Origin of the sequence: Micromonospora purpureochromogenes (assembly GCF_900091515.1) — a bacterium.
In the GTDB taxonomy this organism is placed as follows: domain Bacteria; phylum Actinomycetota; class Actinomycetes; order Mycobacteriales; family Micromonosporaceae; genus Micromonospora; species Micromonospora purpureochromogenes.
Genome location: NZ_LT607410.1, coordinates 4,176,343 through 4,234,013, shown reverse-complemented (window position 1 = coordinate 4,234,013; position 57,671 = coordinate 4,176,343). Strand labels below are relative to the sequence as shown.

Here is a 57,671-nt window from a genome sequence, read left to right as displayed (position 1 = left end):
CCCGGCTCGCTCGCGGTGCTCAGCGGGCCCACCTTCATGTACTCCGACCAGAGCGGTGACGTGCCGCCGGGCAGCATCGGCGGCCTGGTCCACCTGGACACCCGACTGGTCAGCGGCTGGGTGCTCACCGTCAACGGCGCCCGGCTGCTGGTGCTGCGCGCCGAGACCATCGACCACTACTCGGCGCAGTACGTGCTGACCAACCCCGACGTGCCCGGCCTGCCCCCGGACAGCCTGGGCATCCGGCGGCTGCGCTACGTCGGCGACGGCTTCCACGAGCGGGTGGAGCTGTTCTCCTTCCGGCCGGAACCGGTCCGGGTCGAGCTGCGGCTGGCGGTCGCCGCGGACTTCGCCGACCTGTTCGAGGTGAAGTCCATCGGGCAGGACCGCTCCGCGCGCATCACCCGCGCCCACCAGCCCGGCGAGCTGTGTTTCTCCTACGCCGGAGACGGGTTCGGCGCGCAGACCCGGGTCCGGTGCTCGGTGCCCGCCGACCGGCTCGAGGGCGACGAGCTGATGTGGGACTTCACGCTGGAGCCGCGCGAGGGCTGGCAGGTCGACCTGCACGTGCCCCTGCCGCCGGGGCTCGGCGTGGTGGAGCCGGTCCGGGGCGACATCGCCGACGTCATCCACCGGCGGGCGGATGACCCGCTGCGCCGATGGACGGTCGAGCGGGCGGTGCTGACCAGCGACAACCAGGCGTTGGAACGGACCGCCCGGCGCTCCCGGGACGACGTGACGGCGCTCCGACTCGACCTCGAGGTCAAGGGGCAGCGGATCATGCTGCCCGGCGCCGGGCTGCCCTGGTTCCTCGCCGTCTTCGGCCGGGACACCCTGATCACCGCGTACCAGACCCTGGTCGCCGGCCCGGCCCTGGCCAAGGGGGCGCTGCTCGGTCTGGCCCGGCTTCAGGGGAACGAGTGTGACGACTTCACCGACGAGGAGCCTGGCAAGATCCTGCACGAGGTGCGTAGCGGGGAGCTGACCCGGACCGGGGTGAAGCCGTACGGCCCGTACTACGGCACCGCCGACGCCACGCAGCTCTGGTTGGTCCTGCTCTCGGAGTACTGGCGGTGGACGGGCGACGACGAGACCGTCCGGCAGTTGCGCGACAACGCGCTGGCCGCACTGCGCTGGATCGACGAGTACGGCGACCGGGACGGCGACGGCTACGTCGAGTACGCCACCCGCTCACCGGAGGGGCTGGGCAACCAGTGCTGGCGGGACTCGCCGGACGGGGTCTGCTTCGCCGACGGCCGCATCCCCGTGCTGCCGCTGGCCACCTGTGACCTGCAGGGCTACACGTACGACGCCAAGGTGCGGCTGGCGGAGCTGGCCGACGGGCCGTTGGCCGACCGGGGCCTGGCCCGTCGGCTGCGCGCCGAGGCCGCGGCCCTGTACGAGCGGTTCAACCGCGACTTCTGGATCCCGGAGCGGGGCGGCTACTACGCGGTGGGCCTGGACGGCGACAAGAACCGGGTCGACTCCAAGACCTCGAACATGGGTCACCTGTTGTGGAGCGGCATCGTCCCACCCGATCGCGCCGAGGCGGTGGTCCGCCAGCTGATGTCCGACGACATGTTCTCCGGCTGGGGCATCCGTACCCTGTCCCGGGAGGAGCGGCTGTACAACGCGCTCGGGTACCACCTCGGCACGGTCTGGCCGCACGACAACTCCCTGGCCGCCCTCGGCCTGGTCCGCTACGGCTACCGCGCGGAGGCCAACCGGATCTGCCTGGCCCTCATCGATGCCGCCGAGCAGTTCGGCTACCGGCTGCCCGAGGCGATGAGCGGGTTCGACCGCGAGCGCCTGCTCTTCGCCGTGCCGTACCCGACCGCGTGCAGCCCGCAGGCGTGGGCGGCCGGCGCCCCGCTGGCGCTGGTCCGGGCGATGTTGGACCTCCAGCCCGTGGGCGGGCGGCTGTCGATCAACCCGGACCTCCCCCCGGAGATCGGACGGATCGCCAGCGAGCGGATCCGCGCCTTCGGCCAGTGCTGGGACGTCGAGGCGGTGGGGCGCAGCGGGTACGTGCGGCTCAGCGACGGCTGACCGACCCCGTTGCCGCCGCGCCGGTCGCGGCACCGGCCGCGCTGCCGCCGCGCCGGCCGCGGCCCCGGCCGCGCTGCCGCGCAGGTCGCGGCCCGGCCGGCACGTTTGTCGGGCGGGTCGACGGGAACGGGAGCGGGCATGACGAAACCTCGTGTGGTGATCGTGGGGGCCGGGTTCGCCGGTTACCACGCGGCGAAGACGCTGAGCCGGGTAGCGCGCGACCGGGCCGAGATCGTGCTGCTCAACTCCACCGACTACTTCCTCTACCTGCCGCTACTGCCCGAGGTGGCGGCCGGGGTCGTGGAGCCGAGGCGGATCTCGGTGCCGCTCACCGGCACCCTGCGCGGCGTGCGGGTCGTCGTCGGCGAGGCCGACCGGGTCGACCTGCAGAACCGCTGGGTCGGCTTCACCCAGCCCGAGGGCGACCAGGGCAAGATCGCGTACGACCGGCTGGTGCTCGCCGTGGGCAGTGTCAACAAGCTGCTGCCGATCCCTGGGGTGACCGAGTACGCGCACGGCTTCCGCGGCCTGCCCGAGGCCGTCTACCTGCACGACCACGTGATCCGCCAGATCGAGCTGGCCGAGCAGGCCGAGGACCCGGCCGAACAGCGGGCCCGGTCGACGTTCGTGGTGGTCGGCGCCGGCTACACCGGCACGGAGGTGGCCGCCCACGGGCAGCTCTTCACCGACGCGCTGCGCCGGCAGCGGCCCCGGCTCACCGTCCGGCCCCGCTGGATGCTGCTCGACGTGGCGCCCCGGGTGCTGCCCGAGCTGGACAAGCGGATGTCCGACACCGCCGACCGGGTGCTGCGCCGGCGCGGCGTCGACGTGCGGATGGGTACGTCGGTCGCCGAGGCCACCGCCGACGGGGTGAAGCTCACCGACGGCGAGTACGTCCCGACCTGCACGCTGGTCTGGTGCGTCGGGGTACGCCCCGACCCGTTCGTCGCCGAGCTGGGGCTGCGCACCGAGCGGGGCCGGCTCGTGGTCGACGAGTACCTCAACGTCCCCGGGTTCCCCGAGGTGTACGCCTGCGGCGACGCCGCCGCCGTGCCGGACCTGACCCGGCCGGGGCAGATCTGCGCGATGACCGCGCAGCACGCCCAGCGGCAGGGCAAGCTCGCCGCCCAGAACATCGCCGCCTCGTACGGCCACGGCAGGCGCAAGCCGTACAAGCACTACGACCTCGGCTGGGTGGTCGACCTGGGTGGCAAGGACGCCGCGGCCAACCCGCTGAAGGTGTCCCTGTCCGGGCTGCCGGCCAAGGCGGTCACCCGCGGCTACCACCTGCTGGCGATGCCCGGCAACCGGACCCGGGTCGGGGCGGACTGGGTGCTCGACGCCGCGCTGCCCCGCTCGGCCACCCAGCTCGGGCTGGTGCCGGCGCACGCCGTACCGCTGGAGAGTTCGTCGCCCGAGGTGCCGGTCCACCGATGATGACCCGCCCGCGCCCGGCCGACCTCAGCGGTCGGCCGGGACGCGCGGATCAGGTGACCCCGAGGGTGGCATCGGTGGCCGGGCGGGCCCCACCGACGAACGCGTCGAGGTCCGGTCCGTGCAGCACCCCGCCGGGTACCGGGTCGGCGGCCACCCGGGTGGCGAGCCGCCGCACCGGCAGCCGGCCAGGGCGGTGCGCGGCGGCCAGCACCACGTTGCCGTACCGGCGGCCGCGTAGCATCCGTCGGTCGGCGACCAGGCAGACGTCGGCGAAGACCGCGCGCAGGGTGGCCACCTGCACCCGGGTGAAGACCAGTGGCGGCAGATCCGTGACGTTGACCAGGTAGACGCCGTCGGGACGCGGGTGGCCGCCACGTACCGGGGCAGGGTCAGCGCGCCGCCGCCCAGGTGCAGGACGGTACGGGGCAGCCCCGCCGGCGCGGCCAGGTCGACCAGGGCCGCCATCCGCCGGACGTACTCGAAGTGCAGGTGACGGGGGTCGGCGACGTCCACGTACGACTGGGCGACGCCCCCGGCGAGCAGGGTGCGTCCGCTCCGGCGCGCCGGGTCGACGACCAGCTCCAGCCGGTCGCCCGCCTCGCTGTCCATGTGTTGCACGCTAGCTGTGGTGCCCCGGTGGTCCATGATCGGGCAGGTTTTCCGTCACTCGCGACGGCGGGTCCTGTCGGTTCCGGCTCATGGACGTCGCGCGTCCCGGTACCGGGCGGGCGGTGCCGGGCCGGCGGGCGCATCGCCCACCGGCCCGCCCTTCGGACGGCTCAGCTCGCCATGCCTGCGCCAACCTCCTCGATCGCGTCGTCGACCTGGTGGGCCAGGTCCACGTCGGCGGCGGTCACCGCGTCGGCGTTACGGCTGCGAACGGTCAGCACCGCGCTGTCGGAGTCGGGGCGACCGATCTGCGGTCCACGGCCGGTGTCCACCCGGAGCAGGTCGAGCCGGTCGAGCACCCGGTCCAGGTTGCCCGCGGGCAGCTCGATCGTCCGCACCAGCGACTGGCGGTCACTGGACCAGTAGGGCAGGTCGGCCAGGGCGTCCCGCAGCTCCGCCTCGGTCAGCGGTGCCGCGGCGCTGCGCGGGCCGACCAGGCCGCCGCCGGGTTCCGTCGGCGTGAGCAGGTCACGCAGCCCGTCCGGCACGTCCAGCGACTCGATCAGGTCGCCATCGTGGTCGGCCAGCGCGGCCAGGGTCGCCTCCGCCTGGTAGCGGGCCTGCTCCGGGGTGAGCCGACTGATCCGACCCACCTCCGCGAGGAAGCCCGGCAGGTCCTGGTGCCGTTCGATGCCGTCGACCGGCACCACGTCGTGCAACTTCACCGGGACGGCCTGGAGCAGCCGTTGCCGCTCGCCCTCGTCCAGCGCCCAGGCCAGCGTCAGCACCGTGGCCTCGGCAGCCACCTTCGCGGTGGCGAAGTCGACCCCGGCCCGCCGGCCGACGTCGTCGACCAGCTCGCGGTAGCCCATCGGCTGCACGCGGCTGTCCTGCCCCGAGTCCGGCAGGGGCCGGGTCGCGGTGGCCACCGCCGCCGGCGGCGGCGCCGGCCCGCCCCGGGTGCTGTCCGGCTTGTGCCGGCCGGCCGGCGGGGGACCGGACCGTCGACCCCGGTCCAGGCTGGTGATCTGCTTCGACGCGCTCAGGCTGGTGCCGGTCTCGCTCGGCTGTCGACCCTGCCGGCGCGCGTCGCGGGCCAGGGCCCGGCGGCGCTGGTTGTCGCCCTCCATCTGCTTGCGCATGTGGCACCTCGCTCCTGATCGGGGTTCGCCTCGTCCGCCGTCGCGTTCCCACCGCCCGGCGGAAGGTAACGGGCCGAACCCGGTCGGTGGGTTCACTCGCCGGGGGTGAGGGACGCTCACCCGCCCCGGCCGCATGATCGCAGCGGACCGGAGGTCTTCCGAGGAACGCGGAAGGGAAGGTCGTCATGAAGAGGATCGTCGAGATCGTCCCCGCCCGACCCGGCTGGTACTCCCGGTGGCAGGTCGGCCCGGAGGCCACCCGGTGCTACCCGGTGAGCCTGTGGGCACTGGTCGAGGAGACCGACGGTTCCGGCCGCGAAGTGGTGGGCATGGACTGCGCCGGCCAGTGGCCCGGATCGGACGTCAACGAGGTCGGTGGGGACTTCGTCCGGTACCTGTTCCAGACGCCCGATTCCGGTCTCCCGGAGGACGTCGAACCACCGTCGCCGACCGACCTGCGCGAGGACGCGCCGCGCCTGCAACCGGTGGTGGCCACCTAGACCATCCTCCCGGCCCCCGACCCCTGGTCCCCGGGTCGGGGGCCACCCCGACCCGGGGCGGCTCCCTCAGCCGGCCTCGCGCACCTCGTCGCCGACGGCGCGCGGGTGCTCCACCGCCAGCAGCTCGGCGAGCCCGGTGCGGTCCAGCAGTTGCTGAAGGTGCGGGTTGACGCCGGTCAGCCGGACCGGCCCGCCGCCGCGGCCGATCACCACGAAGGCGCTGAGCCCGGAGGAGTCGCAGAGGGCGACGCCGGCGACGTCGATCAGCAGCTCCCGGTGGCCGTCGGCGCGGGCCTGGGCGGCCGCGGCGATCAGCTCCGGCGCACTGTCGAAGTCGAGGTCACCGGTCAGCCGTAGCCGGGCGCCCCCGGCGTCGAGCCGGGTCACCTCGATGAACAACAGCTGACTGGGCATGCACCCATGTTCCCAGCTTCCCGCGATCGGGAAACGCCCGGGTCTCAGGCGGAGACGGCCCGGCCGGGCGGATCCGCCGCGGCGGGCCCGGTCCGGGCGGTGGGCAGCGGCCGGGCCAGCAGGCCGGTGACGCCGGTCATGTCGAGGATGGTGTCCAGAAAACGCGGGGTGGAGCGCAGCCGGACGGCCGTGCCGACCTGCTGCCCCTCACGCCACGCGTGGACGATCACGGACAGCCCGGTGCTGTCGATGCAGACCAGGCCGGCGAAGTCCAGCACGAGGACCGGGGGACGCTCGACGAGGACCCGGTCGACCTCGACGCGCAACGGCCCCGACGTGGTGAAGGCGAGGTCGCCGCCGACCGAGATCACGGGAGCCGCCGGGTCGGAGTGGTCGACGGCCATACTCAGCGGGGTGGCCTCGGGTTTACTCCCGTGCGGCACGCGATCACGCCTTTCCGCAAGAGCTGCCGGTCGGGCTGGTGCTTTTCGCGGGCTCGTAACAACACCCGTCCGGCCCCGCCCGGCGGTGCGGATCGAGGTCCCGCACGGCCGTGGGGTGGCGGTACCGGTGCACCGGCGTAGGGTGGGGCGCAGAGATTGGAACATACCCGCCGTTTCCGCTGGACCGTGGGTGTCGACACGAGGAGTGAGGCTCAGCCGGTGACTGCTGCCGACGTCAGGGGCTCGGACCCGGGCGACGGACGGATCTCCACGCCGAGTGCAAGGGGTCCGGCGCGGCCGTCCGATGTCGCGGGCCGACCCGGGTCGGCGCTGCCGCCGCTCTCGCCCGACCGTGGTCACCCCGAGCCGGACTGGTCGGAGGTGATCGAGCACTTCCGCGAGGGTCTGATCGTCTGCGACGCCGACGGCATGGTGCGGCATCTCAGTCCCGTCGCCGAGCGCCTGCTGCCCGAGGTGGTTCCCGGCCGGCCGCTGGCCGCCGCCGGGGTGGCCGCGCTCGCCACCGGCGACGCCGGCGAGTTCGGCCACCGCGGCCGCCGGCTGCGGGTCCGCCAGGTGCCGCTCTCCGGGGCCCGCAGCTGTCACTACGTCGAGGACGTGACCGACAGCGTCAGCCGTGCCGACGCCCTGCTCGCCGAGCGGGCCCGCTCCGCGTTCCTGGCGGTCGTCGGCGAGAAGCTCGGCAATCCGTTGCATCCCGACCGGGCCGCCGCCGCCGTGGTGCGGCTGACCGTGCCCACCCTGGCCGAGGTCGCCGTCCTGGTGCTCGCGCCCCGGGCCGGCCGGGCCCGCTGGTGGCGGGCGACGCGGGGCGAGGACGAGTCGGCAACCGTGGACAGCGGCATGTTGTCCGCCACCGCCCTGCCGACGGCGATCGCCGAAGGGCTCTGCGGCGCCGAGCCGCACGCGGTCGACTGGCTGGTCGACCAGGCGGTGGAGGCCGGCTGGCTGCCGGGGCTGGAGGCCCGCGAGGTCGCCGCCCGGGTGGTCCCACTGCCGGGCCGGGACGCGCCGGCCGGCGTGCTGCTGGTGGCCCGCCGCGCCACCCGCTGGTACGACGAGGACGACCTCGAGCTGGTCCGCGCCTTCGCCGCCCGGGCCGGTGCCGCGCTGACCACGGCGGTGCTCTACCGCGATCAGGCCGAGGTGGCCGACACGCTGCAGGCCAGCCTGTTGCCGGTGGAGCCGGTGACCGTCGCCGGGGTGCAGTGGGGCACGGCGTACCGGCCGGCGCAGGCGAGCCTGCGCATCGGCGGTGACTTCTACGGCTCGCACCGGCTCCCCGACGGCGGCTCGGTGTTCTTCCTCGGCGACGTCTCCGGCAAGGGCGTGGAGGCGGCGGTCTTCACCGGCCAGCTGCGCCAGTGCCTGCAGGCGCTGCACCGGGTCGAGTCGCACCCCGGCCGGTTGCTGAAGCTGCTCAACGACGCGCTGCTGGAGACCACCCAGGCGCACGGCCAGGGTCGGTTCGCCACCATGGTGCTCGGCGTTGTCCGCCCGCACCGCGACGGTGGCCTCACCCTGACCATGGCCGGTGGCGGCCACCTGCCGCCGCTGGTGTTGCGCGCCTGCGGTGAGGTCGAGACGGTGCCGCTGAGCGGCATGCTGATCGGCGTGGTGCCGGACCCGCGCATCGGCGAGGTGACCGTCCGGCTCGCCCCGGGCGAGACCTGCCTGCTCTACAGCGACGGGGTGACCGAGGCGCGCGGCGGCCGGCGCGGCGACGAGCAGTTCGGCCAGGACCGGCTGGTGAATGCGGTGACCGGCTGCCACCGGGTGCCGGCGCCGGCGCTGGCCGAGCGGGTCGAGCAGGTGACCTGCGACTGGCTGGCCCAGGGCGACCACGACGACATCGCCGTGCTGGCGCTGCGCGCCACCGGCCCCGGCGGGCGCCCGCCCCGGCACCTGCACGCCGTACCCGAGGTGGGCCGGCCCGGCGAGGAGAGGGAGACCCCTTCGTGACCGCCCCCACCACCCAGGCCGATCCGGCGCAGGCGTACCACGAGTTCCTGGACGCGCTGGAGGAGGCGGACGAGTACGGCGCCATCGACGTGGCCGTCCGGCTGCTCGACGCCGGGGTGCCGGCCGAGCGGGTGCTGCTCGACCTGGTCGCGCCCGCCCAGTCCGAGGTGGGGGAGCGGTGGGCGCGCAACGAGTGGAGCGTCGCCCAGGAGCACGCGGCGACCCACATCAGCGAGCGGGTGGTGGCCGCCGTGGCGGCGCACGCCAACCCGCGCCCGACCCGGGGGCGGGTGGTGGTGGCCTGCATGGACGGCGAGTGGCACGCCCTGCCGCCCCGGCTGGTGGCGGAGGTGCTGCGGCTGCGCGGCTGGCAGGTGACCTTCCTCGGGGCGAGCGTGCCCGCCGCGCACCTGGTGTCGTACCTGCACCGGCACGACGCGCACGCGGTCGCCCTGGCCTGCGCGCTGCCGATGCGGCTGCCGTACGCGCACCGGATGATCGAGGCCTGCCGCCGGTCGGACGTACCGGTGGTGGTGGGCGGGCGCGGCTTCGGCGACGACGGCCGCTGGGCCCGTACCCTCGGCGTCGCCTGGGCGCCGGACGCGCCGAGCGCGGCCGACCTGGTCGCCGACGAGCGGGCGCTGCGCCGGGTCCGCCCGGCCGAGCTGCCGCACCTCGCCGACGACGAGTACGCCAGCCTGGTGAAGCGGCGCGGCGAGCTGATCGACTCCGCGCTGGCCGATCTACGTGAGCGGGTGCCGTCGGTCCGCGACTACACCCCGGCCCAGCTCGACTCCACGGTCAGCGACCTCGGGTACATCGTGGATTTCCTGGCCGCGGCGCTGTACGTCGACGACAGCTCGCTCTTCACCGACTTCGTCGGCTGGCTGGTGGAGATCCTGACCAGCCGTGGGGTGCCGGCCGCCGCGGTCGGGCTGACCCTCGGCCACTACCACCGGCAGCTGCGCGACTTTCCCCGGGCGGCCCGGTTCCTGGCGCTGGGTGAGACGGTCCTCGCCGCGCCCGGTGACCCCGCCCGACGCTGATCGCGGCGGTGCCGCCGCCTCCGGACGCACTGCGTATACTTGCTCCACTGCAAGGGTCGGCCTGCGGTGCGAGCGAGAGGGACGACGTTGACGTTCACCGTCACCCACGGCCCGCGGGTTGGTGGTGGTGTGTGCCTCCGGCTCGTCGGTGAGCTGGACATGAGCACCGTCGGTCAGCTCAACGAGACGATCGACCGACTGGCCGCCGACGGCGCCCGGCAACTGCTGCTCGACCTCGCGGAGCTGACCTTCTGCGACTCCAGCGGCATCGCCGCGTTCGTCCGGGGGGACAATCGGGCCGCCGCCGAGGGCGGGTGGCTGCGGCTGACCGGGGCCACCGGCCGGGTGGACCGGGTACTCCAGGTCACCGGGCTCGCGGATGTGTTGGCGTACCAACCGGAGATGGCGGACCCGGCGTCGCAGGACGCCCGCCTGATCGGCTAGATTTCCCCGCCAGCGGGTGACCGTGCGGTCCCCATCGCCCGAGATGAGACAGGTACACCATGGGCCAAGGCGCCGCGAACCCCGTCCGCATCCTCGTCGTCGACGACGACCCGGGTGACGTGCTGATGATCGAGGAGGCCCTGGAGGACTCCGAGATCGACAAGGTCATCGACGTGGTCAGCGACGGCCAGGAGGCGATGGAGTTCCTCCGCCGCGAGGGTCGGCACACCGAGGCCCGCCGCCCGGACGTGATCCTGCTCGACCTGAACATGCCCCGGATGGACGGCCGGCAGGTGCTCGGCGAGGTCAAGCAGGACGAGGACCTGCGGACCATCCCGATCGTGGTGCTCACCACCTCGAACGCGGACACCGACATCGTCGGCAGCTACACGCTGCAGGCCAACGCGTACGTGACCAAGCCGATCGACCTGGACGACTTCAACGACGTGGTCCGCCGCATCGACGAGTTCTTCGGTCGGGTGGTCGTGCTCCCCAAGCGTTCCTGACCCGCCCGGCGGCCCCGCCCCGGGCCGGCGCTCAGTTGCTGAACATTTTTCCCGAACATCCTCGGCGCCGATCGGCAGCCGCGAGGATCGAACCTGGGGGAAAGACGTACCAGCTGCCTGGGGGGCGACAGTATGAGGTTCTCCGTCGTTGAGACCGGCTACGACCAGCGGCAGGTCGATTCCTGCCTCGATGAGCTGGGAGTCCGGTTGACCCGGCTCGTGGCGCGGGCGGAGGTCGCCGCCGGCGCGGGTCGGGAGTGGGACCAGATCCGGCAGGAGGCGACTCTGCTGCGCGGCCTGGTCGACCGCCAGGGTTCGCCGACGGACGACGCCGCGGCGGCGGCCCGCCGCGCCGCCTCGGCGGTCGAGCGGGAGGCCGCCGAGATCCTGGCACAGGCCCGCGGTGAGCTTGACGCCGCGCGCGAGGAGGCCCGTCAGCTGCGCGAGCGGGTGTACGCCGAGGCGGTGCAGGCCCGCCGCGAGTTCGAGGCGGCGCTGCACGAGCGGCGGCGCCGGGAGGCCCGGGTGGACCAGTTCCTCGCCGGGGTCGCCGCCGACGCGGTGCCGGCCGACACGCCCACCGCCGCCGCGTCCACGGGCGGTGTCCCGGCGACCCGGGCCGCCGCCGGCGCGCCCGAGGTGTCGGCGCAGCGGCCGGAGCCGGGCACCCGGGTGGCCTGAGCGCGCCGATTCGGCTCAGGTCAGCGCCGCCACCACCGTGGTCGCCCGCTGCTCGTGCGGGGCGTACGCGTCGGGGAACGCCGAGACCTGCACGGCCTGGGCCGCGGCGGTCACGCTCATCTCCTGCCAGCCGGGCACCTCGGCCAGCGCCGTGTAGAACGCCCGGGCCGCGTACGCGGGACGCATCAGCTCGGCCACCGTGCCCCATCCGCTGCTCGGGCGCTGCTGGAACAGCCCGACCGAGTCGTGGTCGGAGCCGCTGCCCTGGTGCGGATAGTCGTACGACTCGGGCAGCACGTCGCTGGCCAGGTTGTAGAGGTTGCTCTCCTGCATCGCGGTGGCGATGGCGACGACCAGGCCGCGCCGGGGCACCTTCAGCTGCACGCCGACGTCCACGATCACCTTGGCGTTGTCCATCTGCGCCTGGGTGAGGCCGGCGACCGGCCGGGGCCGCCGCGGCTTGACCGGCTTCTTCGGCTTCGGCGTGGGCTGGCGGGTGACCGACGGGCTGGGGCTGGCCGCGGGGATCGGCGTGACCGGGACGGCGACGGGCGAGGCGCCCCGGTCCAGCGATCGGGAGGCGCGGTCGGCGGCCTCGGCCCGGTCCGCCAGCACCTCGCTGACCGGGGTCCCGCGCGGGCCGGGGTCGTGCGCGCCGGCGAACGCCACCAGCCCGAGGCAGCAGGTCACGCCCCCGGCCAGGGCCACCCGGGCCGGGGTGGAGGCCAGTACGGCCCGCGCCCCGCGTCGGGGTGGCTCCGGAGCGCGGTGGCGGCCGATCCGCCGTTCGCCCGATGCGGCATCGACCGTACGGGTATGCGGTCGGATCTCGGGCGACGGCTGCTGGGGGGAGTGATCGGCAAGCACCCGCCGAGGCTAGAGAGCCCACGACCGCTTGCCATCGGGGTCATTGGTGGCATGCGCCACAATTTGCGATGATCCGACCGGGCATTACCGGCGGCCGGTCAGGAACCCCTCCGACCTCACCAGTCGTACTTATCATTGATGTCGGAAACAACCGGAGGAATCCGGCGCGACGCGATCGCGTGGGCGCGGATGACGGCCCTCCTCCGTTCGGGCGACGGCCGCCGGCCGTACCGCCGACCGGTCGGCCCACCGGACGGCGGAAGCCCAGGTCACCGGCGGTCGAGGTGTTGTCGCCGCCGTCCTGGGGGCGGCTCGCTACGATTCGGACGGTGACCGACAGCATGATCGACGAGCCCGTCCGCGGTGCCGAGGACCGCCCCGGTGACCGGCGCGGATTCGTCCTGGTGCTGCTCGCCGTGCTGCTGGCGGCGGTGCTGGCCGGCCACCGCGCGGTCCCGAACGTGCGCGGCCTGGGCAGCCTGCTCGACAGCGCGACGCCGCTGCTCGGCCTCGGCGTACCGGTGCTGGCCCTGGCCGCGCTGCTGCGCCGCTCCCGGCGGGCGCTGGTGGCCGTCGCGCTCCCGGCGGCCGTCTGGGCGCTGATGTACGCGGGCGTCTGGCTGCCCCCGGCCGCCGGCAGCGGTCCGGCCGGCATCCGGGTGGCCAGCCAGAACCTGCGCGCCGGCAATCCCGACCCCGCCGGCACGGTCGCCCCGCTCGCCGAGGCCGGCGTCGACCTCGTCGCGCTCCAGGAGGTCGACGACGCCGGACGGCTCGCCGCTGACCTGCGGCAGCGCTACCCGCACCACGCGTCGGTCTCCACCGTCGCGCTGTGGAGCCGCTACCCCATCCGGGACTCCGCCGGAGTGGACACCGGGCTGGGCTGGACCCGCGCGCTGCGGGCCGTCGTCGCCACCCCGCGGGGCGACCTCACGGTCTACGTGGTGCACCTCGGATCGGCCCGGGCCGGCGACACCGCCACCCGGGACGAGACCGTCCGCATCCTGGCCGAGGCGGTGCGCTCCGACCGCGCCGACCGGCTGCTGGTGCTCGGGGACCTGAACACCGCCAGCACCGACCGGGTCTTCACCCCGCTGACCCGCCTGCTCCGCGACGCCCAGGCCGACGCCGGCCGGGGCTTCGGTTTCACCTGGCCCTCGTCGGTGCCGGTCACCCGGCCCGACCACGTGCTGTACCGCGGCCTCACGCCCACCACGGCCGACGTGCTGCGCACGCCCGACTCCGATCACCGGGCGGTGACCGCCGGCTTCCGCTGGTGACTCAGCGCCGCCCGTCGGCGGGCGTCACGGTCAACCGGTGCCGGCTGGCGTCGCCGCTGGAGAAGGGCCAGATCCGGTCGGCGTACTCGACCAGGTCGGCCAGCTGCTCGCGGGTCAGGCCCACCGACGAGATGGAGGCGTGCACGTCCGCCCGGTAGCGGCCGTCGTCGTCGCGGCCCAGCTTCGCCTCGGCGGTCACCTGCACGGTGTGCGCCTCGTCGGTGATCTCGCCGGCCGCCTCCACCGCCGCGTGGTGCAGGCAGGACGCGAACGCGGCGGCCAGCAGCTGCTCCGGCGTCAGGCCGGTGCAGTGCGGCGCGAGCGGGGACGCCAGCGCCGTGGACCAGCCGCCGTCGTCGGTGCGTACGTGGCCGCCCGAGGCGGTCGCGGTGGCCTCGTTCAGCCAGGAACTGGGATCCGGCATCGCGTTCCTCCCGTCAGTCACCGGCCCGGGTTCCCGGACTCGATCGGGTGAAACGCCGGTCAGGCCGGTCCGGTGCGGGACCAGTCGTCGAGGGGGACCGCCTCGGTCGCCTCCGTCGCGGCCCGCTCGGTCCACTCGGAGACCGGGGCGGAACGGGGCCGGGGCACCGACGACAGCATCGGCACGTACACCCGGGCGTCCACCACCTCGGCCAGCAGCAGCGCGGCCATCAGGCTGGTCGGCCGGCGGCACGGGTCGTCGGCGAGGCACTGGCGGCACAGCTCGGCCACCTCCGGCGGCAGCCCCTCGATCGGGGGCAGCGGCTCGGCCGCCACCCGTCGGCGGGCACCGACCAGCTGGGTGGCGGTCGTCCCCGCCGCGTACGGCAGACGGCCGGTGAGGCAGTAGTAGAGGAGCACGCCGAGGGCGTACATGTCGGCCGCCGGGGTCGCCGGCTGCCGGTCGAACTGCTCCGGGGCCAGGTACGCCGGGGTGCCCACCACGATGCCGTCCGGGCTGTGGTCGGGCGAGCCGGCCGGCGTGGCGATGCCGAAGTCGAGGACCTTCACCCCGGACGGGGTGAGCATGACGTTGGCCGGCTTCACGTCCCGGTGCACGATGCCGTGCATGTGCGCGGCGGCCAGCGCGGCCGCCACCTCCGCGCAGACCCGGACCGCGATCCGCCAGTCCAGTGGCCCGGCGCGCAGGTGCGCGGCGAGCGTCTCGCCCGGCCAGTTCCATCACGATGTACGGCGCCTCGCGGCCGGGCAGCGTGGTCGAGGTGCCGAAGTCGTGCACGCTCGCCACGTTGGGGTGCACCAGCCGGGCGGCGTTGCGCGCCTCGGCGCGGATCCGCTCGACCGAGGTCTCTTCGCCCTGCTGCTCGGGGGACATCAGCTTCACCGCGACCGGCCGGTCCAGCACCAGGTCGTGTGCGCGCCACACCTCGGACATGCCGCCCAGGCCGATGCGCTGTGCGAGCTGGTACCGCCCGGCCAGCGTCCTCATCGACCCGCTCCTGCCTGTTTCGTGCCGCGTGCCCGGTGTGGCTGCGCCCTTCCGGAGCCGGTACCCGCGCTCCCAGCAGGGCAAACCCGTGGGCGGGTCGGCCCGGAGCGGGCTCGGGGCCACCGCCGGTGCGGTAGCTTGCCAGCCAGGGGGTCCGGCGTCCGGCGTACCGGCCGCGACGCTTGCTCGGCACCGACCCGGTGCGCCGGCGGACGGAGGGGACGCGGATGGGCGAGGTGACCGTGCGCTTCGTCGGCGGGCCGGCCCACGACGTGGTCCGGGAGGTGCCCGCCGATCCGGGCGGCGAGCCGCCGGAGCGCTGGATCATGCGGCACCCCGACGCCGACCCGCCGCCGGGTGGGGGCGGACCGGACCACCTCTACGCGCGCGACCGGCCCGACGGCAGCGGGGTCTGGACGATGCGGTTCGTGCGCACCTATCCGATCGGGGCGAGCGAGTGACCGGTCACCGGCGCGCCGGGAGGTCGCCGACCACCGGTGCGCGGGGCGTGGGCCAGACCGCGACGCCCTGACCCGCCAACCAGGCCGGCCCGGCGGATCCCCGCACCAGCGCGGCGATCGCGAGCATCGCCGCCCGGGTCGCGTCCGGCGCGGCGACGGTCACCGCCCGCCACGGCGAGGCCGGCGGGCCGCCGGTCCGCGGGTCGAGCACCCCGCCGCCGTCGGGCCGCCACCCGTCGGCGGTGACCAGCGCACCGCCGGTCAGCCGCAGCACCCGGCCCTCGGCCGCTGCCGGCCAGCCGCCGGCCGGGGCGGGGCCCGCCACGGCGGTCCGGGTGCCGAGCCCCACCAGCGCCCCGGCGCCGGTCCGCGCGGCGATCCGCTCCGCCACGCGCTGCACCAGGTACGCGGTGGCGGTGCCGTCCAGGGCCAGCGGCAGCGTGGCCGGTACGGCCAGCAGGTCGCCGCGCAGTCGCACCGCTCGCCAGTTCCCCGGCGGCTCGACCGGGCCCACCGACGCCCCGCAGACCGGCCACCGGCCCCGGCCGTAGGCACAGCGCAGCCGGGCCGCCCCGACGGTCGGGTCCACGTCGCCCCCGGTGGCCTCGGCGGCGCCGAGCGCCACCGCGACCAGGTCCCGCAGCAGCGGTCCGACCGGCACCGGCCGGCCCGCCGCCCGGTGCGCCCGGGCCAGTTCGTCCTCGGCGCGGCGCAGCCCGGCCAGCGACCGGACCAGCGTGCGCCGCGCCTGGGGCAGCGCGGCCCGGTCGGTCACGGCGACCCGCGCCGTCCGCCCCCGGTACGCCCAGCGGACCTCCTCGACAGCCATGGCCCGAGCCTGCGGCCGGAGCCTGGACCCGACGTGGGTCGGGCCTGTGCCCGGGCTGTGCGGGCCGACCGGCGCTGCGTTTCGCCCGGCGTCGCCCGGCCCGGTACGGTCGAGCCGACCCGCGCACAGCCCGCGCACAGGATGCGCACAGGGCAGCGCCAGGCGCGGCGCCCACGATGGGGGCATGGTGATGGACGGGCAGGCAGCGCAGCAGCGGATCGAACTCCGTCGACCCGACGGCGAGCCGGTCCGGGTCCTGGTGGTCGACGACGAGCCGACCCTGACCGACCTGTTGTCGATGGCCCTGCGCTACGAGGGCTGGCAGGTGCGCAGCGCCGGCAACGGGATGGCCGCGCTCAGCACGGCGCGGCAGTTCCAGCCGGACGCCGTGGTCCTCGACGTGATGCTGCCCGACCTGGACGGCTTCCAGGTGCTGCGCCGGCTGCGCGAGCAGACCCCGACCGTGCCGGTGCTCTTCCTGACCGCCCGCGACGCGGTGGAGGAGCGGATCGCCGGGCTGACCGTCGGCGGCGACGACTACGTCACCAAGCCGTTCAGCCTGGAGGAGGTCATCGCCCGGCTGCGCGCGCTGCTGCGCCGCTCCGGCTTCGCCGTGGCCGCCCGCGAGGACGCCGTGCTCACCGTCGGCGACCTCAGCCTCGACGAGGACAGCCACGAGGTGCGCCGGGGCGGCGAGCTGATCACCCTCACCGCCACCGAGTTCGAGCTGCTGCGCTACCTGATGCGCAACCCGCGGCGGGTGCTGAGCAAGGCGCAGATCCTGGACCGGGTCTGGAACTACGACTTCGGCGGGCAGGCCAACGTCGTGGAGCTGTACATCTCGTACCTGCGGAAGAAGATCGACGCCGGTCGGGCGCCGATGATCCACACGCTGCGCGGCGCGGGGTATGTCCTCAAGCCCGCGGAGTGACCCCGGCGGCCGACTGCGCTCCTGGCTGGCCGGGCGGTCCCTGCGGACCCGCCTGGTCGCCGCGGTGGTGGCGCTGCTCGCCCTGGTCAGCATCGCCATCGGCGGCCTGACCACGGTGGCGCTGCGGCACTTCCTGATCGTCCAGGTCGACAACCAGCTCACCGCCGACGACCGCCGGCAGCAGGAGCTCCCGCCCTGGTTCCGCCAGTTCGCCGAGCGGCAGCGGGCGGACGACCAGCGGGCGCCCGAGCCGCCGCCCGGCTTCCCACCCGACTCGATCGCGGTGAAGGTCGTCGACGGTGGTGTCGCGTCCGCGCGGATCCGCAGCAGCTCCGGGCCGACGGAGGCCCTGCCGGCCGCCGACGTGTCGGCGCTGACCCGGATCCCGACCGACGGGCGGCCGCGCAGCGTCGACCTGGGCGGGCGGGGCGACTACCGGGCGGTGGCCCGGCAGGCGCCCGACGGTGACGTGCTGGTCTTCGCCCTTCCACTGGCCGGCGTGCAGGAGACCGTCTGGTGGATGATCGCCGCCCAGGGGGGCGTCGCCGCCGCCGGCCTGCTGGTCGCCGGCGCCCTGGGCGCGCTGATCGTGCGGGCCACGCTGCGCCCGCTGAACCGGGTCGCCGCCACCGCCGCCCGGGTCACCGAGCTGCCGCTGGACCGCGGCGAGGTGGCCCTGTCGGTGCGGGTGCCCGAGGGCGACACCGACCCGCGGACCGAGGTCGGGCAGGTGGGGGCGGCGCTGAACCGGATGCTGGGGCACGTCGCGGCCGCGCTCGCCGCGCGGCAGGCCAGCGAGACCCGGGTACGCCAGTTCGTCGCCGACGCCAGCCACGAGCTGCGGACGCCGCTGGCCGCGATCCGCGGCTACGCCGAGGTGGCCCGGCGCGGGCGGGACCGGGTGCCGCCGGACGTGGCGCACGCGCTGCGCCGGGTGGAGTCGGCCAGCACCCGGATGACCAGCCTCGTCGACGACCTGCTGCTGCTGGCCCGGCTGGACTCCGGCCGGCCGCTGGCGGCGGAGCCGGTCGACCTGACCGCGCTGATCGTCGACGCGGTCAGCGACGCGCACGTCGCCGGACCTGAGCACCGCTGGCAGCTCGACCTGCCCGACGAGGTGCTCGACGTGCCGGGCGACGCCGTCCGGCTGCACCAGGTGGTGGCGAACCTGCTGGCCAACGCCCGGGTGCACACCCCGCCGGGCACCACGGTGACCACCCGGCTGACCCGCACCCCCGGCGGCGTGCAGATCAGCGTCGCCGACGACGGGCCGGGCATCCCACCCGAGTTGCAGGGCGAGGTCTTCGAACGGTTCGCCCGCGGCGACAGCTCCCGGTCCCGGGAGCACGGCAGCACCGGCCTCGGCCTGGCGATCGTGGCGGCGGTGGTGGAGGCGCACCACGGGTCCGTCGAGGTCGAGAGCCGGCCGGGTCACACCGTCTTCCGGGTGCTGCTGCCGGCTTGCACAGCCGACGCATAGCCCGGTCACGGTGCCGGTCCAACCGGCCTCGCCAGGCTTGCCGGCATGGACAAGACCGAGAGCCTGCTGACCGCGCCGGCGGTGACCGCACCGCCGGCACCACCCGCGCCGGAACCCGTACCCGTGGCGGCGGAGCCCCGGCCGCCGCGGCCGGATCCGGGCTGGACGCGACCGGCCCTGGCGGTGCTGCTGCTCGCCACCGGCGTGCTCTACCTGTGGGGCCTCGGCGCCTCCGGCTGGGCGAACTCGTTCTACTCGGCGGCGGCGCAGGCCGGCGCGGAGAGCTGGAAGGCGTTCTTCTACGGCTCCTCTGACGCGGCCAACTCGATCACGGTGGACAAGACCCCGGCGTCGCTGTGGTTGATGGCGCTGTCGGTGCGCATCTTCGGCCTGAGCAGCTGGTCCATCCTGGTGCCGCAGGCGCTGCTCGGCGTCGCCACGGTCGGCGCGCTGTACGCCACCGTCCGCCGCTGGTACGGCCCGGTGGCCGGCCTGCTCGCCGGCGCGGTCCTCGCGCTCACCCCGGTCGCCACCCTGATGTTCCGGTTCAACAATCCCGACGCCCTGCTCGTGCTGCTGCTGGTCCTCGCCGGGTACGCGACGGTGCGGGCGGTCGAGACGGCCGGCACCCGGTGGATCGTTCTGGCCGGCGCGCTGGTCGGCCTGGGCTTCCTCACCAAGATGCTCCAGGCGTTCCTGGTGGTCCCGGTCTTCGCCGGGGTCTACCTGCTGGCCGCGCCGACCGGCCTGGGGCGGCGGATCCGCCAGCTGCTGCTGGCCGGGCTCGGCCTGGTCGTCGCCGCCGGCTCGTGGGTGGCCGTCGTCGAGCTGGTGCCGACCAGCGCCCGCCCCTACATCGGCGGCTCGCAGGGCAACAGCATCCTGGAGCTGACCCTCGGCTACAACGGCCTGGGCCGGATCACCGGCAACGAGGAGGGCAGCGTCGGCGGTGGCCGGGCCGGCGGCGGTGGCCCGTTCTCCGGTCAGACCGGCTGGCTGCGGATGTTCGACACCGAGGTCGGCGGCCAGATCTCCTGGCTGCTCCCGGCCGCGCTGATCCTGCTGGTCGCCGGCCTGGCGCTGGCCGGCCGGGCGCCGCGCACCGACCGGCGCCGCGCCGGCCTGCTGCTCTGGGGCGGCTGGCTGCTGGTCACCGGGCTGATCTTCAGCTTCATGTCCGGCATCTTCCACGCGTACTACACCGTCGCCCTCGCCCCGGCGGTCGGCGCCGTGGTCGGCGCCGGCGCCGTGCTGCTCTGGCGGGAGCGCGACGCCACGCCCGGACCGGTCGGGGCGCACGAGCCGGGCGTACCGACGGAGCCGGTTCCCGGCGCGGCGACGCCCGGGACGCGGGCGGGCCGACGCGGCCTGCTCGCCACCGTGACGCTGGCGGCGGCCCTCGCCGTCACCGCCTGCTGGTCCTGGCGGCTGCTCGGCCGCAGCCCGGACTGGTACCCCTGGCTGCGCACGGTGGTGCTGGTCGGCGGGCTCGCCGCGGCGGTGCTGGTGGTGCTGGCGGGCCGGCTGCCCCGGCGGGTCGTGCCGGTGGTGCTCGTGCTCGGCGCGGCCACCGCGCTCGCCGGGCCGGCCGGGTACGCCCTGCAGACCGCGGCTACCCCGCACACCGGCTCGATCCCGAGCGCCGGCCCGGCGGTGCAGGGCGGCTTCGGCCCGGGACGGGGCGGCTTCCCCGGTGCCCGGATGCCGGCCGGCGCACAGTTCCCCGGCTTCCCAGGCGGGCCGAACGGCCAGTTGCCGGGCGGCCAGCTCCCCGGCGCCCCGGGCGGCAACCAGATCGGCCAGAACGGCGGCACGGGCCAGTTCCCGGGCCTGCCCGGCGGCACCGGCCTGCCCACCGGCGTCCCCGGCGGGCTGCCGGGCCAGGCCGCCGGCGGTGACGGCCGGGCGCAGGGCGGTGGCGCGATGGGCGGGCTGCTCGACTCCCGCGCGCCGAGCGCCGAGCTGAAGGCGCTGCTGGAGCGCGACGCCGAGGACTACACCTGGGTGGCGGCCACCATCGGCTCGAACAACGCCTCCGGCTACCAACTCGCCACCGGGCGGCCGGTGATGGCGATCGGCGGTTTCAACGGCAGCGACCCGTCCCCGACGCTGGCGCAGTTCCAGGCGTACGTGGCCGACGGGCGGATCCACTGGTTCGTCGGCGGCGGCGGCTTCCGGGCCAACGGGGGCAGCTCCGCCGCGCAGGAGATCGCCGCCTGGGTCGCCGAGACCTTCGAATCGCAGACCGTCGACGGGGTCACCGTCCACGACCTCAGCAGCGGGCAGGAGGGATGAGGATGACGTACGCCGCCGGCTCCCGGCCGGCCGTCGAGACCCGGGCCGCGGTGCTGGACGTGGTGGTCCCGGTCCACAACGAGGAGGCCGACCTGGGTCCGTGCGTACGGCGGCTGCACGCGCACCTGAGGGCGCACTTCCCGTACCCGTTCCGGATCACCGTGGCGGACAACGCCAGCGTCGACGCGACCCTGGCCGTCGCCGAGGCGCTGGCCGCGGAGCTGCCCGAGGTGCGGGTGCGGTACCTGGCCGCCAAGGGCCGCGGCCGGGCGCTGCGGGCCACCTGGTCGGCCTCGGACGCCCCGGTGCTGGCCTACCTGGACGTGGACCTCTCCACCGACCTGGCGGCGCTGCTGCCGCTGGTCGCGCCGCTCATCTCCGGCCACTCCGACCTGGCCATCGGCACCCGGCTGGCGCGCACCTCCCGGGTGGTGCGCGGCGCCAAGCGGGAGGTGATCTCCCGGGCGTACAACCTGCTGCTGCGAGGGGCGCTCGCGGCGCGGTTCTCCGACGCGCAGTGCGGCTTCAAGGCGATCCGCGCCGACGTGGCCCGGGAGCTGCTGCCGCTGGTGCAGGACACCGGCTGGTTCTTCGACACCGAGCTGCTGGTGCTCGCCCAGCGGGCCGGGCTGCGCGTCCACGAGGTGCCGGTGGACTGGGTGGACGACCCGGACAGCCGGGTGGACATCGTCGCCACCGCCCTCGCCGACCTACGCGGCATCGGCCGGCTGGGCCGGGCGCTGCTGACCGGGGCGCTTCCGGTCGGGCGGCTGCGCGAGCAGTTCGGCCGGGCGCCGCTGACCGCCCCGCCGGCCCAGGTGCCGGTCGGGCTGCCGCGGCAGCTGGCCCGGTTCGCCGCCGTCGGGGTGGCCAGCACGCTGGCGTACCTGCTGCTCTTCGTGGCGTGCCGGGGGGTGCTGGGCGCGCAGTGGGCCAACCTGCTGGCGCTGCTGGTGACGGCGGTGGCCAACACCGCCGCGAACCGGCGGCTCACCTTCGGCATCACCGGGCGTCGGCACGCCGGCCGGCACCATCTGCAGGGGCTGCTCGCCTTCGGCCTCGGCCTGGCGCTGACCAGCGGATCCCTCGCGGCCCTGCACGCGGCCACCGCGCCCTCGCGGCCGGTCGAGCTGGCGGTGCTGGTGGCGGCCAACCTGGCAGCGACCGCCCTGCGTTTCCTGCTGCTGCGCCTGGCCATGCACCACCGCCGGCCCGCGCCCGGTATCAGGGGCTGAGGGCGGCGGCGAGGACCTCGACGAGGCGGCGCGCGTGCCGCCCGTCGGGGTCCCCGTCGGCGTCGAGGTCCGCGACGCTCATCCCGAGCAGGCGTCCGGAGCGCACCAGCGGCGTGATCAGCGCCAGCAGGTCGGCCCAGTCCAGCCCGTCGGGCTCGGGGTACGTCACGGCCGGCAGCACCCGCGGGTCGAGCACGTCGACGTCCAGGTGCAGCCAGGCCGGCCCGGCGCCCTCGGCGGCCAGCTCGCGGCCGACCGCCCCGGCGCCTCGTCGCCGCAGCTCCGCCGCCGGCAGCTGGGGGATCCGCGGGTCCACCCGGTCGGCCTCGCGGCGGGCCTCCTCGTCGCCCGGCGGGCGGTGGCCGACCAGCCGGACCAGCTCCGCCGCCACCAGCGGCGCCGCGGTGTCGAAGAGGTCCGGGCCGTGGCCGGTGAGGATGGACAGCTCCATGTCCGCGCCCTCCCCGGTGGCCGAGCCGATCCCGTCCTGGAAGTCCGGGTGACCGTCCAGGAACCACAGCCCGCTGCCGCGCGGCAGGGCGAGGAAGACACCGAGCAGGATGGTGCAGTCCCCGCCCACGACCAGCGGATGCCGCCCGGCGGCGCGGACCGCCGCCACCTGTGCGGCGATCGCCCGACTGGCCCGGCGGACCTGCTCCGCCCCGATCAGCCCGGTCGCCGGGTCCCGCGTGGCGTCGTGGATCCGGGCGTCGACCGTTCCGCCGTCGTCGGCGTCCAGCGCGGCCAGCAGGCCGGCGGCCCGCAGCGCGCCCGGGCCGCGCTCCTCACCCCGGCTCCGGCCGGAGGAGTCCAGCGCCGCGTCCAGCACCGTCCATCGCACAGGCGCAGGTTAGCCCCGACGTGGCAGGCTGGGCGCGATGTACCGGGAACGTCGGGCGGCCCTGCGGGGCGCCGTGCTGTGGGCCGCCGTCAGCGAGGGCGCGGCCACCCGGGTGCTGCCGGACGGCTGTCTCGACCTGCTCTGGTCCAGCCGGTCCGGGCTGCTGGTCGCCGGGCCGGACCGCACCGCCCACCTGAGCGTCGCGGCGCCGGGGGAGCGATGGCTGGGGCTGCGGCTGCCGCCGGGCACCGGTCCCGCGGTCTTCGGCGTCCCCGCCGACGAGCTGCGGGACCGTCGGGTGCCGCTCGACGCGCTCTGGGGCCGCGCCGCGGCCGAGGTCGCCGAGCGGCTGGGGGACCGGCCGACCGGGGCCGCGCTGGAGGCGGTCGCCGCCGCCCGGCTGGCCGCCGCCGGCGGTCCCGACCCGCTCGGCGTCCGGGTGGCCGCCCTGCTCGCCGGCGGCGCCACCGTCACCGCGGCCGCCGCCGAGGTCGGCCTCGGCCCGCGCGTTCTGCACCGGCGCAGCCAGACCCTCTTCGGGTACGGCCCGAAGACCCTCGCCCGCATCCTGCGGATGCGCCGCGCCCTCGCGTTGGCCCGCGCCGGCGTCGGGCTGGCCGAGGTGGCCGCGCGCGGCGGGTACGCCGACCAGGCGCACCTCACCCGCGATGTGCGGGAGCTGGCCGGCGTCCCCCCGACGACCCTGCTGAGAAGCTGACCCGCCGGCGGTCGTCCGGCCCGTGCGCGGCGCTGACGTGGCGGCGAGCGCCGTCGCTCGGGGACTGGTCCCCGGCAGGAACCGCGCCTCGCTCGGTGCCGGGACCGGTCGCTCGGCGGCCGGGACGGTCAGCCGGGCAGCGGGGCGTACAGGTCGACGCCGTTGCCGTCCGGGTCGTGCAGCACCGCGTACCGCTGGCCCCAGAAGGCGTCCCAGGGCGGCAGCTCGCCGTGGAAGCCGGCGCCGGTCAGCTCCGCCCAGTAGCGGTCCACCTCGGCCGGGTCGGCGCAGCGGAAGGCGAGGCTGACCCGGGGGCTGCCGGTCGGCGGCGTCCACCCCGGGTGGAAGGTGCGGACCATCGTCGCCGCGTCCCAAGCCAGCCGCAGGCCCCCGGGGAGGGTGACCTCCACGTGGTCCTCCGCGTCGGCCTCGGGCGGGACGGCCAGTCCCAGCCGCCGGTAGAAGTCGAGACTGCGGGCCATGTCGGCGACCACCACGCCGACCACATCCAGGTGAAGTGCCATGGCGACACGCTAGGCCGGCAGCGGGGTCGAGGTCTTGAACGGAACGGACTGGCGTCGCAGTGGTCGGTGTGGGCCGCACGACCGCCTCCGGCGGCGTACCGTGACCAAGGAACAAGTCCGGCCTTATGGGTGGAAAAGCCGCATCTCGGCGTGCCCGCAGCGCCGGCCCACACGAGGGCGAGGGAAGGGAGCGGTCGGTGATTCACCTGGCCTACCTGGACGCGGGGTCCGGCAGCCTGATCGTGCAGGCGGTGGTCGGCGGGGTCGCGGGCGCGGCCGTCGCCGCCAAGCTCTACTGGCGCCGGCTGGTCGACCGGTTCCGCCGGCAGCCCACCGACCGCGGCTGAGCAGGGTCCACCCCCGATGACGGTCCCCGACACCGGGATCCGGGTCGAGCCCGGCTCCTTCCGCGACCCGGCCAACCGGGTCTTCCACGCCGGCGACGAGGTGCTGCGCGGGCTCGGCCCCGACGGCGCCCGGGACTGGCGGGCGCTCTCCGGCAGCGCCTTCTTCGCCGAGCTGCTCGCCGAGGGCAAGATCTGCGGCACCGAGCCGGTCGACGCGACCCGGTTACCGGGCTGGACGGCGGTGCTGCGGCACGAGCGGATCCCGTTCGTCTCCCACCCGTACGAGTGGTCGTTCGCGATGCTGCGTGATGCGGCGCTGCTGCACCTGGAGATCCTGCGCCGGGCGCTGTCCGCCGGCTTCACCACCAAGGACGGCTCGGCCTACAACCTGCAGTGGCGCGGCGCCAGCCCGGTCTTCATCGACGTGGGCTCCTTCGCGCCGCTCGCCGAGGGCGAGCCGTGGGCCGGCTACCGGCAGTTCTGCCAGACCCTGCTCTACCCGCTGCTGCTCCAGGCCCACCTGGGCCTGGACTTCCAGCCCTGGTTGCGGGCCCGCGTCGACGGTATCGAGCCGGACCAGATGCGCCGGCTGTTCCGGGGTGCCCGCCGGCTGCTGCCCGGCGTGCCGACCCACGTGCACCTGCACGGCGCGATGCAGGGCCGCAACGCCCGCGCCAGCACCACCGACGTCCGGGCCCAGCTCAAGGCCGCCGGCTACTCCCGCGACCTGGCCCTGGCGACCGTACGCGGCATCGACCGGCTGATCCGCCGCCTGGACCGGCGTGACGAGGGCAGCCACTGGGTCGACTACCAGCGCACCTGTGGCTACACGGTGCGGGACCGGGAGGAGAAGGAGCGCTTCGTCGAGGCGGCGGTGGCCGCCGCCCCGCCCGGGCTGGTGCTCGACCTCGGCGCCAACGACGGCCGGTACGCCCGGATCGCCGCCCGGCACGCCGCGCAGGTGGTCGCCGTCGAGCAGGACCCGGCCGTGGCGGACGCCCTCTACCGGGCGCTGCGCGCCGAGGGCGAACACCGGATCTTGCCGCTTTTGATGGACCTGGCCGACCCCTCGCCCGGCGGCGGCTGGCGGGGCGTGGAGCGGGCCAGCTTCGGCGACCGGGCCCGGGCCGACGTGGTGCTCGCCCTGGCCGTCGCGCACCACCTGGCCATCGGCCGCAACGTGCCGCTGCCCGAGGTGCTCGACCAGCTCGTCGCGTACGCCCGGCCCGGCGGCCGGCTGGTGGTCGAGTTCGTCCACCCCGAGGACCCGATGGCCCGCCGGCTGCTGGCCAACAAGCCGGACGGGCTCTTCCCCGACTACCGGCGTGACGAGTTCGAGCGGCTGCTGGCGGCGCGCTGCCGGATCGAGCGGCAGCGGGAACTGCCCTGCGGCACCCGCACGCTCTACCAGGCGGTGGCGGGTGGCTGACCCGGTCCTCGCGCCGCCGGCCGACCGGCGTGACCCCGGTCCGCCACCCGCGTCCACCCCGGCCACCGTCGGCCGGTGGCGTGCCGAGCTGGGCCGGCTGCTGGAGGTGGTGGCCCTGCTCGGCCTGGTGGTCACCCAGCCCCTGCTCGACGTGCTCGGGCGCAGCCCCGACTTCTTCCTGTTCCACCGCGCCACCCCGCGCGACGTGCTGCTGCTGGTGGCGCTGATCGCGGTGCTGCCCACGCTCGCCGTCGCCCTGCTCGGGCTGACCACCGGGCTGGCCGGCGGGCGGGTCCGGCGGGGCGCGCACCTCGCGGTCGTCGGGCTGCTGCTGGCCGCGCTCGCGGTGCAGGTGGGCCGGCACGGCACGCCGCTGCGGGGCGTACCGCTGCTGCTCGCGGCCGTGCTGCTCGGCGGCGCCGGGGCGGCGGCGTACGGCCGGTGGGGCGGGCTGGGGCGGCTGCTGCGGGTCGCCGCCATCGGGCCGCCGGTCTTCGTCGCGCTCTTCCTCTTCGCCTCGCCCGCCTCGGCGGTCGTGCTGCCCCGGGCCCACGGCGGTGCGGCGGGGGTGGCTGGGCCGGGGGAGCACCCGCCGGTGGTCATGATCGTCCTCGACGAGCTGCCGCTGGTCTCCCTGCTCGGCCCGGACGGCAGAATCGACGCCGCGACCTACCCGCACTTCGCCGAGCTGGCCGCCGGGTCGACCTGGTACCGCAACGCCACCGGGGTCAGCGGCTGGACGCCGTACGCGCTGCCGGCGATGCTCACCGGTCGCTACCCGGCGCAACCGCTCGCCCCGCACTACTCGCAGTACCCGGACAACCTGTTCACCGCCCTCGGCGGCCTGTACGACGTCCGCGCGCAGGAGAGCATCACCCGGCTCTGCCCGCCCAGCCGCTGCGACCAGCCGATCAACCCGGAGCAGGGGCTCGGCGTGCTGGTCCGGGAGAGCGGCAAGCTGCTGCGGCAGGTCGCCGCGCCGGTGGACAGCCGGATCGACCCGGAGGAGTCGTACCGGGAGCGGACCCGCGCCGAGGCCGGCGTGGACGCCGCCGAGCCGGTCCCGGCCGACCCGAGGTTCCGCTTCGACAGCCTGGACGACAACCAGCCGGCCCGGTTCACCAGCTTCCTGGCCGACCTGCGCCCGTCGTCCCGGCCCACGCTGCACTTCCTGCACCTGCTGATGCCCCACGCGCCCTGGACGTTCCTACCCTCCGGGGCGCGCTACGCCGCCCCCGAGGACCTGCCCAACGACGGCGCCGGCTGGGTCGAGCTGGCCCGGGCCCGGCACCTGGCCCAGCTGCGCTACACCGACCGGCTGGTCGGCGAGACCCTGCGCACGCTGCGCGCCGCCGGCCTGTGGGACAAGGCGCTGATCCTGCTCACCGCCGACCACGGGGTGAGCTTCACCCGCGACTGGCAGGGGCGGGGGCTGGACGCGATCGACCACGCGGCCGGCGAGGTGGCCTGGGTGCCGATGTTCGTCCGGACCCCCGGGCAGCGGGCCGGCCGGGTCGACGACCGCAACTGGGAGCACGTCGACCTGCTGCCCACCATCGCCGACGAGGCGCACGTCCGGATCCCCTGGCGGGTCGACGGGCGCTCCGTGCGCCAGGGGTCGCGGCAGAGCGCCGAGAAGCACTTCTACGACCGGCCGGGCCAGCCGCTGACCCTGCGCGGCGGGGTGCCGAACCGGCCGCCGGACCCGGCGCCGCACCCGCTGCTCGGCACCCTGGTCGGCGACCGGCCGACCGGCGGGACGGCCACCGTGGCGAACCGGGCGGCGTTCGACCACGTCGACCCGGCCGCCGGCGAGCTGCCGGCGCTGGTCTGGGGGACCGTGCCCCGGGAGGTGCCCGACGGCACGCTGCTCGCGGTGGCGGTCAACGGCCGCGTCGGCGCGGTCGTGCCGGTGGTGCCCCGCGACAAGGGGGGACGCCGCTTCGCCGCCCTGCTCCCCGACGACCACCTGTACCGCGCCGGCACCAACCGGCTCGACCTCTACCGGGTCGGCGCCGACGGCGACCTGCGCCGGCTCACCCTGTCGTAGAACCTTCGTCCCCGGCGTCCGTCATCGTCGGGGTCACCCGCGCTCACCAGGGTTTCCCAGCCGTCGGGCCGGGAATCGGGTGACGCATACCTCACCACCGAACCACGGCGGGCGGTACCTCGGGGACCGTGATTACGGTAAAAGCGAAGGCAATTCAACGAAGATTCGCCGGCGAAGCGAGGAACCAATGACGGAAGTCAAGCTCGATCACCCCGGTGGGCAGCTTTCGATGCCGGTGCAGGCCGCGGTCGAAGGCCCCGCGGGCATCGGGGTGGGCAAGCTGCTGAAGGAAACCGGGATGACCACCTACGATCCCGGTTTCGTCAACACCGCGTCCTGTTCGTCCGCGATCACCTACATCGACGGCGACGCCGGCATCCTGCGCTACCGCGGGTACCCGATCGAGCAGCTGGCCGAGAAGTCCTCCTTCCTGGAGGTCTCCTACCTGCTGATCTACGGTGAGCTGCCCACCCAGCAGCAGCTCACCGAGTTCAGCGACCGGATCCGGCGGCACTCGCTGCTGCACGAGGAGATGCGTCGGTTCTTCGACGGCTTCCCGCGCGACGCGCACCCGATGGCCGTGCTCTCCTCGGCCGTCAGCGCGATCTCGACCTTCTACCAGGACAGCCTGGACCCGTTCGACGCCGAGCACGTGGAGATGTCCACGATCCGGCTGATGGCGAAGGTCCCCACCATCGCCTCGTACGCCTACAAGAAGTCCATCGGCCAGCCGCTGCTGTACCCGGACAACTCGCTCGGCTACGTGGAGAACTTCCTGCGGATGACCTTCGGCGTGCCGGCGGAGCCGTACGAGGTCGACCCGGTGGTGGCCCGCGTGCTGGACATGCTCTTCGTGCTGCACGCCGACCACGAGCAGAACTGCTCGACCTCCACGGTGCGGCTGGTCGGCTCCAGCAACGCCAACCTCTTCGCCTCGGTCTCGGCCGGCGTCAACGCCCTGTTCGGCCCGCTGCACGGCGGCGCCAACCAGGCCGTGCTGGAGATGCTGGAGAAGATCAACGCCGACGGCGGTGACGTCCGCTCCTTCGTCCGCAAGGTCAAGGACAAGCAGGACGGCGTGAAGCTGATGGGCTTCGGCCACCGGGTCTACAAGAACTACGACCCGCGCGCCGCCATCGTGAAGAAGGCCGCTCAGGACGTGCTGGGCCGGATGGCCAAGCCGGACCCGATGCTGGACATCGCGATGCAGTTGGAGGAGATCGCCCTCGCCGACGACTTCTTCGTCACCCGCAAGCTCTACCCGAACGTGGACTTCTACACCGGCCTGATCTACAAGGCCATGGGCTTCCCGACCAAGATGTTCACGGTGCTCTTCGCGCTGGGCCGGCTGCCCGGCTGGATCGCCCAGTGGCGCGAGATGATCAACGACCCGGAGACCAAGATCGGCCGGCCGCGGCAGATCTACACCGGCTCCCCGGAGCGGGACTACACCGCGATCGCCGAGCGCTGAACCACCCGTACCACGAAGGCCGCCGACCCCCTGCGGGTCGGCGGCCTTCGCCGTGCGCGGGTTCCGTCGTGGCCGGGGCACGACGAGGGCCGACGGCCCGGTCCGGGTACGGCTCAGCGCAGGCCGGCGGCGACCAGCAGGTTCCCCTCCGGGGTCGGCGCGGACACCCGACCCAGCGTCATCCGCAGCTCGGCGCGCTCGGTGGTGAACGCCGCGTCCCCGGCGATCGCGGTGGCGTACGCGGTCGCGGTCCGGTGCGCGATCGCCGACCAGCCGTACTGCTCCTGGACCATGGCGCGGGCCCGGCGGGCGAGCAGTTGGGCCCGCTCGCGGTCCGACAGCAGGGCGTCGACGGCCTCGATGAGCCCGTCCGGGTCCTGCGGGGCGAAGGTCATCCCGGTGACGCCCGGCTCCACGATCTCGGCGAGCCCGCCGGTACGGGCGACCGCGAGGGGCGCGCCGGCCGCGGCGCCCTCCAGGGCCACCATGCCGAACGGCTCGTAGATGCTCGGCACCGCGAAGCAGTCCGAGGCGGCCATGACGGCCGGCAGGTCGGTGCCGCCGAGGAAGCCCGGCATGCTCACCGCGCCGCCCAGCCCGAGCCGGTGCACCTCGGCCTCCAGCGCGGCCTTGTACGGGCCGTCGCCGACGATCACCGCGCGCAGCCCGGGGTGCCGCTCGCGCAGCCGGGGCAGCCCGGCGAGCAGGTGCTGCACGCCCTTCTCGTAGACCAGCCGGCCGGCGAAGGTGATCAGCGGGCCGTCCCCGGCGAACCGGGCCCGGGCCGAGGCGACCGCGGCCACCGGCACCCGCCAGCGGTGCGGCTCGACGCCGTTGGGCACCACGTCCACCCGGCCGGTGGGCACGCCGAACAGCACGCCGACCTCGTCGCGCATGTACCCCGAGCAGACGATGACCCGGCCGGACTCGCTGGCCAGCCAGTGCTCGACGCCGTGGATGGTGCGGTTCATCTCCTCCGGCAGCCAGCCCTGGTGCCGGCCGGCCTCGGTGGCGTGGATGGTGCTGACCAGCGGGACGTCCAGGTGTTCGCGCAGGGTCATCGCGGTGTGCGCGACGAGCCAGTCGTGGGCGTGGATGACGTCGTACGAGCCGGACTCGGTGGCGCGCAGCGCGGCCCGGGTCAGGGTGTGGTTGAAGGCCATCGTCCAGGCCAGCAGGGAGCCGGTGGCCAGCGGGAAGGTCACCGGGTCCTCGGCGGCGCGGACGATCCGCACGCCGTCGGCGTACTCCTCCAGCGGCGCGCCCTCGGCGTGCCGGGTGACGACGGTGACCTCGTGCCCGGCGGCGGCCAGGGCCACCGACAGCGCGTGCACGTGCCGGCCCAGGCCACCGACCAGCACCGGCGGGTACTCCCAGGAGAGCATCAGGATGCGGCGGGTGTGCGGGGCCACCCCGGCGCCGGCGCCCTGCGTCGGGATCTGCGGGCGGTAGGTGGGGGAGGGCCGGCAGGTCCGGTCCGGTGCGGTCACGGGCTGCTCGCCGACCCGCGGGGTGGTCACATCAATCTCCGTCCATGCACGAAGGGTCGCGCCGGCAACGGTGGCGGCGGAAAGAAGGCGGTGGGGTGGCCGAGGGCCGAGCGAAGGCGCCCGCGCGGGCGCGTCCGCATCAAGCAAAGGGCATGACGAGGTCCCGCGCATCTCGAAAAGGCCTATCGTGACGGAGGACACCCAAAGGTCTGTCTCGGCATCAGGTGGGTGGATATGGGGTGCCCGCCGAACGGGTGGATTGGCCGGCGGCGACGTGGGGCATTAGCGGCGTGCGCACCCGGTGGCCCGCCTGCCCGGTGCGCTCATGATCATGGGCCGAAGGAGCGACATGCAGGTCTGGCCGGGCGAGCGTTACCCCCTCGGGGCGACCTACGACGGGATGGGCACCAACTTCGCGATCTTCTCCGAGGTCGCCGAGAAGGTCGAGCTCTGCCTCTTCGACGAGTGGGACACCGGCGCCGAGCGGCGGGTGGAGCTGCGCGAGGTGGACGCGTACGTCTGGCACGCGTACCTGCCCGGCGTGGAGCCGGGCCAGCGGTACGGCTACCGGGTGCACGGCCCGTACGACCCGGCCGACGGGGCGCGCTGCAACCCGCACAAGCTGCTGCTCGACCCGTACGCCAAGGCGGTCGACGGGGAGGTCTCCTGGGACCCGGCGGTCTACGACTACGAACTGGGCGACCCGGACCGGATGTCGACCACCGACTCGGCGCCCTTCATGCCCAAGTCGGTGGTGGTGAACCCGTACTTCGACTGGGGCAACGACCGGCCGCCGCGCACCCCGTACCACCACTCGGTGATCTACGAGGCGCACGTGCGCGGGCTGACCATGCGCCACCCCGGCATCCCGGACGAGCTGCGCGGCACGTACGCGGCGATCGCCTCGCCCGTCATGATCGACTACTTCAAGCGGCTCGGCATCACCGCCGTCGAGCTGATGCCGGTGCACGAGTTCGTGCACGACCACCGCCTGGTCGACCTCGGGCTGCGCAACTACTGGGGCTACAACACCATCGGCTTCTTCGCCCCGCACCACGGATACTCCGCGCTCGGCCGGCTCGGCCAGCAGGTCCAGGAGTTCCGGGGCATGGTCAAGGCGCTGCACGCCGCCGGCATCGAGGTCATCCTCGACGTGGTCTACAACCACACCGCCGAGGGCAACCACCTCGGCCCGACGCTGAGCTTCAAGGGCGTCGACAACGCCAGCTACTACCGGCTCTCGGAAGAGGACCGCCGGTACTTCGTGGACTACACCGGCACCGGCAACAGCCTCAACGTGCGCAGCCCGCACTCGCTCCAGCTGATCATGGATTCGCTGCGCTACTGGGTGACCGAGATGCACGTCGACGGCTTCCGCTTCGACCTCGCCGCCACCCTGGCCCGCGAGTTCTACGAGGTCGACCGCCTCTCCACCTTCTTCGAGGTGGTCCAGCAGGACCCGGTGGTCAGCCAGGTCAAGCTGATCGCCGAGCCGTGGGACGTCGGCCCCGGCGGCTACCAGGTCGGCAACTTCCCGCCGCAGTGGACCGAGTGGAACGGCAAGTACCGGGACACGGTGCGGGACTTCTGGCGCGGTGAGCCGGCCACCCTCGCCGAGTTCGCCTCCCGCATCTCCGGCTCCGCCGACCTCTACCAGGACGACGGGCGCCGGCCCTTCCACAGCATCAACTTCGTCACCTGCCACGACGGGTTCACCCTCAACGACCTGGTCTCCTACAACGACAAGCACAACGAGGCCAACGGCGAGGAGAACCGCGACGGCGAGAGCCACAACCGGTCCTGGAACTGCGGCGCCGAGGGGGAGACCGACGACCCGGCGGTGCTGGCCCTGCGTGCCCGGCAGCGGCGCAACTTCCTCGCCACCCTGGTCCTCTCCCAGGGCGTGCCGATGATCGGCCACGGCGACGAGCTGGGCCGCACCCAGCGCGGCAACAACAACGCCTACTGCCAGGACAGCGAACTCGCCTGGCTCGACTGGGAGCACGCCGACGACGAGCTGCTGGCCTTCGTGCAGCGGCTCACCGACTTCCGGGGCCGGCACCAGGTGTTCCGCCGCCGGCGGTTCTTCACCGGCCTGCCGGTCGGCGGCCGCGCCGCCGGCTCGGGCCTGCCCGACCTGGCCTGGTACACCCCGGACGGCCGGGAGATGACCGGCGAGGACTGGGGCAACGACTTCGGCCGCTCGGTGGCGCTCTTCGTCAACGGCGACGGCATCCCCGAGCGCGGCCAGTACGGCCAGCGCCACCAGGACAGCTCCTTCCTGCTCTGCTTCAACGCCCACGACGCCCCGCTGGACTTCACGCTGCCGGGGGAGGAGTTCGGGCAGCGGTGGGAACTGGTGATCAGCACCGCGGAACCGGAACCGGAGAAGACCACGATCGTCGAGGCGGGCGGCGCGATCTGCGTGCCGGACCGCTCCCTGGTGGTCCTGGAGAGGACGGTCTGACCATGCCCGACACCCCTCGACCCGACCCGACGGCGGCACCGGCGACGCGGGTGGGGTCGACCTACCGCGTCCAGGTGCGGCCCGGCTTCGACCTTGACGCCACCGCCGGCCTGGCCGGCTACCTCGCCGACCTCGGCGTCACCCACCTCTACAGCGCGCCCCTGCTGACCGCCACCCCCGGCTCCGCGCACGGCTACGACGTGGTCGACCACCGGGCGGTCAACCCGGAACTCGGCGGTGAGGCCGGCCGGCGGCGGCTGGTCCGGGCGCTGCGCGCGGCCGGGCTCGGCCTGGTCGTCGACATCGTGCCCAACCACGCCGGGGTGGCCCAGCCGGCGGCCAATCCGGCCTGGTGGGACGTGCTGCGCCGGGGCCGGTCCTCGGCGTACGCCGACTGGTTCGACATCGACTGGGACCGGGGCCGGCTGCTGCTGCCGGTGCTCGCCGACAGCCCCGACGCCCTCGACGACCTCAAGGTCGTCGACGGGGAACTGCGCTACCACGAGCACCGCTTCCCGATCGCCGACGGCACCGGCGCGGGCGGTCCGCGCGAGGTGCACGACCGGCAGCACTACGAGCTGGTCTCCTGGCGGCGTGGCGACAGCGAGCTGACGTACCGGCGGTTCTTCGCCGTCTCGGACCTGGCCGGGCTGCGGGTGGAGGACCCGACGGTCTTCGACGCCACCCACGCCGAGGTGCTGCGGTGGGCGGCGGCCGGGGAGCTGGACGGCATCCGGGTCGACCACCCGGACGGCCTGCGCGACCCCGCCGGCTACCTGGCCCGGCTGCGCGCCGCCGCTCCAGACGCGTGGCTGGTGGTGGAGAAGATCCTGGAGTACGGCGAGGAGCTGCCCGACTGGCCCGTCGACGGGACCACCGGCTACGACGCCCTCGCGGCGGTCTGCGGGCTCTTCGTCGACCCGCGCGCCGAGGGCGACTTCACCGCCCTGGACGCCCGGTTGAACGGCCGGCACACCTCCTGGCAGGACCTGACCCACGACACCAAGCTGGCCGCCGCCACCCGGCTGCTCGCCGCCGAGCTGACCCGGCTGGCCGCCCTCACCCCGGAACTGGACCCACTGGCCACCCGGGAAGCCCTCGCCGAGCTGGCCGCCTGCTTCTCGGTCTACCGCGGCTACCCGCCCGCGGGCGCCCGGCACCTGGCCGTGGCCCGCGCGGAGGCGGGCCGCCGCCGACGCGACCTGAACGCCACCCTGGACGCGGTCACCGCGCACCTGCGCGACCCGGAGCACGAGCTGGCGAAGCGGTTCCCGCAGCTGTCCGGCGCGGTGATGGCCAAGGGGGTGGAGGACACCGCCTACTACCGGTGGAGCCGGTTCGTCGCGCTCAACGAGGTCGGCGGCTCACCGGCGCACTTCGGCGTGCCGCCGGCGGAGTTCCACCGCGCCGCCGCCGCCCGGCAGGTCCGCTGGCCGGCCGGCATGACCACGCTCTCCACCCACGACACCAAGCGCGGCGAGGACGTCCGGGCCCGGCTCGCCGTCCTGTCCGAGCTGCCGGACCGCTGGGCCGAGCGGGTGCAGGACTGGATGTCCCGCGCCCCGCTGGCCGACCCGGCCTTCGCCCACCTGCTCTGGCAGACCGCCGTCGGCGCCTGGCCCGTCGAGCGCGAGCGGCTGCACGCGTACGTGGAGAAGGCCGCCCGGGAGGCGTCGGTCTCCACCAGCTGGGCCGACCCCGACCTCGCCTTCGAGCGCGAGCTGCACGCCCTGGTCGACCGGATGTACGACGACCCGGAGCTGCGCGCCGAGATCAGCGCCTGCGCCGACGAGATCACCCCGGCCGGCTGGTCCAACTCCCTCGGGCAGAAGCTGGTGCAGCTCGCCATGCCCGGCGTGCCGGACACCTACCAGGGCACCGAGCTGTGGGAGAACAGCCTGGTCGACCCGGACAACCGCCGCCCGGTCGACTTCGCCGTACGCCGGGACCTGCTGGCCCGGCTCGACGGCGGCCTGCGGCCGGCGGTCGCCGCCGACGGCGCGGCGAAGCTGCTGGTGGTTTCCCGGACCCTGCGGCTGCGCCGCGACCACCCGGAGCTGTTCACGACCTACCGGCCGGTCGTCGCGCACGGGCCGACGGGTGCGCACGCGGTCGCCTTCGACCGGGGCGGCGCGGTCGCGGTGGTCACCCGTCTTCCGTTGGGGCTGGCCCGCTCGGGCGGCTGGCGGGGGACCACCCTTTCGATTTCCGGAAACAGTGTTACGGACGTGTTCACCGGTCGGGTCTACAGTGGGTCTGAGCTGCTCCTGGATGATCTGCTGAGCACCTATCCCGTCGCCCTGCTGGCTCCCACCGACTCCGTGGAGGCTGCCGCATGACCGAGTTCACGGTGTGGGCTCCCGAGGCCGCTCGGGTCCGGCTGCGCCTGCCCGGCGTGGCCGACCACGACATGCGCGCCGGCCCCGACGGCTGGTGGCGCTTCGAGGTCCCCGACGCCGGGCCGGGCACGGACTACGCGTTCCTGCTCGACGACGACGAGCGGGCCCTGCCCGACCCCCGCTCGGCCTGGCAGCCCGACGGCGTGCACGGGCCCAGCCGGCTCTACGACCACACCGCCTTCCGCTGGACCGACCAGGACTGGACCGGCCGGCAGCTACCGGGCACCGTGCTGTACGAGCTGCACGTGGGCACCTTCACCCCCGAGGGCACCTTCGACGCGGCGATCGGCCGGCTGGACCACCTGGTCGACCTCGGCGTCGACATGATCGAGCTGCTGCCCGTCAACGCCTTCAACGGCGAGTACAACTGGGGCTACGACGGGGTCTGCTGGTACGCCCCGCACCAGCCCTACGGCGGCCCGGACGGGCTGAAACGGCTGGTCGACGCCGCCCACGCCAAGGGGCTGGGGGTGATCCTCGACGTCGTCTACAACCATTTCGGGCCCTCCGGGGCCTACGCGCCGATGTTCGCGCCGTACCTCACCGAGCAGAGCAACACCTGGGGTCGCACCGTCAACCTGGACGGCCCGCACTCCGACGGGGTGCGCCGCTACATCGTCGACAGCGTGCTGATGTGGCTGCGTGACTACCACGTCGACGGGCTGCGGCTGGACGCCGTGCACGCCATGCCCGACTCCCGCGCCAACCACTTCCTCGAGCAGGTGGCCACCGAGGTGGAGGCGCTCTCGACCCACCTGGGCCGGCCGCTGTCGCTGATCGCCGAGTCCGACCTCAACGACCCGAAGTTGATCACGCCACGCGAGGCCGGCGGCTTCGGCCTGCACGCCCAGTGGAACGACGACGCCCACCACGCCCTGCACACCCTGCTCACCGGGGAGCGGCAGGGCTACTACGGCGACTTCGGCTCGCTGGAGTGCCTGACCGACGTGCTGACCGGCGCGTTCTTCCACGCCGGCACCTGGTCCAGCTTCCGCAACCGCAGCCACGGGCGGCCGGTGGACCGGCAGCGCACCCCGGGGCACCGCTTCGTGGCGTACCTGCAGAACCACGACCAGATCGGCAACCGGGCCACCGGCGACCGGATCTCCGCCAGCCTCTCCCCGGCGCTGCTGCGGGTCGGCGCGGTGCTGCTGATGACCGCGCCGTTCACCCCGATGCTGTTCATGGGCGAGGAGTGGGCGGCCAGCACCCCCTGGCAGTTCTTCACCAGCCACCCCGAGCCGGAGCTGGCCACCGCCGTGGCCACCGGCCGCCGGCGCGAGTTCGCCGCGCACGGCTGGCCCCCGGGCGACGTGCCCGACCCGCAGGACCCGCAGACCTTCCTGCGCTCCCGGCTCGACTGGGCCGAGCTGGACAAGCCCGAGCACCGGGAGATGTACGAGTTCCACCGCCGGCTGATCGCGCTGCGCAAGAGCCGGCCCGACCTGTCCGACCCCCGGCTGGACCGGGTCGAGGTACGCCACGGCGACCGCTTCCTGCTGATGCGCCGGGGCGAGCACCTGGTGGTGGCGAACCTCGCCGGGAAGGCGCAGCGGATCAACCTGCCGGGGGTGGTGCGCACCGTGCTGCTGGCGACCGGTACCGGGGTCACGGTGATGCGGGACGGGATCGAGCTGCCGGCGGAGACGGCGGCGATCGTGGCGCTCTGAAGTCGGCGACCTCGGAGCGTACGCGGACCGCGGTGGGGACGACGACGTGTCTGGCTTTAGCTCAGGCATGACGGATCGAGGGCGACGGCCTCGCGTTCGCGGGCGGTCCCCCCCCCCCCCCCCCCGGGGGGGGGGGGGGGGGGGGGGGGGCCGGACGGCTTCCGCCGCGACCGCCGCTGACCGCCGCCTCCCGGACGCGGAGACGCACGCGGCCGACGTGACATCGCCTGTCACGTCGGCCGCGCGCTCGCCGGGCTCGGTCAGGGCCGCCGCCGGGTCAGCACCTCGATGCGCCCGGCCAGACCTCGTAGCCACCCCAGTAGAGGTTTGCCTTCTCCTCGAAACTCTGGTGATTTTTCGCGTAATCCAACACGAAGGTCCACCAATAGTCATACCCCGACCACTGAACCGAGTGGATCTGCTCGTGCCAGAGGAGGTCCGGGCCCCTGCTGTTCGCGATCGCCGCTCCGTACCTCTGCCGCAGGATCAACCGCTGCCGGACCTCGCACACCAACTCCTCCTCCAGCCGCTCCGGGCCGCCTCTCGCGTAGAAGAAGAAATCCCCCACCGTCACCGGATTGACCTGGCCGACGTACATGATCGGCGTCATACCGAAGCAGATGGTCTGGAACCAGTCCCCTTGGCATGAAGTGCTGTGGGCCAGAGCGAACAGGCCGGCCCAATCGTTGCTGCCGTTATCCTGATTCCCTCGCCGCCGGACGCCACTGTTGTACGGCACCGCCCGATAGGGGATGGCCTCCACCGTGGAACTCGACGACACCTCACCGGAAATGTTCACCGCCGAGACCTTGAACTCGTAGGCTTTCAGCTCGCGCAGGAAATCGTAAATGTTCACCGTGGTTTCGGCGATCGGGCTCCGGTACTTCGACCAACTGGTCTGCCCATCGCTGAGGTTGCGGTAATAGACCTGGAAAAATGTGTCGAGCCTCGAGTTCCCGCCGTCCCCCCAGGTGAACGTGACCCGGTTGACGCCACCCCAGGCCAACAGCCCGCCAGGTGCCTTCGGCAACGGGGGCATCGGGCGGGCGCTCACCGTGTTCGAGAACCCGCTCGAACCCGTGATGTTCGACGCCAGGACCTTCCACTCGTACGTGTGCCCGTTGATCAGCAGGCCGCCGTTGAAGGTGCAGCAGCTCACGCCAAGTGGCAACTTCTGCCAGGACTGCCCCGTCGTCACGTCCCGCTGGTAGATCCAGTAGGAGACGTTCGACGGCGTGCTGGCCGCCCACTTCAGGGTGACGCCGTTGCTCTTCGGGGTGGCGGTGAGACTTGAGGGGGCCGATGGCAGGGGCGGCATGGGACGCCCGCTGACGGTGTTCGAGAATCCGCTCGACCCCGTCATGTTGGTCGCCGCGACCTTCCACTCGTACGTGTGCCCGTTGGTCAGCAAGCCCCCGTTGAACGTGCAGCAGCCCACCCCGTACGGCAGCTTGCGCCAGGACTGCCCGGCCGTCACGTCCCGCTGGTAGATGTCGTACGAGACGTTCGGGCTCGGGCTGGCCGTCCAGGTCAGCCGGACCGTTCCGTCACCCACCGTCCGGGCCAGGTTCGAGGGGCTGCCCGGCAGTGGCGGCATCGGGCGGCCACTGACCACGTTCGAGGCGGCGCTGGAACCGTGGACGTTGGTGGCGACCACCTTCCACTCGTAGATGTGCCCGTTGGTCAGCAGCGAGCCGTTGAACGCGCAGCAGGTCGTCACCGGGTACGGCAGCTTCTGCCAGGACTGCCCGGCCGTCACGTCCCGCTGGTAGACGTCGTACGAGACGCCGGAGGTAGTGCTCGCCGTCCAGGTCAGGCGCACCGTGGCGTTGCCCACGTCCGCGCTCAGGTTGGTGGGTGGAGCGGGAAGCCCACCCAGGGCGGTGACGCGTACGGCGGCCGACGCGGCTCCTTCCCCGCCCTGGTTGGCCGCGCTCACCTTGAACTCGTATTGGTGGCCGTTGGCCAGGAGGCCGGCGCTGAACGCGCTGTCGGTCAGCGAGAACGGCAGCTTCTGAAAGGACGTCTGGCCCGCGGTCACGTCGCGCTGGTAGATCCAATAGTCGATGTTGGGACCGACCGGATCCCAGTCCAGATCCACGCTGCCGTCACCAGCCGCCCGCGCGCGCAGGTTCTGCGGGGCCGGCGGCGGCGAGTAGTTGCTGGTCGCCTGGACGATGTCGCTCGCCGGGCCGTCGGTGCCGTTGTTGGCAACGACCTTGTAGGCGTACATGTGGCCGTGCACCAGGAACGAGTCCGTCATGGTGCAGCAGGTCGTCACCGGCAGCGGAAGTTTGGTGAAGCTACCGCCGGCGGTGACGTCCCGCCGGTAGACGTCATACCAGTAGTTGCCCGTCGGCCCGGTCCACTGCAGCCGGATCGAGCCGTTGGACTGTGGCGTCGCCGTCAGGCCGGTCACCTTGGCCGGCGTCGGCGCCCGCGGGGTGACCTGGATGGCGGCGGACGCCGGGCCCTCGCCACCCTGGTTGCTCGCGGCCACCTTGAACTCGTAGGTCTCGTTGTTGGTGAGGAACTCCGGCGTCATGGTGCAGCACTCGGTGATCGGTAGGGGAAGTTCGGTGAACTCCGACTCCCCGGTCGTGACGTTGCGTTGGTAGACGTGGTAGAAGACGTTGTCGCTCGGCGCGTCCCAGACGAGGGTGGCCTTCCCATCTCCCGCGGTTGCCCGGAGGTTCGTCGGGGCAGCCGGCGGCGCCATCGTCGACGTGGCCTGAACCACGCCGCTGGCCGGCCCCTCGCCTCCCCGGTTGGTGGCGCTGACCTTCCACTCGTAGGTGTGCCCGTGGTCCAGGAAGTTGGCGGTCATCGCGGTGCCGTCGACGGGGAGGGGCAACTGCGTGAAGTCCGCCTCGCCGGCCGTCACGTCCCGCTGGTAGATCATGTACCACAGCTGAGGGGCCGGCGCCGTCCACGCGAGGGCAACGCTGCCGTCGCTGCGGGGAGTGGCGGTCAGACCGGTCGGCGCGGGCGGGAGCGCGTACCGCGCGGTCGCCGTGGCGGTCGCCGACCGGGGTGACTCGCCACCACCGTTCCTGGTGACCAGGGCGAACTCGTACAGGTGACCGTGTTCGAGGTTCTCCCGCCGGACCTGGGTGTCGGTGCCGCCGGGTCGGAGGGCGAGGTTGAACTCACTGTCACCCGCGGTGAGATCACGCTCGAGCAGGTCGTAGCCCCAGGCGTCAGGCACCTGATCCCACGAGACGGTGATGCTGCCGGCATCGTCGGCGACCGCCGTAACGGATGCCGGGGCCGGCGGCGGCGCGATCCGGGGCACCGCGGTCACCGTGGTCGACGGCGTGCCCTCGCCTGCCGTGTTGACGGCGCTGACCCGGAATTCGTAGGTGTGCCCGGAGTACAGGAAGCCGATCTTCGCGGACGTCCCGGTGGCGACCGCGCTCTCCCGGCTGAAGTGCGTTTGGCCGGCGGTCACGTCCCGCCGGTGCAACCGGTAGCCGGTGGCGCCGGCGACCGCCTGCCACGTGAGTGTGACGTCGCCCTTGTCGTCCGGGGTCGCGGTGACCGCCTGCGGAACTCCGGGGAGCGTCGCCGGGTCGGGGACCGGCCGAGGCCAGGCGAGCTCGATGAACCGGGGACGGTACAGCCGGGCGTCGCTGAGGTTGTCGGCGTTGTTGAGGCTGTTGACGTTGTACGAGAACAGCAGCTTGCCGCTGGTGGCGAGCTCGGGATGGACACGGGCGTCGTAGACGATCTTCGGAGTGCCCGGTTCGGCCTCGGGCGCGTCGAACAGGGGCGTCGGCCCGGTGAACGGACCAGTCGGTGAGTCGGCGGTGTAGGTCACGAACTGCGGGTTGAAGACCAGGTTGTTGTCCTGGGTGAGCAGGACGTACTTGTCCCCCGACCGGAAGACGCCATAGGCCGTGCCGACGCCGCTGAGCAGCCGCGCGGCCGAGGATTCCGTGGTCGACCAGGCGGTGCCCGTCCAGTACTGCCACGCGCCACCGAAGCCTCCTTCGGGTGCGCGGGCGACGTGTCCGAAGCGCATGCCGCCATCACCGGACGACGTGCCGTAGATGTAGGTGTATCCGCCGTCCTCCAGGATCGCCGAGCCCCAGCCGATCGAGTCACCGACGGGCAGGTCCACGACGGATGAGACTGTGAGTCCCGGCAGGGCGAAGGTCACCAGTGAGGTTCCCTTGAGGATGAAGTCGAGGTTGTCCTCGCTCCCACCGCGCTGCATGCGGTTGTAGAGCACCTTGAGGGCACCGCCCTCGACGATGCCGTCCGCCGCCCAGAAGTACTGGTCGGTCTGGGTCGGAATGACCAGGGCGGACGGTGCCGATGCAGAGCCACCGTGGCGGGTGGACACCAGGCTCGTGTTCTCCTGCACGACGAGGGTGTTGTTCACCATCGGCGTGCCGGCCGGACGGGTGCCGTCCGCGTTGACCGTGCCCAGGTACGTGTCCGAGAAGAGCCACGCGACCCGCCCGTCGGGTAGGGCCACGGAGGCAGTGTTGTCACCTCCCGTCCAGTGGCCGCCCTGATCGCCGTACGTCTGGAACATCGTGTTGAGCGCCGTCGCCGACATTCCACCGGCCGGTACCGCGGCCGCGGGCGTGGGGGCAAGAGCGAGGGTGAGTGCGAGAGCCACGGACAGCCCGCCGGCGAGCCGCCGCAGCGACCTGGCCGGTCTGGAAGATGCGCGCATCAAGCGACCTCTCGAAAGAGAGCAGAGGAATGGGGGGATGAACTACGGATCGATGATCACCGGTGGGGCGGGACATTATCAGCGGCGGCCTCACTCGGCTGCCCCGAAAGCCAACGGCTTTTCGTCCTCGGGCGAGCTGCGTCGGGGGCACGCCGCTTCGTGGTCGACGGCCGCGACCATGGCCTGCACGGGACGGACGTCCCCTTGTGCCTGGGGGTGCGGATTCGGCGGCGACAACGGGTCAGCGCGGTAGGGATCTTGGGGGTACCGTCTGCTCGATCGCGGCTCGCCGGGGAAGCCGTGGACGAGGAGGTACGCGCTATGAGACAGCTCCGCGCAGGTGTGCTCGCGGCAGCCCTGGTTGCTGCCGCGATCGTCCTGCCCGCGCCTCTTCGGCCAGCTCACGCCGCGGCTTCCCTGGTGTCGGATCCGGCGGCGCTGGTCAATCCGATGGTCGGGACCCGGGCCGCGCCGGGGCAGGAGGGCAACGCGGGCAATACGTCGCCGGGGCCGAGCATGCCATTCGGGATGCTGCAGTGGGCGCCGGACACGGCGCCGAGAGTGCCTGGTGGCGGCTACGACCACGCCGCAACCGCCATCTCTGGCTTCGGCGTGAACAGGATGAGCGGGGCAGGGTGTTTCGCCTACGGCAACCTTCCGTTCCTGCCCGTCACCGGTTCGCTTCCGAGCGACAAGGACAACGCCACGGTCGGCTTCTCGCACACTGGCGAGTCAGCATCGGTGGGCTACTACTCGGTGAACCTGGCCAACAGCGTGCGCGCCGAGCTGACCACGTCCGTCCGATCGGCACTGGGCCGATTCACCTTCCCATCCGGCCCGGCAGCCTCCTTGTTGGTGAAGGCGAGTGCGGGTGCCGGCGCGTCGAACGCGACCGCGACGGTCGTGAGCTCGACGGAGATCACCGGTTCAGTGACCGACGGGAGGTTCTGTACCAAGGACAACGACTACACGATGTACTTCGCCGTCAGCTTCGACCGCGCGTTCACGAGCAGTCAGAAGTGGGCGCCCCGACCCTTCGTCACCGGCGACGGCGGCATCGCCCTGACGTTCCCGACCGGCTCCGTCGTGCAGGCGAAGGTCGGCATCTCCTTCATCAGTGTCGCCAACGCACGGGCAAACCGCGACACCCTGACCAGCTGGGACGTCGCCACGGTCCGCACGGCGGCGCGGACCGCCTGGAACCAGCTGCTGGGCCGGGTGAAGATCGGTGGCGGCACCGCCGACGAGCAGAAGATTTTCTACACCGCGATGTACCACTCGCTACTGCACCCCAACGTGTTCAGCGACGCGAACCGGCAGTACCGGGGCTTCGACGGGCAGGTCCGCACCCTGCCGACCGGGCAGGACGACCAGTACGCCAACTTCTCGGGGTGGGACGTCTACCGGTCCCAGATTCAGCTCATGACGATGCTCGCGCCCGACCGTGCCAGCGACCTGGTCCGATCAATGCTCAACGACTACGAGCAGAGTGGACGGCTGCCGAAGTGGTCGGTCGCCAACGACGAGTCGTACATGATGGTGGGCGACCCCGCGGTTCCGACCATCGCCTCGGCGTTCGCCTTCGGGGCACGCGACTTCGACACCGGCAAAGCACTCGCTGCGATGGTCGCGCAGTCCGCGCGGCCCGGCAACGCTCGTCCGGGCACCGTCTATCTCGACAACCTCGGCTACCTGCCCGACGACGGCGGATACGGCTGCTGCAACCACAACGGGACTACCGCCACATCGCTGGAGTACCACAGCGCTGACTTCGCACTCGCCTCGTTCGCGCGTCAGCTCGGTGACACCGCGACACACGCCCGGTTCGCGTCACGGGCGCAAGGCTGGCAACACCTTCTGAACCCCGCGAGCGGGTTCATCCAGCCTCGCCGACAGTCGGGTGAGTGGCGTCCCGGGTTCGACCCCACCGACAACTCCTACGACGACTGGGCCGAGGGCAACTCCTGGCGGTACACCCTCATGGTTCCGTTCAATGTGCACGGCCTCGCCGCCGCCAAGGGCGGTGACGCGGCGATGAACCAGTACCTCGACACTCACTTCGTCACCCTGAATGACGCCCTCGGCTCCGAGGCCTGGATGGGCAACGAGGCGAGCTTCGGCGCTCCGTGGCTGTACGCGTACACCGGCCAGCCCCACAAGACGCAGCAGGTGGTACGTCGGGTGCAGACCGAGCTCTTCCGCAACACCCCCGACGGCCTACCCGGCAACGACGATCTCGGTTCGATGTCATCGTGGTACGTCTGGGCGGCACTGGGTATGTACCCGGCAGTGCCGGGCACCGCTGACCTCGTCCTGGGCAGCCCGCTGTTTCCGCAGACCGTTGTGACGCTGCCCAACGGCGCGACCCTCACGATCAACGCGCCCGCCGCGCAGGCGTCGGTGCCGTTCATCCAATCGATGCAGTACAACGGCTCAAGCTGGGACAAGGCCTACCTGCCGCCGACGGCTTTGACCGCAGGGGGGACGATCGACCTGGTCCTGGCCACCACGCCGAACATGGCCTGGGCGGCAGGAGCAGATGGGGCTCCGCCCTCCTACGGCACGAACGCCGTGGCCGCGGCGGACAACGCCGGCAGCAGCACCGACAGCTCGCTTGGCCAGAGCAACTACGACCAGTGGACGTCAAGCTATTCGGCTGAGGCGCTCGCCGCCGCCGGCATCGTTCCGGGAAGCCGGCTGACCGCAAACGGCATCACCTACACCTGGCCCAACGCTCGACCCGGCCAGTCGGACAACGTGATCGCCCAAGGCCAACGCCTGACCGTGCACAGCCCGCCCGGGGCCACCACGATCGGGGTGCTCGGCAGCGCCGAGGGCCACGTCGACGGCGCCGCCGGCACCGCAACGATTCACTTCGCCGACGGATCGACCCAACAGGTAACCCTCGCCTTCAGCGACTGGACCCTGGCCGGCGGCCAAGGCAGCATCCGGCCCGACAACACCGTCGTCGCGACGATGCCATACCGCAACCAGGCCCTCGCCGGCGGCAAGGAAAACATCACCACGTATCTCTACTCGGCGTCCTTCACCGTCGATCCGGCAAAGGCCGTGGTCGGGATGACCCTGCCGACGAGTGTCTCGGGGGGCCGGCTACACGTGTTCGACATCGGCTTCGGGGGCCACCGTGACAACGCGGGCATCAGTGACGACGCCTACCCCGGCGGCGCCGATGTCGACGGCGCCAGCTACAGCTACTCCCGTCAGGCCCTCGCAGCCGCCGGGCTGCGCGCCGGCTCCACCGTCACCCACAACGGCGTGACCTACACCTGGCCGAACCTCGCTGCCGGCGACCGCGACAACTACCGCGCGGACGGCCAACAGATCAACGTGACGCCAGTGGCCGGGGCAACCAAGATCGGACTCCTTGGGGCCTCCACCGGGTGGATGGACGGAGCAGCTGGCCTCGCCGAAATCAACTACACCGACGGCACCACACAACAAGTCACGCTCGGCTTCAGCGACTGGACCCTTGTCGGAGGCAGCGGCTCTGTCGGTCACGGCAACACGGTCGCCGCCCAGATCCCCTACCGCAACAGCGCCCGACACGGCCGGCAGTCGATCACGACGTACGTCTTCGCCAGCACCTTCCCCCTCATGGCCGGCAAGACGGTGAAATCGGTGACGCTGCCCAGCAACACCCTGGGGCAGCAGCACGTCTTCGCAATCGGCACCGGATGAGAGGCCTTCACCCGGTGGAGACATCACTCCCGGCGGCGTGATCCAAGGCGGCGCCGACTAGGGTGAACAGCTGCATGTTGTGCCGCTCCACCGCCCGGTCCAGCCGCACGGACTGCAAACAGCGATGCCTGGCTGGGGTGTAGGCGTCAGCGATGGGATGCCCGCTCATCGCCCGTGGCAAGATCTGCTGCGTGCAGATCGGGATGCTCGGGTCGTTCGAGGTTCGCACGGACGACGGGGCCTTCGCCGACGTGCCGGGCGCGCGGCTGCGCGGGCTGTTGATCGCTCTCGCGCTGGAACCTGGTCGGGTGGTGCCGAAGGCGACGCTGGTCGACTGGATCTGGGGTGAACATCCGCCCGCCGACGCGACGAACGCCCTGCACCGCCTGGTGTCCCGGCTGCGTAAGGCGCTGCCGGATGGGTCGGTCGAGGGGCAGCCGGACGGCTACCGGTTGACGGTGGAACCCGACGCCGTCGACGCCGTGCGGTTCGAACGCCTCGTCGCCGCCGGCCACGTCCGCGATGACGACCACCCACGGCGGGTACGACTGCTGCGCGAGGCCCTCGCCCTGTGGCGCGGTGCGGCCATGCAGGACGTCGGTCTGCAGGGCAGTGCCGCGTTCGACGCGGCGGTCACCCGGCTCGAGGGGCTGCGCCTGAGGGCCTTGGAGGATCGGTTCGACGCGGAGGTCGACCTCGGCCACGGTGCGGAGCTGGTCACCGAACTGACCGACCTGGTGGCCGCGCATCCGGTGCGGGAACGGCTCGTCGCCGCGCTGATGCGTGCCCTCGTGGCGGCCGGTCGCGGCAGCGAGGCGCTGCTCGTGTACCAGCGCACACGAGAAGTCCTGGCCGACGCGCTGGGCGTCGACCCCGCACCGGAGCTGTCCGCGTTGCACGTCGCGCTGCTGCGGGGCGAGTTGGGACGGCGGGAGGAGAGCCGGAAGACCAACCTGCGTGCCGAGCTGACCAGCTTCGTCGGCAGGGACGCTGATGTCGCCGCGGTCCGCGAACTCGTCGCCGACCATCGGCTCACCACCCTGATCGGGCCGGGCGGATCGGGGAAGACCAGGCTGGCCACGGAAACCGCGCGCACGCTGCTCGGCGACCTGCCGGACGGGGTCTGGTTGGTGGAGCTCGCCGCCATCGGCGCCGACGGTGACGTGGCGCAGTCGACGCTCGCCGGGCTCGGCCTGCGGGATGCGCTGCTCGGCGAGGCACCGAACGTGGAGCCGACGGACCGGCTCATCGCCGCGATCCGCGAGCGCGAGGCGCTGCTGATTCTGGACAACTGCGAGCACGTGATCGGGTCGGCGGCGACGTTCGCCCATCGGGTGCTCGGGGAGTGCCGGCGGCTGCGGATCATGGCGACGAGCCGGGAACCGCTCGGCATCACCGGTGAGGCGCTGTGGCTGGTCGAGCCACTGGCCCTGCCGGAGGGGGACGCCGGCCCCGGCGAGATCGGGTCCGCGCCGGCCGTCCGGTTGCTGCGGGACCGGGCGGGCGCGGTGCGCAGGGATCTGGTGGTCGACGCCCACACGTTGTCGACGATGCTGCGCGTCTGCCGGGCGCTGGACGGGATGCCGCTGGCGATCGAACTGGCCGCGGCCAGGTTGCGCACCATGTCCATCGACCAGCTCGCCCACCGGCTCGACGACCGGTTCCGCCTGCTGACCGGCGGTAGCCGTACCGCGTTGCCACGGCACCGGACGCTGCGCGCGGTGGTCGACTGGAGCTGGGAGTTGCTCACCGACGCCGAACGGAGGGTCCTGCGCCGGCTCTCGGTGTTCTCGGGTGGGGCGAGCCTGGAAGCGGCCGAGCGGGTCTGCGCCGGCGACGCGGTCGAACAGGACCAGGTGCTCGAGCTGCTCACCGCGCTGGCCGAGAAATCGCTGCTGCTCACCGAGGGCGAGGGCGCACCGCGCTACCGGATGCTCGGCACGATCAAGGAGTACGCCCAGCAGCGTCTCGCCGAGGCGGGGGAATCGGACCTGGCGCGCCATGCGCATCTCGCCCACTTCACCCAACTCGCCGAGACCGCGGAGCCGCATCTGCGCCGCGCCGAGCAGCTGGAATGGCTCGCCACGCTCGAGGCCGAGCACGACAACATCGGTTCGGCGATGCGTGGTGCGCTCGCGGCCGGCGAGGCGCACGCGGCGATGCGGCTCGCGGCGGGCGCCGGCTGGTACTGGTGGCTCGGCGGGCACAAGGCCGAAGGCTTCGAGCTGATCATCGCGGCCACCAAGACTCCCGGCGAGGTGACCGATGAGATCCGGGCCACCGTGTATGCGCTCGTTGTGCTGTTCGCGAGCTCCGGGCGGGGCGACGAACACCACGCCGCGGAGTGGATCCACAAGGCATACCGGTTCAGCCAGCGCAGTCGGTCCCGCAACCCGCTGCTGGGGTTGGTCGTCCCGCTGGAACGCATGTTGCAGGCGCCGGACGCGTTCCTGTCCGCATGGGAACCATTGCTGGACGACGAGGACCCCTGGGTACGCGCACTTGCCCGGTTCCACCTCGGCAAGATGCGGATCATGCTCGGCCAGGGCGGGCGGGATGCGGATGGGTATCTCGAGATGGCGCTCGCCGAGTTTCGGGCACTCGGCGAAAGGTATGGGATCTCGATCGCCCTGAGCGAGCTGGCGGAGCGCATCGCCACGCGCGGCGAGTTCGCCGGTGCGTGCGCGCACTACGAACAGGCGATCGCGGTCGTCACCGAGGTCGGTGCCATCGAGGACGTCATCCGCCTGCGGTCGCGACAGGCGCAGCTGTACTGGCTGCTGGGCGATGAGGACGCCAGCGCGGCTGCGATAGCCGAGGCGCAACAGTGCGCGGAACGGGTCACCTGGCCGGATGCCCTGGCCGAGCTGGCCCTGCTGAAGGCGGAACTCGCCCGCTGGCGCGGCAACGCCGAGGAGGCGTACCAGCAACTCGGTGTCGCGACAACCATGCTGGGCAACGACGCGGAGCAGGCAAACGTTCGCGCGGTGACCCACGACCTGCTCGGCTACCTTGCCGACGATCTCAGCGAGGCCCGTACGCACCACGCGGCGGCCTGCCGGGCGGCCTCCGAGGCGGGGCACGCACCCTTGATCGCGCAGGTCCTCGTCGGGGTCGCGGACCTGGCACTGCGTAGCGAAGAGTACGAGCAGGCCACGCGGCTGCTCGCGGCGAGCACCGGCGTGCGCGGACTGCCGCATCGTTCCCACCCGGATGTGGCCCGGATCGAGCAGGCCGCGCGGAGCCGCCTCGGCGACACACGGTTCGCCGAGGCGGCTCGGGAAGGCACGCAGACGAGCTGGTCTCAGTTGGTCACGGTCACGCTCGCCTCCTGAACGTGGCAGGCCCCGTCAGCTTGCTACGCGTTGGATGGTGATGTCGCCGTGCCGCGTGCGGGCGTGGACCGTGACCTTGTCGTCGGACGTGCCAGGGTTTTCCTGCGGCGGTACGGAGTTGCGCACCGACCCGCGCTTGCTGTTGGCGTCCACCGTGACAGCGGTGCCCTCGCTGATGCCGACCTCGATGTTCCCTGAGTGGTTCGACAGCTCTGCCCGACCGCGGGTCAACCGGCCGATCCGAATGGCGCCGTCGCCTGTCCTGGCGGTGACGCTGCCGTCGGCGCGGTCGATGTCGAAACCGCCGCTGCCACTGGTGAGGTCGAGGTCGGCCGATGCGTGGCCGATCCAGATCTGCCCGCCCGAGTTCGAGAGCTTGACGGTGTCCTCGACCTCGCTGATCCGCAGTGTGAACGTGCTGCCGTCGATGGTGGCGCGCGCGGCGATGTGGCCGATCGTGACCTCACCGGCCGCGATGTTCGCCTGCAGCGCGTTGATGCGATCGAGCTGGACCCGACCCGCTGCCATGTGCAGCTCGCACTCTCCCAGTGAGCCGTCGGCGTGCACATCCGAGTGCGCCAGGTACGCGACCAGGCTGGAGCCGGCGGGCAGGTCGATCGTGATGGCGACCGAACCGTTCTTGTCCCCGGAGGCGGTCGTCTTGACCGACAGTTGATCGCCGGTGAAGTCGACCTTGGTCTTGTCGGCCACCTTGACGTCCGACCGGCTCGCCTTGTCGATGGGTTCGACCAGCACCAGGGTGTCGGTCCGGTCGCTCGCGGTGACCCGTACCTGAGCACCGGCGACAACAACGGTGGCGACGATGGGTCCTGGCGTGGTGAATGTAGGCATGATGCCGCTCCTCTTGTCTGGTAAGTGATCTGCTGGTGGGCGGCTCAGCCGCCCAGCCTGTGCGTCGGTCCGTACGCCCGGCGCGCGCTCGTCGCGGCGAGCGCGCGCCGGGTCAGTTCGTCGCTGGCGGCTTCGGGGTCAGCCCGATCCGGGTCCTCGCAGGGCCATCGCCCGCGAGGTCACGCGCGCTTCGCGAAGGTGGAACGCGCCCACAGGTAGCCGACGAGAGCGATGCCGACGCACCAGGCGATGGCGGTGATCGCGTCGCTGGAGGACGGTGCGCCGTTGAGCAACCCGCGCATGGTTTCGATGATCGGCGTGAAGGGCTGGTACTCCGCGAACTGCCGCAGGCCCGGCCCCATCTTCTCCGCCGGCACGATCGCGCTGCTGAAGAACGGCAGCATGACCAGCGGCACGGAGGCCAGACCCGCCGTCTCCGGAGACTTCGCCGCCAGTCCCAGGGCGACCGTGAGCCAGCCGGCCGCGAAACTGAGCAGCACGACGATGCCGACCACGCCGAGCCAGTCGACGGGGCTCGCCGACGGGCTGAATCCCAGCAGGAAGGCCACCCCGATGAGTGCCCCGATGGCGAGCAGATTGGTCAGCAGACTGGCGACGACGTGACCGGCCAACACCGCACCACGGGAGACGTCCATGACCTTGAACCGGTTGATGATGCCCTTCGTCATGTCGGAGTTGACCGACGTCGCGGTGGCTCCCAGCCCGTAACAGACGGCCAACAGCATCAGTCCCGGCGTCGCGTAGTCGATGTAGTCGACACCGACGTTGAAAGCGTCGCCGAACATGTACACGAACATCAGCATGATCACGATCGGCATCAGGATCGCGTTGAACACCGAGGTGGGATTCCGGGCGATGTGCTTGAAGTTGCGACGCAACATGACCATCGAGTGGGACTTGGTGCTCATTTCGCGACCACCTCCGTGGTGTGGGTACGGCCCGTCAGGGCGAGAAAGACGTCATCGAGGTCCGGTGTGTGGACGGAGAGCTCTTCGGCGCTGATCGAGTACTCGTCGAGCCTGTCCAGCAGGGCCCGCAGCGACCTCGTCCCACCGTCGCCGGGAACCCGCAGGGCCAGTGCCTCGTCGTCCCGGGTGGCGTCGGTGAGGACCCGCGCGGCCGCGTCGAGTTCGACGACGTCGGTGAACCGGAGCCGGACATGACTGCCGGGGACCTGGCGTTTGAGGTCGTCGGGAGTGCCCTGGGCAACCAGGCGGCCCTGGTTGAGTACCGCGATCCGGTCGGCGAGCTGATCGGCTTCCTCGAGGTACTGGGTGGTGAGGAAAATGGTGACGCCGTCGGCCACCAGCTCGCGGACGATCTCCCACATCGTGCGGCGGCTGCGCGGATCCAGTCCGGTCGTCGGCTCGTCCAGGAAGATGATCCGTGGCTTGCCGACCAGCGTCATCGCCAGATCCAGCTTCCGGCGCATACCCCCGGAATAGGTCGACACCGGTTTCTGCGCCGACTCCACCAGATCGAACCGCTCCAGCAACTCCGTGACAACCCGCCGGCCCTCGCCGGAGCCCATCCGCTTCAGATCCGCCATCAACTGCAGGTTCTCCTGGCCCGTCAGCAGCTCATCCACTGCCGCGAACTGACCGGTGACCCCGACCACCGCGCGCACCGCCTTGGTCTCGGTCGCGATGTCATGCCCGGCAACCCGTGCCGTCCCGCCGTCGGCCTTCATCAACGTGGTCAGCACGTTCACCGTCGTCGTCTTACCCGCCCCGTTCGGACCGAGCAGGGAGAAGACGGTGCCCGCACGAACATCCAGATCGATGCCATCGAGTACGAGCTTGTCCCCGAAAGCCTTTCGTAGCCCTGAAACCTCAATCGCTGAACTTGTCATGCGACCACGATCGGCGGCCGGCCTGTCACCTGCCTGACACGCCTCTGACACGACCACTGACACCCGCCCACGCCGTGCTCCGCCGGCACTGCCGTGAGAACCGCTGGCGCGGACCGGTGCGGTCAGTGGACCGGACCGAACAGCTGGGTGGCGTATACCAGGGTCCGGAATGCTGCCTGGTGGGGCCGGGTGAGCTGGTCCGGGGGAGGTCCACCCGGGGCGATGGCGGGCCAGTGTTCGCTGAGCCAGTCCTGCTCGACCTGGTGGAGGCGGTCGAACCGCGACCGCAGGGTGGCGACCAGTCGTGGGATCCGCTCGGCGGGCGAGCCGTTCAGGTGACGGGCCAGGTAGGCGATGGTCAGGAGAGCCTGGAACTGCTTGAGACCCGGCGTGATCTCGCGAGGTTGGACTGCCGGTGGCGGTCGGTCGAGTTGCCGTCGCAGCTTCGTGTATACCTCAGACCAGGCGCGGTCATCGCCCACACAAGCCAGCCCGATGATGGCGTAGTCCGCGACCGCAGCGGGAACACCCGTCAAATGCGCGGCCAGCACATCGGATGCCTCAGCGCCCGCACGCTTGGCGAGGGCGAGCAGCGCGGCGCAGCGCAGGTCGACCGAACGCTGCGGTACGGCGAGCAGATTCCGCAGCGCGGGGATGCCTCCGTCGCCTTGAGCGTCACCCAACGCCGCGACCACCATCACCTTGTCGAAGCCGTGCAGCGACCTCAGCATCCCGATCAGCCTCGCCTCGCCCGGCGGGCCCTCCATGACGGCGTCCTTGACCGTTGTCTTCAATGATCGGCTGGCCACCCTCAGCACGATGACCGACTCAGTCGCTGATCGTCCAGCACTCTGCCCGATCGACCGTGTACCCGGCCAAGACGCACGGCCGGCGGCCGGACCGAGATCACCTCGGCCCCGCCGCCGTCAACCGAATGCGTCCGCCAGGGTAGGGGCGCGGTCAGGCGCCGACGTAGGCGGCGAGGTGCTCGCCGGTGAGGGTGGAGCGGGCGGCGACGAGGTCGGCGGGGGTGCCCTCGTAGACGACCCGGCCGCCGTCGTGGCCGGCGCCCGGGCCGAGGTCGATGATCCAGTCGGCGTGCGCCATGACGGCTTGGTGGTGCTCGATGACGATGACCGACTTGCCGGAGTCGACGAGCCGGTCGAGCAGGCCGAGCAGGTGCTCGACGTCGGCGAGGTGCAGGCCGCTGGTCGGCTCGTCCAGGACGTATACGCCGCCCTTCTCGGCCATGCGGGTGGCCAGCTTGAGCCGCTGCCGCTCGCCGCCGGAGAGCGTGGTGAGCGGCTGGCCGAGGCTGAGGTAGCCCAGACCGACGTCGGCGAGCCGCTGCAGGATCGCGTGGGCCGCGGGGATCCGCGCCTCGCCGGCGCCGAAGAACTCCTCGGCCTCGGTCACCGACATCGCGAGCACCTCGCTGATGTCGCGGCCGCCGAGGTGGTATTCCAGCACCGACGCCTGGAACCGCTTCCCCTCGCACTGCTCGCACACGGTGGCGACCCCGGCCATCATCGCCAGGTCGGTGTAGATGACGCCGGCGCCGTTGCAGGTGGGGCAGGCGCCCTCGGAGTTGGGGCTGAACAGCGCCGGCTTCACGCCGTTGGCCTTTGCGAACGCCTTGCGGATCGGCTCGAGCAGTCCGGTGTACGTCGCCGGGTTGCTCCGCCGGGACCCGCGGATCGCGGTCTGGTCGACCGACACCACACCGTCCCGCCCGGACACCGAGCCGTGGATCAGGGAGCTCTTGCCGGAGCCGGCGACGCCGGTCACCACGGTGAGCACCCCGAGCGGGATGTCGACGTCGACGTTCTGGAGGTTGTGGGTGGCGGCGCCGCGGATCTCCAGGGTGCCGGTGGGCATGCGGAGCGTCTCCTTGAGGGCGGCCCGGTCGTCGAAATGGCCGCCCGTGATGGTGTCGCTGGCCCGCAGCCCCTCGACGGTGCCCTCGAAGCAGACGGTGCCGCCCGCAGTACCGGCGCCGGGGCCGAGGTCGACGACGTGGTCGGCGATCGCGATCGTCTCCGGCTTGTGCTCCACGACCAGCACCGTGTTGCCCTTGTCCCGCAGCCGCCGCAGCAGGTCGTTCATCTTCTGGATGTCGTGCGGGTGCAGCCCGACGGTGGGCTCGTCGAAGACGTAGGTGACGTCGGTGAGCGAGGAGCCGAGGTGGCGGATCATCTTGGTGCGCTGCGCCTCGCCGCCCGACAGCGTGCCCGAGGGCCGGTCGAGCGAGAGGTAGCCCAGCCCGATCTCCACGAACGAGTCCAGGAGGTGTCGCAGCCCGGCGAGTAGCGGGGCCACCGACGGCTCGTCGAGTCCGCGGACCCAGTCGGCCAGGTCGCTGATCTGCATCGCGCAGACGTCGGCGATGTTCTTCCCCTTGATCTTTGACGACCGGGCCTCTTTGCTGAGCCGGGTGCCGTCGCACTCGGGGCAGGTCGTGAACGTCACCGCCCGCTCCACGAAGGCGCGGATGTGCGGCTGCAGCGCGTCCACGTCCTTGGACAGGAACGACTTCTGGATCTTCGGGATCAGCCCCTCGTACGTCAGGTTGATCCCTTCGACCTTGATCTTGGTCGGCTCCTTGTAGAGCAGGTCGTGCAGTTCCCGCTTGGTGTACTTGCGGATCGGCTTGTCCGGGTCGAAGAAGCCGCAGCCGCGGAAGATGCGGCCGAACCAGCCGTCCATGCTGTAGCCGGGGATGGTGAGCCCGCCCTCGTTGAGCGACCGGTTGTCGTCGTAGAGCGCGGACAGGTCGAAGTCGGTGACCGAGCCCATGCCCTCGCAGCGCGGGCACATGCCGCCGGTGATGGCGAAGCTGCGCCGCTCCTTGACGGTCTTCCCGCCGCGCTCGAGGGTGACCGCCCCCGCACCGCTGATCGAGGCGACGTTGAAGGAGAACGCCTGGGGCGATCCGATGTGCGGCTGGCCGAGCCGGCTGAAGACGATCCGCAGCATCGCGTTGGCGTCGGTGGCGGTGCCGACCGTGGACCGGACGTTGGCGCCCATCCGCTCCTGGTCGACGATGATCGCGGTCGTCAGCCCGTCGAGGACGTCGACCTCGGGCCGCGCCAGCGTCGGCATGAAGCCCTGCACGAAGGCGCTGTAGGTCTCGTTGATCATCCGCTGCGACTCCGCGGCGATCGTGCCGAACACCAGCGAGCTCTTGCCCGAGCCGGAGACCCCGGTGAACACCGTCAGCCGGCGCTTCGGGATCTCGATGCTGACGTCCTTGAGGTTGTTCTCGCGCGCGCCCTGCACGCGGATCAGATCGTGGCTGTCGGCGACGTGCGGCGCCGGCGACTGCGTGTCCGTCCTCGTGGCCATGCTCATCGTGTCTCCATCTGTGTGGCGGGCCGCTTGGTGGGCTCCCTCGGCGTCGCGCTCGGCGCAGGAACCACGGTAGCCATGCCGCTGCGGCCTGGGGAGCCTCGGTGGCCTCGGCCACCCTGGGCGCCGCCCGGCCGAGGCGTCGGAGCAGTCAGCGGCCGTCGCGCGTCGGCTCGTGGTCGGGCACGGTCGCGCCGACGGCCGGACGGCTCAGCGCAGCTCGTTGATCCGGATCAGGGTGCCGGTGGAATCGCGCAAGGCCAGGGCGGCGTCCGCGTCGGTGTGCGGGACAACGGCGTTGGGCATGCCGATGTTCATGGCGGTCACGCTAGTTGCGGCTACGTGGCCCGTGCTTCTCGATTCCTGATCGGTCTGGTGACCTGTTTCGAGAGGCACGGCGGCATCTCCGCCGTCTCGTGAGCCTGCTCGGCCCGATAGGTGCTCGGCGGCATCCCGACCAGCTCGGTGAAGCGGGTGCTGAAGGTGCCCAGCGACGAGCAGCCGACCGCGAAGCAGACCTCGGTGACGCTGAGGTCGCCACGACGCAGCAGCGCCATGGCGCGCTCGATGCGCCGCGTCATCAGATAGGAGTACGGCGACTCGCCGTAGGCCTGCCGGAACTGGCGGCTGAGGTGCCCGGCGGACATGTTCGCGCCGCGGGCGAGCGCCTCGACGTCCAGCGGCTGCGCGTACTCCCGGTCGATCCGGTCGCGGACCCGGCGCAGCCGGGCGAGGTCACTCAGGCGCTGCGCGTCGGCGGATCTGCTGGTCACCCGGCAGATCGTGCCACATCCGACGGGGCCTGGAGCAGTGCCGACGGCCGTGCGGTGCGGGACAACGCCCGTGGTCCGTTCCTCGTTCGCGCCGCCCGGGGTGCGTCCGGGTTTCATGCTGATTCGGGGTTCGTGGGGCGATTGGTGGGCATAGCGTCAGGCGTGGCGGCTTCCGGCCGCCGGGCCGTCCCCGTGGGCGGTCACGGCCGAGCGACGGTGGTGCGGACGTGGACAGGACCGAATCGACGGTGCTGGACGACTTGGAAGGCAAGGGCCGGGGCACCGGGCTGCCCCGGCTGCTGGGCGTGGTCAGTCTCGCCCTCGGCGCGGGCGGCCTGCTCGCCCCGCGCGCGGTGGCCCGGCTGACCGGGGTGGACGACTCCCCGCAGGCTGCGGGCGTCATCCCGGCGGTGGCCGCCCGGGAACTGGGGCACGCCGCCGGGCTGCTCACCGGACGCCGCCCCGGCGGCTGGGCCTGGACCCGGGTGGCCGGGGACGCGGCTGACCTGACCCTGCTCGGCCGGGCGCTGGCCGACCGGTGCGGCGAGCGGCGTCGACGGGTCGCCGTGACCACCGCCGTCGTCGCCGGCATCGCCGTCGTCGACCTGCTCGCCGCCGTCCGCGCCGTCCGCGCCCGCCGGGCCAGGGAACGGCTGATCCTCATGGAGGTCGGCGTCACCGTCAACCGGCCGGCGTCGGAGGCGTACCGGTTCTGGCGGGACCTGGAGAACCTGCCCCGCTTCATGGCCCACCTGGAGGCCGTCCGCGCCGACGACCTGCGCCGCTCGCACTGGACCGCACGGGGCCCCGCCGGCCGGCTGGTCGGCTGGGACGCGGAGATCGTCGAGGACCGCCCGGACGAGCTGATCGCCTGGCGGTCGCTGCCCGGCGCCCAGGTGCCCAACGCCGGCCGGGTCCGCTTCGTGCCGGCCCCCGGCGACCGGGGCACCGAGGTCCGGGTGGAGCTGGGGTACGCCCCGCCCGCCGGGCGGGTCGGCCGGGCGGTGGCGAAGCTCTTCGGCGAGGAGCCGGAGCAGCAGATCCGCGACGACCTGCGCCGGTTCAAGCAGGTGCTGGAGACCGGTGAGGTGGTCCGCTCCGACGCCAGCCCGCAGGGGATCACCCTGCACCAGCAGCTCAAACAACGTCCCGCCCAGCCGCTGCCCGCCCGCTGAACGCCACCGGGAAGGAAACACGATGAGAGCCACCACCTGGACGGGCAAGGACAGCGTCAAGGTCGTCGACGTGCCCGATCCGCGCATCATGAACGCCCGGGACGCCATCGTGAAGATCAGCTCGACCGCGATCTGCGGCTCCGACCTGCACCTTTACCACGGCTACATCCCGGCCATGCGCAAGGGCGACATCCTCGGCCACGAGTTCATGGGCGAGGTGGTCGAGGTCGGCCCGGAGGTCGACAACCTCGCCGTCGGCGACCGGGTGGTGGTGCCGTTCCCCATCGCCTGCGGCAACTGCGCCTCCTGCCAGCAGGGCCGCTACTCGGTCTGCGAGAACTCCAACCCCAACGCCGGCATCGCCGAGAAGATCATGGGCCACTCGCCGGCTGGCATCTTCGGCTACAGCCACCTGCTCGGCGGGTACGCCGGCGGCCAGGCCGAGTACGCCCGGGTGCC

42 protein-coding genes and 2 pseudogenes (2 of these 44 only partly in view) are annotated in these 57,671 nt (G+C 72.8%); 26 read left to right on the top strand and 18 right to left on the bottom strand.

The genetic code is table 11. The annotated features are described in order from the left end of the window. Both GA0074696_RS19635 and GA0074696_RS19630 read left to right on the top strand, forming a co-directional pair. Window positions 1-2,049 carry the 3' portion of an amylo-alpha-1,6-glucosidase gene (locus tag GA0074696_RS19635; protein WP_088962446.1) on the top strand. 99 nt of this gene lie to the left of the window's left edge, so only the last 2,049 of its 2,148 coding nucleotides appear in the window; the start codon falls outside the window, past its left edge; it ends in the stop codon at window positions 2,047-2,049. Window positions 2,050-2,187: 138 nt separating this feature from the next. Next, window positions 2,188-3,486, top strand: coding sequence for an NAD(P)/FAD-dependent oxidoreductase (locus GA0074696_RS19630; RefSeq protein ID WP_088962445.1), 1,299 nt, complete (start codon window positions 2,188-2,190; stop codon window positions 3,484-3,486). A gap of 49 nt (window positions 3,487-3,535) precedes the next feature. Here the strand turns inward: GA0074696_RS19630 and GA0074696_RS19625 are convergent. Both GA0074696_RS19625 and GA0074696_RS19620 read right to left on the bottom strand, forming a co-directional pair. Further along, window positions 3,536-4,095 (bottom strand): annotated as a pseudogene (locus GA0074696_RS19625) (spermidine synthase). 170 nt (window positions 4,096-4,265) lie between these two features. Further along, window positions 4,266-5,237: a DUF2267 domain-containing protein gene (locus GA0074696_RS19620; RefSeq protein ID WP_088962444.1), complete on the bottom strand. Its 972-nt coding sequence runs from the start codon at window positions 5,235-5,237 to the stop codon at window positions 4,266-4,268. A gap of 185 nt (window positions 5,238-5,422) precedes the next feature. On the opposite strand from GA0074696_RS19620, the gene GA0074696_RS19615 reads away from it, so the two are divergent. Then, window positions 5,423-5,737 carry a hypothetical protein gene (locus tag GA0074696_RS19615; RefSeq protein WP_088962443.1) on the top strand — a complete coding sequence of 105 codons (315 nt, stop codon included), beginning with the start codon at window positions 5,423-5,425 and terminating at the stop codon, window positions 5,735-5,737. Window positions 5,738-5,803: 66 nt separating this feature from the next. Here the strand turns inward: GA0074696_RS19615 and GA0074696_RS19610 are convergent, their stop codons facing one another. Next, window positions 5,804-6,151: an STAS domain-containing protein gene (locus GA0074696_RS19610; RefSeq protein WP_088962442.1), complete on the bottom strand. Its 348-nt coding sequence runs from the start codon at window positions 6,149-6,151 to the stop codon at window positions 5,804-5,806. Window positions 6,152-6,195: 44 nt separating this feature from the next. After that, window positions 6,196-6,594 carry an STAS domain-containing protein gene (locus GA0074696_RS19605; protein WP_231925084.1) on the bottom strand — a complete coding sequence of 133 codons (399 nt, stop codon included), beginning with the start codon at window positions 6,592-6,594 and terminating at the stop codon, window positions 6,196-6,198. 219 nt (window positions 6,595-6,813) lie between these two features. On the opposite strand from GA0074696_RS19605, the gene GA0074696_RS19600 reads away from it, so the two are divergent. The 5 genes from GA0074696_RS19600 (at window position 6,814) to GA0074696_RS19580 (ending at window position 11,254) form a co-directional block, all read left to right on the top strand. Then, window positions 6,814-8,577, top strand: coding sequence for a PP2C family protein-serine/threonine phosphatase (locus tag GA0074696_RS19600; protein WP_088962440.1), 1,764 nt, complete (start codon window positions 6,814-6,816; stop codon window positions 8,575-8,577). Then, the gene (locus GA0074696_RS19595) at window positions 8,574-9,623 is read left to right on the top strand and encodes a cobalamin B12-binding domain-containing protein (protein WP_088962439.1); all 1,050 of its coding nucleotides are present in this window, start codon (window positions 8,574-8,576) and stop codon (window positions 9,621-9,623) included. The genes GA0074696_RS19600 and GA0074696_RS19595 overlap by 4 nt, the downstream gene beginning before the upstream one ends. A 66-nt stretch (window positions 9,624-9,689) precedes the next feature. After that, window positions 9,690-10,067: an STAS domain-containing protein gene (locus tag GA0074696_RS19590; protein WP_269458683.1), complete on the top strand. Its 378-nt coding sequence runs from the start codon at window positions 9,690-9,692 to the stop codon at window positions 10,065-10,067. Window positions 10,068-10,126: 59 nt separating this feature from the next. After that, window positions 10,127-10,573, top strand: a complete 447-nt coding sequence (locus GA0074696_RS19585) for a response regulator (protein ID WP_088962437.1) — start codon at window positions 10,127-10,129, stop codon at window positions 10,571-10,573. Window positions 10,574-10,705: 132 nt separating this feature from the next. Continuing rightward, a complete protein-coding gene (locus tag GA0074696_RS19580) occupies window positions 10,706-11,254 on the top strand; it encodes an ATPase (RefSeq protein WP_088962436.1) in 549 nt (182 codons plus the stop codon). 15 nt (window positions 11,255-11,269) lie between these two features. On the opposite strand, the gene GA0074696_RS19575 is transcribed toward GA0074696_RS19580, so the two are convergent. Further along, complete coding sequence (locus tag GA0074696_RS19575) at window positions 11,270-12,121, bottom strand: hypothetical protein (RefSeq protein WP_172894341.1); 852 nt, start codon at window positions 12,119-12,121, stop codon at window positions 11,270-11,272. 329 nt (window positions 12,122-12,450) lie between these two features. On the opposite strand from GA0074696_RS19575, the gene GA0074696_RS19570 reads away from it, so the two are divergent. Then, entirely contained in the window at window positions 12,451-13,401 is a 951-nt protein-coding gene (locus GA0074696_RS19570) for an endonuclease/exonuclease/phosphatase family protein (RefSeq protein WP_231925082.1), read from the top strand. Between the two features lies 1 nt (window position 13,402). On the opposite strand, the gene GA0074696_RS19565 is transcribed toward GA0074696_RS19570, so the two are convergent. Together GA0074696_RS19565 and GA0074696_RS19560 are read right to left on the bottom strand one after the other, a co-directional pair. Beyond that, a complete protein-coding gene (locus GA0074696_RS19565; protein WP_088962435.1) occupies window positions 13,403-13,825 on the bottom strand; it encodes an OsmC family protein in 423 nt (140 codons plus the stop codon). A gap of 59 nt (window positions 13,826-13,884) precedes the next feature. Continuing rightward, window positions 13,885-14,833 (bottom strand): annotated as a pseudogene (locus GA0074696_RS19560) (serine/threonine-protein kinase). Between the two features lie 227 nt (window positions 14,834-15,060). On the opposite strand from GA0074696_RS19560, the gene GA0074696_RS19555 reads away from it, so the two are divergent. Next, entirely contained in the window at window positions 15,061-15,294 is a 234-nt protein-coding gene (locus GA0074696_RS19555; protein ID WP_088962434.1) for a hypothetical protein, read from the top strand. A gap of 4 nt (window positions 15,295-15,298) precedes the next feature. Here the strand turns inward: GA0074696_RS19555 and GA0074696_RS19550 are convergent, their stop codons facing one another. Next, a complete protein-coding gene (locus GA0074696_RS19550; RefSeq protein WP_157746029.1) occupies window positions 15,299-16,123 on the bottom strand; it encodes an FAD:protein FMN transferase in 825 nt (274 codons plus the stop codon). Between the two features lie 190 nt (window positions 16,124-16,313). Here GA0074696_RS19550 and GA0074696_RS19545 point away from each other — a divergent pair, with 190 nt between their 5' ends. From GA0074696_RS19545 to GA0074696_RS19530, 4 genes are read left to right on the top strand one after another with little or no spacing between them, the layout of a single operon-like run. After that, the gene (locus tag GA0074696_RS19545) at window positions 16,314-17,054 is read left to right on the top strand and encodes a response regulator transcription factor (RefSeq protein WP_088964681.1); all 741 of its coding nucleotides are present in this window, start codon (window positions 16,314-16,316) and stop codon (window positions 17,052-17,054) included. Then, window positions 17,032-18,534 carry a sensor histidine kinase gene (locus GA0074696_RS19540; RefSeq protein WP_088962432.1) on the top strand — a complete coding sequence of 501 codons (1,503 nt, stop codon included), beginning with the start codon at window positions 17,032-17,034 and terminating at the stop codon, window positions 18,532-18,534. The genes GA0074696_RS19545 and GA0074696_RS19540 overlap by 23 nt, the downstream gene beginning before the upstream one ends. A gap of 45 nt (window positions 18,535-18,579) precedes the next feature. Next, window positions 18,580-20,829: an ArnT family glycosyltransferase gene (locus tag GA0074696_RS19535; protein WP_088962431.1), complete on the top strand. Its 2,250-nt coding sequence runs from the start codon at window positions 18,580-18,582 to the stop codon at window positions 20,827-20,829. Between the two features lie 2 nt (window positions 20,830-20,831). Further along, complete coding sequence (locus GA0074696_RS19530) at window positions 20,832-22,064, top strand: bifunctional glycosyltransferase family 2/GtrA family protein (RefSeq protein WP_088962430.1); 1,233 nt, start codon at window positions 20,832-20,834, stop codon at window positions 22,062-22,064. On the opposite strand, the gene GA0074696_RS19525 is transcribed toward GA0074696_RS19530, so the two are convergent. Next, the gene (locus GA0074696_RS19525) at window positions 22,054-22,905 is read right to left on the bottom strand and encodes an arginase family protein (protein ID WP_088962429.1); all 852 of its coding nucleotides are present in this window, start codon (window positions 22,903-22,905) and stop codon (window positions 22,054-22,056) included. The genes GA0074696_RS19530 and GA0074696_RS19525 overlap by 11 nt on opposite strands. Window positions 22,906-22,942: 37 nt before the next feature. Here GA0074696_RS19525 and GA0074696_RS19520 point away from each other — a divergent pair, with 37 nt between their 5' ends. Further along, window positions 22,943-23,623 (top strand): helix-turn-helix domain-containing protein, encoded by a 681-nt coding sequence (locus GA0074696_RS19520; protein WP_088962428.1) that lies wholly within the window; start codon window positions 22,943-22,945, stop codon window positions 23,621-23,623. A 128-nt stretch (window positions 23,624-23,751) separates the two neighbouring features. On the opposite strand, the gene GA0074696_RS19515 is transcribed toward GA0074696_RS19520, so the two are convergent. Further along, the gene (locus tag GA0074696_RS19515) at window positions 23,752-24,147 is read right to left on the bottom strand and encodes a VOC family protein (protein WP_088962427.1); all 396 of its coding nucleotides are present in this window, start codon (window positions 24,145-24,147) and stop codon (window positions 23,752-23,754) included. Window positions 24,148-24,344: 197 nt separating this feature from the next. On the opposite strand from GA0074696_RS19515, the gene GA0074696_RS31200 reads away from it, so the two are divergent. From GA0074696_RS31200 to GA0074696_RS19500, 4 genes are all read left to right on the top strand, one after another. Next, window positions 24,345-24,494 (top strand): hypothetical protein, encoded by a 150-nt coding sequence (locus tag GA0074696_RS31200; protein ID WP_170285311.1) that lies wholly within the window; start codon window positions 24,345-24,347, stop codon window positions 24,492-24,494. Between the two features lie 16 nt (window positions 24,495-24,510). Next, window positions 24,511-25,923 (top strand): class I SAM-dependent methyltransferase, encoded by a 1,413-nt coding sequence (locus GA0074696_RS19510; protein ID WP_088962426.1) that lies wholly within the window; start codon window positions 24,511-24,513, stop codon window positions 25,921-25,923. Then, window positions 25,916-27,973 (top strand): sulfatase-like hydrolase/transferase, encoded by a 2,058-nt coding sequence (locus tag GA0074696_RS19505; protein ID WP_088962425.1) that lies wholly within the window; start codon window positions 25,916-25,918, stop codon window positions 27,971-27,973. Before GA0074696_RS19510 ends, GA0074696_RS19505 begins: the two co-directional genes overlap by 8 nt. Window positions 27,974-28,160: 187 nt before the next feature. Continuing rightward, complete coding sequence (locus tag GA0074696_RS19500; RefSeq protein WP_088962424.1) at window positions 28,161-29,444, top strand: citrate synthase; 1,284 nt, start codon at window positions 28,161-28,163, stop codon at window positions 29,442-29,444. Between the two features lie 113 nt (window positions 29,445-29,557). Here the strand turns inward: GA0074696_RS19500 and GA0074696_RS19495 are convergent, their stop codons facing one another. Continuing rightward, window positions 29,558-30,964: a glycosyltransferase family 4 protein gene (locus GA0074696_RS19495; protein ID WP_088962423.1), complete on the bottom strand. Its 1,407-nt coding sequence runs from the start codon at window positions 30,962-30,964 to the stop codon at window positions 29,558-29,560. Between the two features lie 319 nt (window positions 30,965-31,283). Here GA0074696_RS19495 and glgX point away from each other — a divergent pair, with 319 nt between their 5' ends. Genes glgX through treZ form a run of 3 tightly spaced genes read left to right on the top strand, consistent with a single transcriptional unit; the run spans window position 31,284 to window position 37,470 of the window. Further along, the gene (glgX, locus tag GA0074696_RS19490) at window positions 31,284-33,401 is read left to right on the top strand and encodes a glycogen debranching protein GlgX (RefSeq protein WP_088962422.1); all 2,118 of its coding nucleotides are present in this window, start codon (window positions 31,284-31,286) and stop codon (window positions 33,399-33,401) included. Between the two features lie 2 nt (window positions 33,402-33,403). Then, entirely contained in the window at window positions 33,404-35,740 is a 2,337-nt protein-coding gene (gene treY / locus GA0074696_RS19485) for a malto-oligosyltrehalose synthase (protein WP_088962421.1), read from the top strand. Beyond that, entirely contained in the window at window positions 35,737-37,470 is a 1,734-nt protein-coding gene (gene treZ / locus GA0074696_RS19480; protein WP_088962420.1) for a malto-oligosyltrehalose trehalohydrolase, read from the top strand. Before treY ends, treZ begins: the two co-directional genes overlap by 4 nt. A gap of 277 nt (window positions 37,471-37,747) precedes the next feature. On the opposite strand, the gene GA0074696_RS19475 is transcribed toward treZ, so the two are convergent. Beyond that, window positions 37,748-41,953: a DUF5005 domain-containing protein gene (locus GA0074696_RS19475; protein ID WP_172894339.1), complete on the bottom strand. Its 4,206-nt coding sequence runs from the start codon at window positions 41,951-41,953 to the stop codon at window positions 37,748-37,750. A gap of 525 nt (window positions 41,954-42,478) precedes the next feature. Here GA0074696_RS19475 and GA0074696_RS19470 point away from each other — a divergent pair. Then, on the top strand, window positions 42,479-45,856 hold the full coding sequence (locus GA0074696_RS19470; protein ID WP_088962418.1) for a GH92 family glycosyl hydrolase: 3,378 nt from the start codon (window positions 42,479-42,481) through the stop codon (window positions 45,854-45,856). A gap of 191 nt (window positions 45,857-46,047) precedes the next feature. Then, window positions 46,048-49,191: a BTAD domain-containing putative transcriptional regulator gene (locus GA0074696_RS19465; protein WP_088964680.1), complete on the top strand. Its 3,144-nt coding sequence runs from the start codon at window positions 46,048-46,050 to the stop codon at window positions 49,189-49,191. Window positions 49,192-49,206: 15 nt separating this feature from the next. On the opposite strand, the gene GA0074696_RS19460 is transcribed toward GA0074696_RS19465, so the two are convergent. From GA0074696_RS19460 to GA0074696_RS19435, 6 genes are all read right to left on the bottom strand, one after another. Continuing rightward, on the bottom strand, window positions 49,207-50,043 hold the full coding sequence (locus tag GA0074696_RS19460; RefSeq protein ID WP_088962417.1) for a DUF4097 family beta strand repeat-containing protein: 837 nt from the start codon (window positions 50,041-50,043) through the stop codon (window positions 49,207-49,209). Between the two features lie 179 nt (window positions 50,044-50,222). Then, window positions 50,223-50,972, bottom strand: a complete 750-nt coding sequence (locus tag GA0074696_RS19455; protein ID WP_088962416.1) for an ABC transporter permease — start codon at window positions 50,970-50,972, stop codon at window positions 50,223-50,225. Continuing rightward, window positions 50,969-51,916, bottom strand: a complete 948-nt coding sequence (locus GA0074696_RS19450) for an ATP-binding cassette domain-containing protein (RefSeq protein ID WP_088962415.1) — start codon at window positions 51,914-51,916, stop codon at window positions 50,969-50,971. Before GA0074696_RS19450 ends, GA0074696_RS19455 begins: the two co-directional genes overlap by 4 nt. Window positions 51,917-52,038: 122 nt before the next feature. Next, window positions 52,039-52,683 (bottom strand): hypothetical protein, encoded by a 645-nt coding sequence (locus GA0074696_RS19445; RefSeq protein WP_088962414.1) that lies wholly within the window; start codon window positions 52,681-52,683, stop codon window positions 52,039-52,041. A gap of 193 nt (window positions 52,684-52,876) precedes the next feature. After that, the gene (locus GA0074696_RS19440; protein ID WP_088962413.1) at window positions 52,877-55,267 is read right to left on the bottom strand and encodes an ATP-binding cassette domain-containing protein; all 2,391 of its coding nucleotides are present in this window, start codon (window positions 55,265-55,267) and stop codon (window positions 52,877-52,879) included. A 335-nt stretch (window positions 55,268-55,602) separates the two neighbouring features. Next, window positions 55,603-56,037, bottom strand: a complete 435-nt coding sequence (locus GA0074696_RS19435; RefSeq protein WP_172894337.1) for a helix-turn-helix transcriptional regulator — start codon at window positions 56,035-56,037, stop codon at window positions 55,603-55,605. Window positions 56,038-56,264: 227 nt separating this feature from the next. On the opposite strand from GA0074696_RS19435, the gene GA0074696_RS19430 reads away from it, so the two are divergent. Both GA0074696_RS19430 and GA0074696_RS19425 read left to right on the top strand, forming a co-directional pair. Beyond that, window positions 56,265-57,212, top strand: a complete 948-nt coding sequence (locus GA0074696_RS19430; protein WP_088962411.1) for an SRPBCC family protein — start codon at window positions 56,265-56,267, stop codon at window positions 57,210-57,212. Window positions 57,213-57,234: 22 nt separating this feature from the next. After that, a protein-coding gene (locus GA0074696_RS19425) for a zinc-dependent alcohol dehydrogenase (RefSeq protein WP_088962410.1) crosses the window boundary here: on the top strand, window positions 57,235-57,671 show its 5' end (the start). 736 nt of this gene lie beyond the right edge of the window; only the first 437 of its 1,173 coding nucleotides appear in the window; its start codon is at window positions 57,235-57,237; its stop codon lies off the right edge, out of view.

Coding starts and splice junctions, on each gene's coding strand:
- GA0074696_RS19470 (WP_088962418.1), top strand. CDS start 42,479: ATGAGACAGCTCCGCGCAGGTGTGCTCGCGGCAGCCCTGGTTGCTGCC.
- GA0074696_RS19450 (WP_088962415.1), bottom strand. CDS start 51,916: ATGACAAGTTCAGCGATTGAGGTTTCAGGGCTACGAAAGGCTTTCGGG.
- GA0074696_RS19610 (WP_088962442.1), bottom strand. CDS start 6,151: ATGCCCAGTCAGCTGTTGTTCATCGAGGTGACCCGGCTCGACGCCGGG.
- treY (WP_088962421.1), top strand. CDS start 33,404: ATGCCCGACACCCCTCGACCCGACCCGACGGCGGCACCGGCGACGCGG.
- GA0074696_RS19500 (WP_088962424.1), top strand. CDS start 28,161: ATGACGGAAGTCAAGCTCGATCACCCCGGTGGGCAGCTTTCGATGCCG.
- treZ (WP_088962420.1), top strand. CDS start 35,737: ATGACCGAGTTCACGGTGTGGGCTCCCGAGGCCGCTCGGGTCCGGCTG.
- GA0074696_RS19510 (WP_088962426.1), top strand. CDS start 24,511: ATGACGGTCCCCGACACCGGGATCCGGGTCGAGCCCGGCTCCTTCCGC.
- GA0074696_RS19585 (WP_088962437.1), top strand. CDS start 10,127: ATGGGCCAAGGCGCCGCGAACCCCGTCCGCATCCTCGTCGTCGACGAC.
- GA0074696_RS19555 (WP_088962434.1), top strand. CDS start 15,061: ATGGGCGAGGTGACCGTGCGCTTCGTCGGCGGGCCGGCCCACGACGTG.
- GA0074696_RS19460 (WP_088962417.1), bottom strand. CDS start 50,043: ATGCCTACATTCACCACGCCAGGACCCATCGTCGCCACCGTTGTTGTC.
- GA0074696_RS19520 (WP_088962428.1), top strand. CDS start 22,943: ATGTACCGGGAACGTCGGGCGGCCCTGCGGGGCGCCGTGCTGTGGGCC.
- GA0074696_RS19545 (WP_088964681.1), top strand. CDS start 16,314: ATGGACGGGCAGGCAGCGCAGCAGCGGATCGAACTCCGTCGACCCGAC.
- GA0074696_RS19630 (WP_088962445.1), top strand. CDS start 2,188: ATGACGAAACCTCGTGTGGTGATCGTGGGGGCCGGGTTCGCCGGTTAC.
- glgX (WP_088962422.1), top strand. CDS start 31,284: ATGCAGGTCTGGCCGGGCGAGCGTTACCCCCTCGGGGCGACCTACGAC.
- GA0074696_RS19515 (WP_088962427.1), bottom strand. CDS start 24,147: ATGGCACTTCACCTGGATGTGGTCGGCGTGGTGGTCGCCGACATGGCC.
- GA0074696_RS19455 (WP_088962416.1), bottom strand. CDS start 50,972: ATGAGCACCAAGTCCCACTCGATGGTCATGTTGCGTCGCAACTTCAAG.
- GA0074696_RS19440 (WP_088962413.1), bottom strand. CDS start 55,267: ATGAGCATGGCCACGAGGACGGACACGCAGTCGCCGGCGCCGCACGTC.
- GA0074696_RS19580 (WP_088962436.1), top strand. CDS start 10,706: ATGAGGTTCTCCGTCGTTGAGACCGGCTACGACCAGCGGCAGGTCGAT.
- GA0074696_RS19620 (WP_088962444.1), bottom strand. CDS start 5,237: ATGCGCAAGCAGATGGAGGGCGACAACCAGCGCCGCCGGGCCCTGGCC.
- GA0074696_RS19535 (WP_088962431.1), top strand. CDS start 18,580: ATGGACAAGACCGAGAGCCTGCTGACCGCGCCGGCGGTGACCGCACCG.
- GA0074696_RS19540 (WP_088962432.1), top strand. CDS start 17,032: ATGTCCTCAAGCCCGCGGAGTGACCCCGGCGGCCGACTGCGCTCCTGG.
- GA0074696_RS19445 (WP_088962414.1), bottom strand. CDS start 52,683: ATGGAGGGCCCGCCGGGCGAGGCGAGGCTGATCGGGATGCTGAGGTCG.
- GA0074696_RS19615 (WP_088962443.1), top strand. CDS start 5,423: ATGAAGAGGATCGTCGAGATCGTCCCCGCCCGACCCGGCTGGTACTCC.
- GA0074696_RS19565 (WP_088962435.1), bottom strand. CDS start 13,825: ATGCCGGATCCCAGTTCCTGGCTGAACGAGGCCACCGCGACCGCCTCG.
- GA0074696_RS19550 (WP_157746029.1), bottom strand. CDS start 16,123: ATGGCTGTCGAGGAGGTCCGCTGGGCGTACCGGGGGCGGACGGCGCGG.
- GA0074696_RS19530 (WP_088962430.1), top strand. CDS start 20,832: ATGACGTACGCCGCCGGCTCCCGGCCGGCCGTCGAGACCCGGGCCGCG.